This window comes from Mesorhizobium sp. L103C119B0 (assembly GCF_000502235.1).
Taxonomy (GTDB): Bacteria; Pseudomonadota; Alphaproteobacteria; order Rhizobiales; family Rhizobiaceae; genus Mesorhizobium.
Map to the genome: position 1 here is coordinate 112,669 of NZ_AYXE01000002.1, position 57,234 is coordinate 169,902.

The following is a 57,234-nucleotide window of genomic DNA, read 5'->3' on the forward strand; positions in this document are numbered from 1 at the left end:
TGTTCCTCTCCGATATCATTGCACACACTGCACCTTACGGTTTCTTTCCGACTGTGGTCCCAGGCACCCAGTTCGTCACCCTTGGCGGCGCGATCGCCAATGACGTCCATGGCAAGAACCATCACCGGCGCGGCACCTTTGGCTGCCATGTCGAGTCGTTCACGCTGCTGCGCTCGGACGGGCGGACCTACACCTGCTCGGCAACCGACAATGCAAGGCTGTTTGCGGCGACGATCGGCGGCATGGGGCTGACCGGCCTGATCCTGTCGGCCTCGATCCGGCTGATGCGGGTGCATTCGCTCGATATCGCCGAGAAGATAACGCGGTTTGCCGATCTCGGCGAATTCTTCGAACTGGCCGAGGCCGCCGACCAGGCCAATGAATATGCCGTCGCCTGGATCGACCAGCTTGCCGGCGGCCATGGCCGCGGGCGCGGCCTGTTGTTGACAGGCAATCATGCCGAGTATGGCTCGCATGCGGCGTCTCGCGCCGGCTCCCGTTTTTCAGTGCCGTTCCAGCCGCCGTTCAATGTGCTCAACCGGCCGTTCCTCACCGCCTTCAACGCCGCCTATCGGTGGAAGAAGGGGCGCTCGCCGGGGCCGAGCCAAACCGGCTACCAGGGCTTTTTCTTTCCGCTTGATGGTGTCGGCGACTGGAATCGGCTGTATGGCCCGAAAGGTCTCTACCAGCACCAGAGCGTGGTGCCGGAAAATGTCGCGCGTCAGACCATGCCGGCGCTGCTCGAGGCGGCGCGACGGGCCGCGCAGGGCTCTTTCCTCACCGTGTTGAAGCGCTTCGGCTCGATCCGCTCGCCGGGGCTGCTGTCCTTTCCGCGGCCAGGCTTCACGTTGACGCTGGATTTCCCCAATCGCGGCGACAGGACGCTGGCCCTGCTCAGCGAACTCGACCGCATCACGGTCGCGGCCGGCGGCGCGGTCAACCCGTACAAGGATGCGCGCATGGGCGCTGATACTTTCGCGGCCTCCTTCCCGAATTGGCAGCGGCTTGAAGCGCTGCGCGACCCGGCGTTCGTGTCCAGTTTCTGGCTACGGACGGCGAAAAAGCTCAACGTCCGGCCAGGGCGTGTCGAAGCAGCTGAATAGGTACAATCCGAATAAGTCATGGTGAATAGATCGTAAGTTCCGTGGTTTACTCAAAGCATTGTCGTGACTTCGCGAAATGTTTGCAGGTTAGTAATAGGACCCTTGCGAGTGGCGGGTGCAAAATATGAAATACATCGTCTTCATTCTGTTCACGGTCATGACCAATGCCGCCGCGCAGCTGATGCTGAAGCAAGGCATGATGTCGCTCGGTCCCATTTCGTTCGAAGGCACCAATCCGCTGTTGAAGCTGTTGCAGGTCGTTTTCAGCCCATGGGTGTTTCTCGGCCTGTGCACCTTCGTCATCTCGATGGCTTCGCATCTCTATGTGCTGTCCAAGGTCGAGCTCAGCTTTGCGTATCCGTTCCTCAGCCTTGCCTATGTCGCGGTTGCGATCTTCGCCTATTTCATCTTCCGCGAGGACCTCAATGCCTGGCGCATTGCCGGCATCGCCTTCATCTGCGTCGGCACCGTGCTGATCGCGCAAAGCGGTCGAGACTTGGGCGGGCGCGGGCATGACGACCAAACCGCTTCCATCATCCCCGACAAGACCAGCGAGATCGTTCGATGAGACATGTTATTATTGGCGGCGACGGCTTCGTCGGCCGTCATCTTGCCCCGAAGCTTGTGGCCGATGGTGAAGAGGTTGTCGTTGCCGACATCGTCAAGAGCGACCTGACGCACTATCGCAACGTTCGCTTCGTCACCTGCGATGTCACGGATACGGCCTCGGTGGCCAACATCGGATTGAAGGCCGACGACATGATCTACAACCTGTCGGCCAAAATGCTGTCGCCGATCCAGGTGCGGGCCAAGCGTCACGACTTCTTCTTTCCGGTGAATTTCCACGGCACCGAACACATCATGCAGGCGATGGACAAGGCCGGCGCGTCCAAGCTCGTCCACTACACCACCGACATGATCTACGGCCACACGGTCACCCAGCCGATGACCGAGGAGCACCCGGTCGCGCCGCTCGGCGAATATGGCTGGTCGAAGCAGAAGACCGAGGAGCTCGCCGCGCAATGGCGCAAGCGCGGCATGTCGATCTCGCTGTTTCGCCCGCGTCTGATCATCGGTCCCGGCCGGCTCGGGATCCTGAAAAAGCTGTTCAAACTGATCGACTGGAATTTTCCTGTGCCGATGATCGGCTCGGGCAAGAACCCCTATCAGTTCATCTCGGTGTTCGATTGCGCGGAAGCTGCCCGGGCGGCCTGGAAGGCAGGCGTGCCCAACCAGGCCTATAATCTGGGCTCCCTCAATCCGCCGCCGGTGAAGAAATTGCTGGGCGACCTGATCAAGCATGCCGGCTCGAAATCGCTGCTGATCCCGACGCCGGGCTGGGCGGTCAAGCGCACCCTCGACCTGCTCGATCTCATGAACATGCCGATCATGGATCCCGAACAATATCTGATCGCCGATGAGGAGTGCGTGCTCGACGTATCCAAGGCCGAGCGCCAGCTCGGCTGGGTGCCGCAATATCGCGACGAGGACATGCTGATCGCCGCCTACAGCGAATACCGCGCCAAGAAAGACGGGCTTGCCGTCACCGCCAATCATGTTCCCGCCGAATAAGTGGGACGACCAGGAGAACTCCGAAATGACCGTCATGGCCAAGCCTGAGCAGACGAACGCGCGCACCATGGTCGGCGCGCCGGCGTTGTCGCCTACCGCCATCGCCAAGCCCGACCTGATCAGCGTCGAGCAGGCGAAGGCGATGGATGTCGCGCGCATGACCGACCTGTTCAAGGCGCATCTCAATCCGGGCCAGCTGCATTTCATGAAGCTGCTCGGCTTCCACAAGGTCAAGATCGAGCGTGCCGAAGGCATGTTCTACATCGACCAGAACGGCCGCAAGATTCTCGACTTCTTCGGCGGCTTCGGTTCGCTGGCCTTCGGCCACAACCATCCGCGCATCCTGGAGGCCCGGCGCAAATTCCAGGAGGAGAAGCGCCAGGAAATCGCCATCGCCTTCATGTCGCAATATGCATCGGCGCTGGCGCACAACATCGCCAAATGCTCGCCCGGCGATCTCGACATGGTGTTTCTGGGCTCGTCGGGTTCGGAAGCGATGGAAGCGGCGGTGAAGCTCGCCGAGCGCGCCGCCGGGCCGAAGCGGCCGAAGGTGGTCTATGCCGAGAATTCCTTCCACGGCAAGACCAAGGGCGTGCTCGGCATCACCGACGGCCAGCTCTACCGCGCGGACTTCAAGATGGCTGAGAACACCGTGCGCATTCCGTTCGCCGATATCGAAGCGGTCGAGCGGCTGTTCCGCTCCGACCCGGAGGTCGGCGTCATAGTGCTCGAGACCATCCAGGGCGGCGGCGGCATCATCCAGGCAGAGGCGCAATATTGGCAGAAGCTGCGAGCGCTGTGCGACCAGTATGGCGTGCTGTGGGTGGCGGACGAAGTGCAGTGCGGCTATGGCCGTTCGGGACGCTTCTATGCCTTCGAGCATTATGGCGTCGTGCCCGATGTGACGGCGCTGGCGAAATCGCTCGGCGCCGGCAAGGCGGCGGTCGGCGCGATGATCGCCAGGCGCGAGGTCTATATGAAGGCCTATGGCACGCCGAAGACGGCGATGATCCATGCCATGGCCACCTTTGGCGGCATGGGCGAGGCCTGCGTCACCGCGATCGAGGGCATCAACGTGCTCTATGATGAGGGGCTGATCGACAACGCCGCCACTACCGGCGACTATCTGCTTCAGCGCCTGGAGGCGCTGAAGGAGAAGTACCCGAAGATCATCAAGGATGTGCGCGGCAAAGGCTTTATGGTCGGGCTCGAGTTCCACGACTTCTCGCAGACCTTGCCGATGGTGCTGCGTCCGATCGTCAGCGTCCTCGACGACAAGCTGAAGGGCTCGCTGTCGGGCTTCGTCGGCGCGCTGTTGCTGCGCGACTATGACGTGCTCGTCGCCTTCACCGAATACAACCGCAACGTCATCCGTCTCGAGCCGCCGCTGATCTGCCAGCGCGAGCATGTCGACCATTTCGTCGATGCCTTCGATAGCCTGCTGTCGCGCGGCATCGTGGGGATCGTGAAGGATTTCGTCAAAAGCCAGGTCCGTTAAAGAAGTCCGTTGAGCGAAGTCCCGAGTCCGACAATGCTGAGCAAGTTTCCCGCCCCGCAAAACACACTCGACCGGCTGACCGCGGCCGCTCTGGCGTGGGGCGAGGGGACTTATGCGCGATGGGCCGCGCCAATCGGCGCGATCGCGTTTTCGCTCTATATCCTGCTGACAGCGTTTACCGCCTGGACGATGCCCGATGCCAATTGGGACATGCTGCCTTATCTCGCAATCGCCGAGGAGGGCGCTTACCCAGATGCGCAGGCGCTACATGACTATGCCTACAGGACGGTCCAGGCCGGCGTTTCGGCCGCCGACTACAAGGCGCTGACAGACGATGGCGGCGGCTTCCGCAGCCATATGGCGCAAAATGCCGCCGACTTCCACTCGCTGCTTGGCATGTACCGGATCAAGTTCCTCTATGCCGAGATGCTGTCGACGATGAGTTCGGTGATGTCGCCGGTCGAGGCGATGCGGGTGCTGCAGGTGGTCTCGGTGCTGCTGTTCGGGATGATCACGCTGCTCTGGTTGCGAACCGAAGGCGCGTTGGCGCTGGCGCCGGTGGCCGGCGCGGTGCTGATCATGGCCGATTTCGGCGACGCGGCACGCGCCTCGACGCCGGATCTGTTGTGCTCGGCCCTGTTCCTCGGCGGCCTACTTGCCTATATGCGCGGCCGCGAGGCAGCGACCGCTGTCCTGCTTTTCCTCGCCTTCATGGCGCGGCCGGACAATATTGTTTTTCTGGCCATCTTCGCCGTGCTGCTGCTGGTCTTCCGGCAGCGGGCGTGGGGCGCGCTGGCCGGCTTTGCCGCGTCCTTCGTCGCTTATTTCGCGATTTCGCATTGGGCGCAGCATCCCGGCTGGTGGCCGCATCTGTGGTTCTCCAGCATCGAGCAGCACTACAATATGGATGGCTTCGAGCCACCGTTTTCGGTTGGCGCCTATGTCAAGGCGTTCGCCGCATCCTTCATTCGCGCCACCAGCCTCAACAGTTGGGTCGGCGTCTCGGTTCTGGCGCTGGCCGGGTGGCTTGCGCTCAGCCGCGCCGGCTTCCGGCTCGATCGCCGCGCCGGCATCCTGCTTGCAGCACTGGTGCTCGGCGTGCTGGCGAAATTCACCGTCTTTCCGATCCACGACACCCGCATCTACTTCCCGAACCTTCTGCCGCCCTACCTTTTGCTTGTCGGCCCGATCATGGCGCTGTGGGCGTCGGCAAGCCTGAATGGAAGGCGGCCCATCGCCATACCTGGAGATAAGCCATGAGTTCCATTTCCGGGCTGGCGCGCATCGCCCTTTCACTCGGCCTGCCTGCCGGTCTGCTTGATCGCGGGCCGGCGTTGCGTGGCACGAAATTCCTGGCCAAGGCGGCGCTGAAGGCGCGGTTTGGCGGTGGGCAACCGTTCCAGATGGTCAATGTCGGCGCTTGCGACGGCGCGCTGTTCGACGACGTCACGCCGTGGCTGCACCGCATTCCGCGGGCGCGGGCCGTGCTGGTCGAGCCGATCCCGTACAATCAGAAGCGGTTGCGCGCCAACTATCCCGACACGGAACGCTTCGTCGTCGAACCGGTCGCGGTGACAAAAACCAAAGGCACGATCACCGTCCACACTTTCGATGCCGCGGCACTCGAGGCCGGCACGCTGCCGGTCGAGTTCATCGGCTGCTCATCGGTCACCAACACCAATCTGATGTCGGGCAAGAATGCCTGGGGCGAGGCCGACGCCAATTTCAACAAGTTCGCGCCGCACCTCAGGGATATCGAGGTGCCGTCGGAAACGCTGCAGACGCTGCTCGACCGCAACGGCATCACGCATATCGACGCCTTCCTGGTCGATTGCGAGGGCGCCGACTGGATCGTCTTCGAACAGCTCGACCTCAAGCGCTACCGCCCCGGCATGATCAAGGTCGAGGTCGGCGCGCTGCCGGCGGCTGAAATCGGCGAGGTCGTGGTCAAGCTCAAGACATCAGGCTATCAGGTCGGCTTCCAGGCCGAGGACATCTGGGCCTTCGCCTGAGATAGATCGCCACTGGCGGCACGCCGGCGCGCCGGGTCGCGTCGCATCTGCGACGTGTCGCAAACAGGCGGTAGCTCCATCCACGTCCTCTGCATATTGTGCGCCATTCGAACGGGCGCGGACACGCCCGCTTTATCCCCTTGGAGTCGCGGCAATGGCAGAGTTTCCGAAACAGGCGAAGGTCGTCATCGTCGGCCTGGGTGGCATTGTCGGCGCGTCGATCGCCCATCATCTGATCGAACGCGGCTGGACCGACATTGTCGGCATCGACAAGTCGGGCATCCCGACCGATATCGGCTCGACGGCGCATGCCTCGGACTTCTGCTACACCACCAGCCATGATTTCCTGTCCTGCTGGACGACGCTCTACTCCATCGATTTCTACGAAAAGATAGGCCATTACGCCCGCATCGGCGGCCTCGAAGTGGCGCGTGTCGGTGACGACAGCCGCATGGACGAGATCAAGCGCAAGATCGCCTCGGCCAAATCCTTCGGCACCCGCGCCCGGCTGATCGAACCGGCCGAGATCAAGGAAAAATTCCCGCTGATCGAAGAGTCCATGGTGCAGGGCGGCCTGTGGGATCCGGACGCCGGCCTGGTCATCCCGCGCTCGCAGACCGTCGCCGGCAAGCTGGTCGACCAGGCGGAAGCTACGGGGAAACTCAAATCCTTCGCCAACACGCCCGCCAAATCCCTCATTGTCGAGGAAGGCCGCATCAAGGGCGTCGTCACCGACCGCGGCACGATCATGGCCGACTATGTCATCGTCTGCGCCGGCATCTGGGGCCGGCTGATCGCCGAAATGGTCGGCGAAGACCTGCCGGTCATGCCGATCGACCATCCGCTGACCTTCTTCGGGCCTTACAATCAATTCGCCGGCACCGGCAAGGAGATCGGCTGGCCGCTGCTGCGCGACCAAGGCAATTCGGCCTATATGCGCGACACCGGCGATCCCAAGACCGCCGAGGGCGGCCAGATCGAATGGGGTTACTACGAAGAGACCAATCCGCGTCTTTGCCATCCGCGCGATTTGCTGGAAAAGGATCAGGCGCGGCTGTCGCCGTCGCAGCGCGATCTCGACATGGAGCAGATCCTGGCGCCGCTGGAGCGCGCCATGGAACTGACGCCGATCCTGGGCGAACTCGGCTACAACGAAAGCCATTCCTTCAACGGCCTGTTGCAGGTGACCGCCGATGGCGGCCCGTCCATGGGCGAGAGCCAGAAGGTGAGGGGCCTCTGGTACGCCGTCGCCATCTGGGTCAAGGACGGCCCCGGCATGGGCAAGCTGATCGCCGACTGGATGACGGACGGCCGCACGGAAATCGACCATCACGCCATCGACTATGCGCGCTTCTATCCGCACCAGACGAAAGAGCAGTTCATCTGGGATCGCTGCACCGAGACGGCGATGAAGGTCTACAATCCGGCGGTGCATCCGCGCGAGCCGTTCTCCAAAGGCCGCAACATCCGCCGCTCGCCGTTCTGGGAGCGCGAGAAGGAGCTTGGCGGTTACTTCATGGAGCTGGGCGGTTGGGAGCGCGCGCATGGCTATGCCGCCAACGAGCATCTGCTGGAGAAGTATGGCAACCGGGTTCCCATACGTGAGAACGAGTGGGACAATCGCCATTTCTGGCGGGTGTCCAATGCCGAGCACCTGGCGATGAGCGAGGATTGCGGCATCGTCAACCTCTCGCATTTCTCGATGTACGACATCGAAGGGCCGGATCATGTCGCGCTGCTGGAGTGGCTGTGCGCGGCCAAGATCGGTGGCGACAACAACATCGGCAAGGGTATCTACACCCACTTCCTCGACGAGGAAGGCATGGTGCGCGCCGACTTCACCGTCATCCGCATGGCCGACCGCTGCCGGCTGATCGACGGCGCCGACGCCGGTCCGCGCGACTTCCGCTACATGCAGCGTACCGCGCAGGATAAAGGCTTTGACGTCACCATCACCGACGTGACGGAAAAATATGTCACCATCGGCATCTGGGGACCGAACGCCCGCACCACGCTGCAGAAAGTGGTCGAAAATCCGGATGGTCTCTCGCTCGAGAACTTCCCGTTCGCGGCGATCAAGCCGGTCAGGATCGGCGGCAAGGACGTCACCGCCTTCCGCATCTCTTATGTCGGCGAGCAGGGCTGGGAACTGCACATGCGCTACGAGGACGGCCTGGCCGTTTGGGACGCGCTGCGCTCGACCGGGGTCATGCCGTTCGGCGTCGAGACCTATGCCAACACCCGGCGCATGGAAAAGAGCCTGCGCCTGCAGAACGCCGACCTTCTGACCGAGTATAATCTGCTCGAGGCCGACCTTGCCCGACCGAAGGTCAAGGAGAACGACTTCTGCGGCAAGGCCAAACATGTCGAATACCGCGCCCGCGAACACCAGCCGGCGATCCTGTGCACGCTGGTGATGACGGAAAACGTCGATTCGAAGGGTGTTGCCCGCTATCCCGTCGGCACCATGCCGGTGATGGATCCGAAGACCGGCGAAACCCTTGTCGACGAACTCGGCCGCCGCTCCTTCACCACGTCGATGGCCTATGGCCCGACCATCGGCAAGAACATCGGTCTCGCCTATCTGCCCTGGGCCTATGCCCAGGAGGGCCGCAAGTTTGCCATCGAATATTTCGGCGAGACCTACCCGGTCGAGGTGGCTGCCGTCGGCTACAAGCCGCTCTACGATCCGGAGAATTTGAAACCGCGGAGTTGAGCGTCATAGGTTCCAACCAACACATCGAAAAGCCCGGCACCTCGCCGGGCTTTTCGCTTTGTCAGCAGCCGATTTTCGCTTACCTTCGGGCATGTCTGCATTTTCTTGCGCACGACATTTGTTTTCAGGCAGCGCCGCACTGGCGCTGGTGCTCTGGCTTGTGCCGCCGGTTCAAGCCGCCGAGCCGGTCGACGTCGAGCTGGTGCTGGCCGTCGACGTGTCGCTGTCGATGTCGCCGGGCGAACTTGAAATCCAGCGTCACGGCTATGCTGCTGCGCTGACGCACGACAATGTTCTGCAGGCCATCGCCGATGGCGCCTACGGCAAGGTCGCCGTCACCTATGTCGAATGGGCGGGAGCGACCACGCAGCAGGTCGTCGTGCCGTGGACGGTGATCGCCAGCCGGGCCGATGCCGAGCGGGTGGCCGCGCAGCTTTCCGCCCATCCGCCGGCCAGCGCCCGGCGCACCTCGATTTCCGGCGCGCTGGAATTCGGCAGCGATCTGTTCGCCGAAAGCGGTTTTCAGGGGACAAAGCGCGTCATCGATATTTCCGGCGACGGGCCCAACAACCAGGGCGCGCCCGTCGACATCACCCGCGACGCGGTGGTCAAGCAAGGCATCATCATCAACGGCCTGCCGCTGATGACGCGCGGCGGGTTCGGCGGCGCCTATGACGTCAACAATCTCGACCGCTACTACAGCGACTGCGTCATCGGCGGTCCCGGATCCTTCATGATCCCGGTCAATGACTGGACGCAGTTTCCCGAAGCCATCCGCCGCAAGCTGGTGCTGGAGCTGGCCGGCGCCGCTTCGCCGCAACGGGCGCGCGAGGAGGCCGGGCATCCGCCGGTGGTGCTGGCGCAGGACCGGCCGACCGACTGCCAGGTCGGCGAAAAGATGTGGCGCGACCGCAGCTGGATGTTCGATGCGCGTTAGCGTTCGCATCATCACGCTGCCGTGAAGGGCCGGTTTCATTGACAAGCCCATGGGCGTCTGTGACACAATTCGGCATCCGAAAAAACAAGGGGAACCGACATGAACAAGACCATCGTCGCTGCCGCGGTATTGGCGCTTGCGGCTGCAATATCCGTGCCGGCCGAGGCTGCCACATCGGTCACCATCGGCATCAGCGGATGGACCGGCTTTGCGCCGCTGACGCTCGCCAAGCAGGCCGGCATCTTCGAGAAGCATGGCCTCGACGTGACCCTGAAGAAGGTGCCGCAGGCCAGCCGGCCGCTCGCCATCGCCAGCGGCGATCTGCAATGCGCCGCCACCACGGTCGAGACCTGGCTGGTGTGGAACGCCAGCGGCGTCACCACCAAGCAGATCTTCCAGCTCGACAAATCCTATGGCGCCGACGGCATTGTCGTGCGCAACGACATCAAGACCGTCGCCGACCTCAAGGGCAAGAATGTCGCGTCCTCGGCGCCGGGCACGTCGCCCTATTTCATGCTGGCCTGGGTGCTGAACAAGAACGGCCTGTCGACCAAGGATGTGACCGTCGTCAACCTGGAACCGGATGCGGCGGCGCAAGCCTTCCTCGCCGGCCAGAACGATGCGGCGGTCACCTATGAGCCGTTCATCTCGGCGGTGCGCGACAAGTCCGATCAGGGCCACATATTGGCGACCACGCTCGACTACCCGATGGTGCTCGACACGGTCGGCTGCACGCCTGAATTCCTCACCGCCAATCCCGACGCCGCCAAGGCGCTGGCCGACAGCTATTTCGAAGCGCTCGAGCTGATCAAGAGCGATCCGCAGAGATCCTACGAGATCATGGGCGCCGACGTGAAGCAGTCTGCGAAAGAATTCGAGGATTCGGCGAAATACCTGAAATGGGCCGACAAGGCGGAGAACAAGCAGTTCTTCACCAAGGAATTCCAGGACTTTTCCAAGACCGCCGGCGAGCTTCTGCTGCAGATGGGGTTGATCAAGGAAGCGCCAGATGTTGCAGCGCTTGCCGATACCAGCGCGGTGGCGAACTGATAGTCCGGCCTTTGACCATCATGCGGCGGTGCCAGCGCGCCGCCGCTTTCTACCGGGCAACGCGACTGAGCATGGGGACGATCTGACGATGCGGACGATCTGAAGATGCGCCCCTTGCATCCGGTGTCGCCGGGCATTCGAACCGTGCTTGGCATTTCCTTCTTCGTGCTGTTCGTCGCCTTCTGGGCGTGGATCACGCTTGGCGGCCACGTCAACCGCATCTTCCTCGCCGACCCGCTGTCGATGCTGCGGGATGGTTGGCGGCTGCTGGTCGAGGACCGCTTCTGGCTCGACATATTGATCACCATCTGGCGGGTCTTCGGCGGGTTCCTGCTGGCGTCGATCGTCGCCGTGCCGATCGGCATCGCCATGGGCGCCTGGAAGCCAATAGAGGCTTTTCTGGAGCCGTTGGTCTCCTTCGCCCGCTACCTCCCGGCTTCGGCCTTCATTCCGCTGCTCATCCTGTGGGCCGGCATTGGCGAGCTGGAAAAGCTGCTGGTCATCTTCGTCGGCTCGGTGTTCCAGATCATCCTGATCGTCGCGGTCAAGGTTGGCTCGACCCGGCGCGACCTGGTCGAAGCGGCCTATACGCTGGGCTCGACCAACAACGGTATCGTCAAACGGGTGATCATGCCGGCCAATGCGCCGGAGATTGCCGAAACGCTGCGGCTGGTGCTCGGCTGGGCCTGGACCTATGTTATCGTCGCCGAGCTGATCGGTTCGTCCTCAGGCATCGGCTACATGATCATCAACAGCCAGTCGCGGCTGGCGACAGGGCAGATCATCTTCGGCATCATCGTCATCGGGCTGATCGGACTGTTGTCCGACTTCGCCTTCAAGGCGTTCAATCGCTGGCTCTTTCCCTGGAGCCTGGCATGAGCAAGTTGCTTATCGAAGGCGTCTCGCGAACCTTCGCCGGCGTGCGCGGCGGGCAGCCGGTCAAGGCGCTGATGCCAGTCGACCTTGCGGTCGCGGCCAACGACTTCATCACCATTCTGGGGCCGTCCGGCTGCGGGAAGTCGACGCTGCTCAGGATCGTTGCCGGGCTGGAGGCGCCGAGCGAAGGCCGTGTGCTGCTTGACGGCAAGGCGGTGACGCGGCCGGGACCGGATCGCGGCATGGTGTTCCAGTCCTACACGCTGTTTCCGTGGCTGACGGTGGCGCAGAATATCGCCTTCGGCCTGCGCGAACGCGGCATGGCCGAAGAGGAGCGAGACGGGATCGTCGCTTCCTATGTCGACCTCGTCGGGCTGAAGGGCTTCGAGATCCATTGGCCAAAGCAGCTGTCCGGCGGCATGCAGCAGCGCACGGCGATCGCCCGGGCGCTGGCCAACGACCCCGAAATCCTGTTGCTGGACGAGCCGTTCGGTGCGCTCGACAACCAGACGCGCGGACTGATGCAGGAACTGCTGCTCGGCATCTGGGAGCGGCGCAAGAAGACAGTGCTGTTCGTCACCCACGACATCGAGGAGGCGATCTTCATGGCTTCGCGGGTAATCGTGATGAGCGCGCGGCCAGGCCGCATCAAGTCGGATGTCGCCATCGACCTGCCGCATCCACGCCACTACACGCTGAAGACCAGCCCGGAATTCTCGGCGCTCAAGGCGCGCCTGACCGAGGATATCCGCGTCGAGGCGATGCGGACGGCGCAGGCGCAGTGACCTAAGCTGGGTCGCCTACGGAAAAGATGCTCGGTTCGCTCAGCAATCGCTTCAAGCGTGGGAGGTCACGCGCAGGAGTTTCCAACGCCGCCTTGAATGCTGCCCATTTTCGACGTCGAGGCGGAAACTCTGCCGGTCGGCGGGCTCTTTGGAGAGTGCCGTTCGCGCGGTCATGTGACTCTCAGGCCGCCAGCAGCTGCTTGCGGTCGACGCGCTCCTGCTGCGGCGAGCGGGCGTAGAGTTCGCGGTAACATTTGGAGAAATGCGAGGCCGAGACGAAGCCGCAGGCGACCGCCACCTCGACCACCGGCATCGACGACTGAATCAGCAGGTGCCGGGCGCGGTCGAGGCGGATTTCCAGGTAGTAGCGGGCAGGGGAGCGGCCCATCTCGGTGCGGAACAGCCGCTCGATCTGGCGGCGCGACAGGTCGACATGGTCGGCGATCTCGATCAGCGACAGCGGTTCGGAGAGATTGCCTTCCATCAGTTCGATGATGGTCAGCACCTTGGAATTCTGGACGCCCAGGCGCGCGCGCAGCGGCAGGCGCTGGCGGTCGGTCGGGCTGCGCACGCGGTCGGTCAGCACCTGCTCGCAGACGCGGTTGACCAGATTGTCGTCGAAATCGTCGCCGATCAGCTTCAGCATCATGTCGAGTGCCGCAGTGCCGCCGGCGCAGGTGTAGATGTTCTGGTCGATCTCGAAGAGGTCGGCAAAGACGTTGGCCTTCGGAAAGGCTTCGGAGAAGCCCGGCAGGTTCTCCCAATGGATGGCGCAGCGCTTGTTGGAGAGCAGGCCGGCGGCGGCAAGGATATGCGCGCCGGTGCACAGGCCGCCGACCGCGACGCCTCTGTTGTATTCCTCGCGCAGCCAGGCGAAAGCCGATCTGTTCTGGTAACGCTCGACATTCATGCCGCTGCAGACGATGGCCATGTTCGGCCGATCCGGTCCGGCCATCTTCTTGCGCTCTTCCTCAAGCGAGGTGTTGACGGCGCATTCGACGCCGTTGGAGGCGCGCACCGGCTTGCCGTCGATGCTGGCGAGGCGCCAGCGATAGGCCTCATAGCCAAGCATGCGGTTGGCCGAGCGCAGCGGGTCGAGCGCCGTCGCAAAGGCGATCATGGTGAAGTCCGGGACAAGGAAGAATACAAACGATCGCTTGATCGGATGCTTTACGGCGTTCAAGGGAACCTCACGCAGCCATGGCGCGAACAGGATGTCGCGAACAGCACAGCGACATCAGGAAAAACCATTCTTGTCAATTGCTAGGGGGCTAAGCGGAAACTATATTTGCGACATGGGTCGCAAATGGGCAATCGTCCGGGATGACAGGGACGGGCTGCCGACGGATTGGGCATGGTGGCGGCGGCATAGGTGCCAAAAACGAGAAACGCCGCTTCGGTTAAACCGAAGCGGCGCTGTTATCGACTATCGGCAGCGGCAGGGAAGCGCTGAGCGCTAGCCGTTATCTCAGGCGACGAAACCGAGGCGCACCGCATTCATGGCACCGGTCTGGCCGGGCATGGTATTGGCAAGGCGCTGGCGCTCGAGAGCGGTCGTCAGGTTCATTTCGCGGCGGGCAAAGAGGCGGGCAAAAAGCTTCATCATCATCTCCTATCGGTTGCTCAGACGGGTCGCCTTCGCTTGATGGAGTGGGGCAGCTCGTTTGCTGGCGTTGATATAGGCCTGCGTGAGCAGAAACTAAATCGCAAATGCGAAGCGCTTGAATGGAAATGCGACATCGTTTGCGACATTATTGGGCATGGTGCCCAAAATTTACGATTACTTACAGCGTGTTACCTGCGACATTGAGGCGCCATGCAAGTGACGCATAAACGCCATGCAGCGGCGACATGGCTCTGAAAATCATTTGAATGCAAATAAGTTGGAGAAAGCCTGCGGGGCAAAATAGAGAAGGCCTGCCGGGCTGGTCTGCGCGGCAGGCCTTCAGCACAAGGTACACAATGGTTTACTTTGCTCCAGCCTAGGATCCGACGCCGTGGCGTGCACCGGTCTTGGTGTCGGCAGCTTCAGGCCAGCCGATATCCTTCTGCAGTTCGATCGGCAGCGAGCGGATCGCACGTTCGGTCTGGAAGCGGGCGCGGGCCGCGCTGAACTCGGTCGCAAGCCGACCGATGGATGACAGGATAGACATCTCATTCTCCTTTGGTTGTGCCACGTCCCGCATGAACGCGTTCCGTCGCCTGGATATTCCGCATCGAGTGCAATTCCGTGTCAGGAGCGTTGGAGCCATGGCACGTCCTGCCTTCGATGGAGTTGACTATCCTCCCAATCTGATGTTCAATCAAACGAAATGGAATGATGCTTCACATCAGAAAAATTGAAGGTCGATCCCGATGAACGCCCCACTCAATCATCCGCTGCCGCTGCTCGATCTCGACGTTTTGCGCACCTTCGTGGCCATTGCCGAGACCGGCAGTTTCACCACGGCGGCCAATGCGGTGTTCCGCACGCCGTCGGCGGTCTCCATGCAGATCAAGAAGCTCGAGGACATTCTCGGGCGCTCTGTCTTCGCGCGGGATGCGCGCTCGGTGACGCTGACCACGGATGGCGAGATGCTGCTCGGTTATGCCCGCCGGCTGTTGTCGATCAACCGCGAGGTGGTGTCGAAGTTCATCATCCCCGAGATCGTCGGCGTGGTGCGGCTCGGCTCGCCGGACGACTATGGCGAGCGCGTGTTGCCGCATGTGCTGAAGCGTTTCGCGCAGTCGCATCCGTCGATTGCCGTCGACGTCACCATCGACCAGAGCAGCAATCTGCGCCGCCGCATGGACGACCGGGCGCTCGACATCACGCTGCTGACCAATTCCTACAAGACCAGCGCACTCGGCGCCGAGGTGCTGCTCACCGAGCCGATCGTCTGGGCCGGCGCCAAGGGCGGCAGCGCGCATCTGCGCGAGCCTTTGCCGGTGTCGCTGTGGGAAGAGGGCTGCGCCTGGCGGGCCGGCGCGCTCGATGCGCTGAGCCGTGAAGGCCGCAATTACCGCATCGCCTATATGAGCGCCCACACGGCCGGCCAGCGCGCCGCCATCATGTCGGATCTCGCGGTTGCACCGTTGCCGAAGTCGTTCCTGGGCAACGACATGGTCGAGCTTTGCCCGAAGGACGGCATGCCCGATATCGGCACCTACAATCTGGCGATGGTGGTGTCGCCGGACGCCAGCGCGCCGGTCAAGGCCGTCGCCGACCATATCCGTGCGACGTTCGAGCTTTTCCGCGAAACCGGCAAGTTCTAGAGCGGTTCACCGTTTCACGGAAACGGCGAGCCGCTCTAACTCCTTGTTTTGACGCAATTCCCAAGGGAAAGCGCTACACGCATTTCCCGGGAAAACCGTTTTACACTTTTCCTGGAATTGCTCTGCTATTCCGCTGCTTGGGCGGGGCGCGCCGCGAGAGCGGGTCGCGCCGTGCGCCGCGCAGTTGCGCGCCGCTTGGTGGGCTCACCTTCAAGGAAGGCGACGATGCTGTCCCTGGCGCGACGCGCCTCCGGCATCTCGATCAGCGGCCAGACGTGGAACATGCCTTCCTCATAGACGACGTCGATATCGACGCCGGCAGCGCGTGCCTTTTTGGCGAAGATCAGATTGTCGGGGCTGAGCAGGTCGTGCGAGCCGGTCAGAAGCAGGGTCTGCGGCAGCACCGAGAGGTCGCCATAGAGCGGACTGATATGCCAGTCCCTGCGATCGATGCCGGCACTGTACATGCGGATCGCTTCCAGCCCGCCGGAAATGCCGAGCCACGGATCGTTGCGTTCCGCCTCGAACACTTCGGGGTTGGACAGCGACATGTCGAGGCCGGGTGAAATCAGCACGTGGCGCGACGGCAAGGGCAGGCCTTCCTCAGCCGCCATCATGGTCAGCACGACGGCCATGTTGCCGCCCGCGGAATCGCCCATGAAGACGATGTCTTCAGCGTCGGTCTCATCCAGCATCTGCCGGTAGACGTCGCCGACCATGCCGAACATGGCGTGGAAATCATGCTCCGGCGCGATGGGATAGATCGGCACGGTGATGCCGAAACCCAAGCGCTCGGCCACCTCGGCGATCAACCCCCAATGATAGGATGTGATCTGGAAGACATAGGCGCCGCCATGCATGTAGAGGATGCGCCTGCGTTCGCCGGCCTTCGGCGCGATTTCATAGACAGGGAAGCCATCGACGCTGCGCTCGGTGATATCGAGCCGCTCCCGCAGCAATGCCGGGGGATGATGATCCTCGGTCTTGCGGGCATAGGCGATCCAGCGCTGCAGGTTTTCCGGGCTGGCAAATGCCTTCTTGCGGCTGTGCCGGAGGATGAAGGAAACGAGGTGGCTTTTGAAACTGGGCATTCGCGTACACAAGCTCGGCCGCAGCCGACTAAGAGAATTCCCCCACTGTCTCGAAGATCGTACCTCCAGCCGAAATGTCAAGATTCTGGCCCAAGCCAACACGGTTGTTTGATCAGCCACGTCCGCGGTTCTGCGCAGCGCGGCTCAGCGCCGGGGCAGCAGCGCGGCGCGCAGCTTGATGTCGGTCGCAGCCGGGACCATGCGGCGGCCCCGGCGCTTGGTCAGCAATTTGCACTTGTCGGCGAAGGTCATCAGCGGCCCGAGCCGAGGATCAGACGCGACAGGTTGGTCTGGGCGTCGATGCGCGGCGACACGGGCCAGCCGATGTCCTTCTGGATTTCGGGTGGCAGGTTGTTCATGGCGCGCACGGCCTGTGCATTCTTCATGGCCGCACGAAAACGGCCGAGGGTCTCGAACATCTCTATTCTCCTTTGGAGCGTTGTGGCGGCGGAATAGCCTGGTCCGCCATTCGATGTCCGTTAAATGCTTCACGTCTGTATCGGACGTATTGCGCCAAAACAGCGTTTCGGTTTCCAGATCGGTGCGATCTGGAAACATTTGCATACAAATGAAATTGGGCGAATTGGCGGCCTTCGTAAGACGGCTTATTCCCGGCTGCGCCTGGCGGCATGGCCTTCGCGCGAACGCCGTCGCGGGGCGGCGTCGCCGGCGACGCCATCCTCGCTGACGGTCTTGCGTGGCGGCAATTTCACCGCCGCCGACAGTTTCGGGAACGGATCGACCTTGTTGGGAAGCGCCATGGCGTAGACGAAATGCTCCTGGAATTTCGGCTCCAATGCGGTCTCGATCTTCTCGATGTGGCTGACCGTGTCCTCGATCTCGCGGCGATAGCCGCGGTTGAGCAGCGCCATCCGCGCGCCGGCACCGGCGGCGTTACCGACGGCCGATACCTTGTCGAGGTCGCAGTCCGGGATCAGCCCAAGCACCATCGCGTATTTCGGATCGATGAACGAGCCGAAGGCGCCGGCGAAATGGATGCGGTCGACGTGTTCGGTGTTCTGCTTTTCCATCAGAAGCTTGGTGCCGGCATAGAGCGCCGCCTTGGCAAGCTGGATGGCGCGCACGTCGGTCTGCGTGATGGTGATCTTGGGTTCGCCTTCCTTCAAGACATAAGAGAAGGTGCGGCCGTTGACCGTGACGCGCGGCGACCGCTCGGCCAGCGACCCGTCGATGACGCCATCCTCGGAGATGATGCCGGCGAGGTACATTTCGGCCACGATCTCGATGATGCCGGAGCCGCAGATGCCGGTGACGCCGGTCGCCTGCACGCTATCGACGAAGCCGGGATCGTCGGACCAGAGTTCAGAGCCGATGACGCGGTATTTCGGCTCCAGCGTATCGGGGTCGATGCGCACGCGCTCGATTGCGCCGGGGGCGGCGCGTTGGCCGCCGGAGATTTCGGCGCCCTCGAAGGCGGGACCGGTGGGCGAGGAGGCTGCGACCACCCGCTTGCGGTTGCCAAGCACGATCTCGGCATTGGTGCCGACGTCGACGATCAGCATCATCTCGTCCTGGCGATGCGGGCCTTCCGACAGCGTCACGGCTGCGGCGTCGGCGCCTACATGGCCGGCAATGCAGGGCAGCATATAGAGGCGGGCGCCCTGGTTGAGCTTCAGGCCGATATCGGAGGCCTTGATGCGCACCGCGCCCGAGACGGCGAGCGCGAAGGGCGCGCCGCCGAGTTCGGTCGGATCGATGCCGAGGAACAGATGGTGCATGATCGGATTGCCGACAAAGACGCTGTCCAGAATGTCGTTGCGCTGGACATTGCCTTCGGCGCAGACCTTGTCGACGAGGCCCGAGATCGCCTCGCGCACGGCGACCGTCATGCCTTCGCGGCCATCCGGGTTCATCATCACATAGGAGACGCGGCTCATCAGATCCTCGCCGAAGCGGATCTGCGGGTTGGAGGTGCCTGACGAGGCGGCGACGCGGCCCGACAGCAACGACACCAGATGCATGGCGATGGTGGTCGAGCCGATATCGCAGGCCAGGCCATAGGCCTCGTTCTTGAGGCCGGGCCACAGTGCGATCACGCGGGCGATGTCGCTTTCGGCATCCTTGTGGATGGCGGCGGTCGCGGTCCAGTTACCTTTGCGCAGTATGCCTTGCACCTGCGGCATCAGGTAGAAATCGAATTCGAGGTTTTTAAAGCCCCAATCCTTCATCAAGGCGATCTTGAGGCGGTCGAGATCGCCCAGCGGCTTGTGCATGTCGGGCTCTTCGATCTCGACATAGCACATGCGGATTGCCGCATCGCGGGCGATGACGCGCGTGTCGGCATCCTTGCGGATGGTCTGGGCGTTGATGACCGTGTCCTGCGGCACGTCGATGACGAGGTCGCCGAGAATCTGCGCCGAGCAGGACAGGCGGCGCCGCTCGGGCAGGCCGCGGACGCGCTCATAGCGCTCTTCCTTGGCGCCCTTGGGCGAGATGTGGTCGTTAGACGAGACGATCTTGTGCTTGGCGAAATTGCCTTCCTGCACTTCGATCTGGCAGCGACCGCAGGTGGCGCGGCCACCGCAGACGCTCTCGACATAGACGCCGAGCTGACGCGCGGCATCGAGCACCGGTGTGCCGACGGGAAACCGCCCGCGTTTGCCTGACGGCATGAACAGCACGAGCGGATCAGTAATGTTTGCAGGCGAGTTCACGATTGCGCGCTTATCCCCTGGCCATGCGGGCTTCACGGCCGCCGCGCCGGCGACCGCCATTGCCGCCGCCTTCGCCCGGAGCGTTAACGGCGGTGGGCGCTGCGACCGCCTGGCCGCCTTCGGCCGGTTTGTAATCCTTGTAGGTGCGGATCCAGTTGGTGCAGTTCTCGTCGGTGCCGTTGAGCACGTTGGCGCCGCGCACGGCTTCCATTTCCTGCGGCCGCACCGGGTTCATGATAGCGCTCGTCATGCCGGCGCCGATCACCATCGGGATGAAGGCGGCGTTGATGCCGTGGCGATGCGGCAGGCCGAACGAAATGTTGGACAGGCCGCAGGTGGTGTTGACCTTGAGCTCTTCGCGCAGACGGCGCAGCAACGCGAAGACCTGGCGGCCGGCATCGCCGAGCGCGCCGATCGGCATCACCAGCGGGTCAACGACGACGTCATGCGCCGGAATGCCGAAATCGGCGCAGCGCTGCACGATCTTCTTGGCGACGGCGAAGCGCACATCCGGATCCATCGAAATGCCGGTCTCGTCGTTGGAGATGGCGACGACCGGAACGTTGTACTTCTTGACCAGCGGCAGGATGGCTTCGAGCTTTTCCTCTTCGCCGGTCACGGAGTTGACTAGCGGCCGGCCCTTGGCGACCTTGAGCGCTGCCTCGATGGCGGCGGTCACCGACGAGTCGATCGACAACGGCAGGTCGACAAGGCCCTGGACGATCTCCAGCGTCTGCACGAGCAGGCCGGGTTCGGTTTCGTTCGGATTAACGGAGGTGACGCCGGCATTGACGTCGAGCATGGTGGCGCCGCAGGCGGCCTGTTCCAGCGCATCCTTGATGACGGTCTCGAAATTGCCGGCGATCATCTCGGCGGCCAGCTTCTTGCGGCCGGTCGGGTTGATGCGCTCGCCGATGACGCAGAAAGGCTGGTCGAAGCCGATGATGATCTCTCGTGTCGCCGAGGCGACGATGGTCCGGGTCATGAAGTCTCTCCGCCTGATATAAAGATTTCTTTATATCGTTGTCTGGTTTCATTCAAGCGAATGGCTGGCCGTCCGCGCTGTCAGTGCGCGGTCTTCACCATATCCACCTGCGTTTCGGTAATGTCGTCGTGCAGTATGCTCTCGAGCCGGTCGGCGACCATCTGATCGTCGTGGCGGATCTCGCGTTTCCATGGCTGGCGGCCTTTCAGCACGCCCGATTCATCGACGATCTCGGCGACATATTCCTCCTGGCGGTAGGCCATCACATGGATGCCGGAGACACCAGGAATTTCCTTCACCTCGTTGATGATGTCGGTGCAGAGCTGCTTGCCTTCCTTCTTCTGGTCCTGCGCACCTTCCAGCCGCTTGATGATCTCGTCCGGAATATGGATGCCGGGCACGTTGGAGCGGATCCATTTGGCCGTCTTGGCCGAAGCCAGCGGGCCGACGCCGCACAGGATGAAAACTTTTTCCGTATGCCCCAAGTCCCGCGCCCTCTGCATGAAGGTTCTGAACATCGGCACGTCGAAGCAGTATTGCGTCTGCACGAACTGCGCGCCGGCGGCGATCTTTTTGCCGAGATGGATCGGGCGGAAATCGAAGGGTGGCGCGAAGGGGTTGACGGCGGCGCCGAGGAAAATTTGCGGCGGCGTCGTCAACTTGCGGCCGGACAGGAACTTGCCGTTGTCGCGCATGATGCGGCAGGTTTCCAGCAACGACATGGAATCGAGGTCGAAGACAGGCTTGGCGCCGGGCTGGTCGCCGGCCTGGACGCCGTCGCCGGTGAGGCACAGCATGTTGGCGACCCCCATGGCGGCACCGCCCAGCACGTCGCCCTGGATGGCGATGCGGTTCCTGTCGCGGCAGGCGATCTGCATGATCGGCGCGTAGCCCATGCGGGTGAGCAGCGCGCAAATGCCGACCGACGACATGTGGCAGTTGGCGCCGGAGGCATCGACGGCATTGATGGCGTCGACCCAGCCGTCGAAGATTTTCGCGCGGTTATAGACGTCTTCGGGATCGGCGCTGTCGGGCGGGTTGAGCTCGGTGGTGACCGCGAATTCGCCGCGCCGCAGCACACGCTCCAGCCGGCCACGCGAGGAGTGGCCGGGCAGCGGATCGAGCGGCAGATGGATGCCGGCCGGGTTTTCATCGCGCTGGCGGCCGATCACGCGGCCGCTCCAGTGTTGGCTTTGGCCGCTGCTTCACGGGCCGCTGCCGACTGGGCCGTCACCCGCAGCCAGGCCGAGGTTTCGCGCAGCGACTGGTCGACCGGCTTCTGCACGGTCAGGATCCTGTCGCCATGCTCCATGTTCCGCGAGCCTTCCCAGGCCTTGACCCAGACGCAAGGCATATCGGGCTCGACCTCGCAATTGCCGTTGGCGCGCACACCGCCGCAAGGGCCGTTGCGCAGCTGCTTGGGGCAGTTCATCGGGCACGACATGCCGGTCGAGGACAGGATGCACTGGCCGCACATGCGGCAGTCGAACATGAAGCCCTTGACGCGCCTTTCGACAAACTTGATCGGCGCCTCGACGCGCCCATAGCCGAGGCCTTTCCAAAGCGGATGAAGAAGCAGGAACATGTCGGCGAACCTGGAGTAGAACCATTCGAGCAATCGCGAGTGCCGGATGGACCACAGCCTGATGGCAAACGACCGCTGCACGCGCCGCTGCGGCGACACGTCGGCCGGCTTGTAGTCGGATTTCGGCGCTGCTTTCTTGACCTGAGTGGCCTGGGTAACCGGCTGGGTAACCCTTGGCCCCTCTTTGGCAGGAGTGGTTTCAGACATTTTCTTTCCCGCCCGCCTTGACCAGAGCGACCAGCCGCTCGCGGTCGTATTTCGCGTCGATGTCGCTGAATGCCTTCTCGACCTCGGCTTCGAGGTCGTCGCCGACCGGGATTGGATCGGCCTTGCGCCATTCGGCGAGGTAATCGTCGGTGCCGCCGGCGCCGGTGCGCATGGCGCACATATCGATCGCCTCGGTGAAGCGCAGCGGCAGTTCGCGCTTGGCGTTCTGCCGGCCCTTCTTGACGATGACCTGGGCGGGGATGTCGCGCCAATAGACGACAATCAGATCGGCCATGAATTCTCTCACTCCCTGTAGAGCGCCGTGCGTCCATGAGGGAAACGACGTTCCACCACTTTATCCAGCTGGTGTGAGCATTGCCGGATGCGCAGTGGGGCTGCTTGTTATGGGACGACGCGCGCGCATTCAAAAGCGACGCTATTGAGAGTCGCAAAAAGAAAGGCGAGATTCCGAGGGAAGGCTGGCTACCAAACCCGCTTGGTCAGGCCGGTCCAGAGATAGAACCAGATCGTCGGGTGGTACCATTGTTTCGAGGGCAGGTCCGGCTTGATCGTGGCCAACTTTCCGTCCAAGGCACCGCGGACCGCCTCGACGCAGATGTCACGCGAGAACGCCGCCTGGCGCAACGCATAGCTCGAAATAGTGTCGCCGGGCTCCGGCTTGCCGCGCGCCTGTTTCAACACGCCGCCGGTGTCGACGCCGGCGTCGACCAGATGCACGGTGGTGCCGAAATTCTGGGGATCGCCGCAGGCCAGCGCCCAGTAGCCGCCATTCATGCCGCGGTATTTGGGCGCGATGCCGGCGTGGTAGTTGAGCACCGGGCAGGGCATTTGCGCCAGCGTCTGCCGGGACAAGAGCCGGCAGCCGGCGAGCAGCACCACGCCCGGGCGGATGTCGGCGATCGCCTGCAGGCAATCGGCTGCGTTGGCGGAGGAGACGTGGATGATCTTTTGTCCCGGCTTCGGCTCGGTCTCAAGCTTCTGATCGGCGATGAGCCGCTCTGCGTGGCCAGCGAAGAAGCGCTTGCCGAGCCTCGTCAACACCATCGTGCCGAGTTGACCGATGGCCGAAAACCAGCCCTGGCGGCGCGCGCGGCCGAGCAGCAATTGCTTTTTGGATTCAGGGCTTTCGAGGATGACGCTGACAGGGTCGAGCTGGTCGGCGATGGCGTTGACGATGGCCCAGATGTGCGGCCCGCCTTCGGTGATGATGACGATCGCAGCACTTTTTTCAACCGCTGATGCCATGGCGCGCTTTCTTGCCGGCGCGCAACCATTTGCCGTGCGCTGCCCGGCTCAATTCTGTGCCGGGCGAGGTTAAATCTTGATGACCGCCCGGCCAGCGAGAGACCAACGGATCAGCGCTTGAACTCGATGATGTCGAGTTTCGATTCGTAGTAGGGCGCCGGGAATTCGATGCGCCATTCATTGGCGCTGGTGCGGAAGGCATAGCCGACCTGGTCGCTTTCCGGGCCGCTGCCATAGGGTTTTGGCTTGTTGTCATTGACATAGCCGGAGCCGAGATAGATCGCGCGTTTTTCGCCATCGTCGAAGAAACGGCCCTTGGTGCGTTGCGAGCCGCTGACCTTTTCCAGCTGCCAGCCGGAGCCATCGTCCGTGACCTTGCACTTGAACCAGCCATAGATGACCAGCGGGCCGGTCAGGCCCACCTTGATGGTTCGGCATTGCCAGTTGCCGCTCAGGTCCTTGTCGGAAAAGGCCACTATCGGCTTTGCCAGCAGCGCGTCGAGTTGGCTGACCTCAGCCGGGTCTCCCGCTTTTGCCTCGGCCAGCGCCGCCTTGCGGGTCTCGCCATATTTGTCGAGGCGAACCTTGTCGGCAGGCGTGATGATCTTCTGCACCTCGCCGTCGGCGCGAGCGGGCAAGACGAGGCAGAGGAGGCCAAGGGCGGCGAGCAGGACGCGAGGGGTCATCGGTGGTATCCATGTTGGCGCGGCTGGAGCAGCCGATTCTATCTTCCAGTGCACACTTACCCATTCGCGGCGGCCTGTCATCCGTGCTTAAACAGCGGTATGTTCCGCGGGAGGTGCGCGTGGGGGTTACAATCCATTTTGAGGGACAACTGCGCGGAGAGGAACAATATGTTGCGCTGTTGCAGGAAGTTGAAGCGCTTGCCATCGCTCGAGACTGGCGATTTCGACCGATAGACGAGGCCGAAATGGTTCTCAACCGGGTCATCGACGAACGCAGCGTTGACTATATCGGCCCGGTCTTGGGGATAGAATGCCTGCCGCATCCCAAGTCGGATCGCCTAAGGTTCGAGTTCGACAGGGACCTCTTCATGCAGCAATATTGCAAGACGCAGTTTGCGGGGTCGGAGGCGCATATCGAGATCATCGAGTTGCTTCGCAAAGTTGCTCCTTTTTTCGACAAGTTCGACGTCTTCGATGAAGGCGAGTACTGGGAACTGGGCGACCGCACAATTCTGCAGGTCAATCTCGACACAGTCGACGCTCTGCTTGCAGAGGCTTTGCGCAAGGATCCAACTGCAAGAGGGCCGATCCGGTTAGACAACGGCCGCGTTGTCGATTTCGTGTCGGATCCGCAACCGGAGAGCAAATAATCCGAAGTCGGGCGCCTAACGCACTTCTTCTGGATGTGCCGCCACCCGCGCCAATTCAGTCGTCAGGTCGCCATAGCCGGTCGAGCGGCGCTCATAGGCGAGGCCAAGCATCTTCGCGGCCTTCTCGGCGACCTTGTCGAGTTCCGGATCGTCGGTCTGGGCGATGTAGATCAGCTTTTGGTAGTTGCCGAAATAGTCCTTGATCAGTTCCGGGTGCTTGTCGAGGCCGAGCGGCTTCATGAAGAAGGCGTCGAACTGGCGGCACAGGAAATCGGTCATGTAGAACGACATCATGTCGTCGTCGGCGACCTTCGCATAGGCGTCCATGCCCTGGTAGAAGGCAAAGCAATGCGGCCCGGCCATGCGCTCGACGCCGTGCTTCTCCAGGACCCGGTCGAGCATGCCGCCGGTACCGCAATCGGCATAGCCAACGAAGATGTTGCTATAGCCTTCCGCCTTGGCCTTTTCGATCGCCTTGTCCATCGCCGGTGCGATGCGGTCGGGGTAGAAATGGAACTCCGCCGGCAGGCAGGTCAGGTCAAGATGGTCGAGCTTGAGCTGCTCCTTGACGGCCAAAACTTCGCGCGCAATCATTCCACAGGCGATGACCAGCAGCCTGTCGTCTTGATTCGGTTTCGTTTTTTGCATTCTGGCCATGGAACCCGGTCGAAGCGGCCTTCGTTGCTGTGGGGCGAATCTATCGAGAGAGGGATAAACCGTCCATGAAACTGTTACGCGTTGCGCCGATTGCAATCCTTGCCTGCATCCTGGCGCTTACGGCCTGTGCCAACACCGTCCGTGGCGTCGGCCGGGATATCAAATCGACTGCGAAAGCCGTCGACGACACCGTCACCAAACCCTGACGCAGCCATCCGTTCCAATAGCTGGAACAAAAAAGCCGCGCTGCAAGGCGCGGCTTTCGATTGTGGGCCAGACGCCTTGCAGAACAGATCAGGCTGAAGCGCGCACGTTATGCTTGCGCTTCATGAAGTCCTTGGCGGTCTCGACCGCCACAGCCGCGTCGCGGCAATAGGCATCGGCGCCGACGGCCTTGCCGAATTCCTCGTTGAGCGGCGCGCCGCCGACCAGGACGACATAGTCGTCGCGGATGCCCTTTTCCTTCATCGTGTCGATGACGACCTTCATGTAGGGCATGGTCGTGGTCAAAAGCGCCGACATGCCGATAATGTCGGGCTGGTGCTGCTCGATGGCGTCGAGGTATTTTTCCACCGCATTGTTGATGCCGAGATCGATGACGTCGAAGCCGGCACCTTCCATCATCATGCCGACGAGGTTCTTGCCGATGTCGTGGATGTCGCCCTTGACGGTGCCGATCACCATCTTGCCCTGCTTCGGCGCGCCGGTGGCGGCCAGCAGCGGGCGCAGGATGAACATGCCGGCCTTCATGGCGTTGGCCGACAGCAGCACCTCGGGAACGAACAGGATGCCGTCGCGAAAGTCCTCGCCGACGATGCGCATGCCTTCGACCAGAGCTTCGGTCAGCACCTTGTAGGGCACCCAGCCGCGCTCGAGCAGGATGTTGGTGCCTTCCTCGATCTCTTCCTTCAGCCCGTCATAGAGATCGTCGTGCATCTGCTGCACCAACTCGTCGTCGGAAAGCTCGGAGAGGATGATCTCGTCGTCGGCCATTTTTCTCGGGCTCCTTGCCGCGCGGATGCGATCACGGCGGCTTAAAATAATCGCGTCAATACCTAACCCGGCGGGGGCAGGTATCCATAGCTGATTTGCGACTTCCCGCAAAAGGAAAGCGACCGCAAATCTATTGGAATTCTTGTCGATTTTGCGACAGGCGTTGGCGCTGGCGGGCCGTTTCGAATAGGGTGCATGGCTACGATCCGGGCGAGAAGCCGCCATACGCGGCCGCAAACGGTTTTTAGGGAAAAAACGATCATGAGTGAAAACGCGTCAGTCGACCAGGAAGCGTCCAATGCGCGACGTGGACGTGCTGCCAGCGGCGGTGCGGCTGCAAGGCGGGCGGCGCGCTCGGGCGGCGGACCGGGCACCCAGCTCACCTATATCAAGCGCAAGATCAACATCTATGAGGTCCTCAACGAGGAAGGCCTGGCGATTATCGAAAACAACACCGATACGGTGCTGGAAGAGATCGGCATCATCTTTCGCGACGACGCCGAGGCGCTGCAGCTTTGGAAAGAGGCGGGCGCCGACGTCAAGGGCGAGCGCGTGCATTTTCCCAAGGGCCTCTGCCGCTCGCTGCTGAAGACCGCGCCGCCCATCTACACCCAGCATGCGCGCAACGCCGAGCGTTCGGTGCAGATCGGCGGCAACGCCACGGTCTTCGCGCCGGTCTATGGTCCGCCCTTCGTGCGCGATCTCGACGGTGTCAGGCGCTACGCGACGATCGAGGATTTCCGGAATTTCGTGAAGCTCGCCTATATGGCGCCGTCGATCCACCATTCGGGCGGCACGGTGTGCGAGCCGGTCGATGTGCCGGTCAACAAACGCCACCTCGACATGATCTACAGCCACATCAAATATTCGGACAAACCGTTCATGGGTTCGGTGACGGCGCCGGAGCGGGCCGAAGACACCGTCGCCATGGCCAAGATCGTGTTCGGCGACGATTTCGTCGAAAACAACACCGTGCTGACCAGCCTGATCAACGCCAATTCGCCGATGGTGTTCGACGAAACCATGCTGGGCGCGCTGAAAGTCTATTCGCGCCACAACCAGGCTTGCATCGTCACGCCGTTCATCCTAGCCGGCGCGATGAGCCCGGTGACCGTTGCCGGCACGCTGACGCAGGTTCTGGCAGAGGTGCTGGCCGGCGCCTCTTTCACGCAGTTGATCCGTCCCGGCGCGCCGGTGCTGTTCGGCACCTTCGCCTCGTCGATCTCCATGCAGTCTGGTGCGCCGACCTTTGGCACGCCGGAGCCGTCGCTGGTTTCCTACGGCGCCGCACAGCTTGCACGCCGCCTCGGCCTGCCGTTCCGCACCGGCGGCTCGCTCTGCGCCTCCAAGGTTCCGGATGCGCAGGCCGCCTATGAGAGCGCCAACACGCTCAACTCGACCATTCTTGCCGGCACCAATTTCGTCCTGCATTCGGCCGGCTGGCTCGAAGGCGGACTGGCGTCCTGCTACGAAAAATTCATGATGGACATCGACCAGCTCGGCATGACGCAAAAGTTTTCCGAAGGCGTCGACCTCTCGGAAAACGGCCAGGCGATGGACGCCATCCGCCAGGTCGGCCCGGGCAGCCACTATCTCGGCTGCGACCACACCCAGGCCAATTTCCAGACCGCCTTCTACCGCTCCAGCATCGCCGACAACAATTCCTACGAGCAATGGCTGGCCGAGGGCGAGAAGACAGCGCCGCAGCGCGCCAACGAACTCGCCCGCCGCTGGCTGGAGACCTATGAGGCGCCGTATCTCGATCCGGGCATCGACGACGGGCTGAAGGACTACATCGCGACGAAGAAGGCGTCGATGGCTGACGCCTTCACCTGAAAGGAGCCCGAGTCAGGCGGGGCTAAAGTCGCCAACATCATCCACAAGGAAGTCTGGGGGAGCGCTTTCTCCGACCCGGACAAGAAGGGATGATTGCGCGGCGCCGGGCTGACGAGATAGCGGCCGCGCTTTCCGCTGACGGCCTCATCCTGCGCGGTGGCTTCAATTTCGCAACAAGCGAAACGCCGCCGCATGGCCCTTCAGTTGCCCCCGCCAAATCCGTGCTGTTGGTCGGGCAGGCGGGAGCGGCACCCTGGCCGCATTTCCTGCGCTGGCGCGACCGGCAACCGCAAACCATTGCTAATCCGCTCGACACATGGTCGCGCGAAGTGATCGGTGCGGTGGCGGAGAAATTCGGCGCGCGCGCCGTTTCGCCTTCGGACAGACCTTATCTGCCGTTCCAGCAATGGGCGATGCGAGCGGAGGGGCTGAGACCGTCGCCGCTGGGCATCCTGATGCATCCGCAGTACGGGCTCTGGCATGCCTATCGCGGCGCGTTGCTGTTCGAGGATGAGATCGCGCTTCCTGAACGTCGCGAAGCGATTCACCTTTGCGACGCCTGTGTCGCAAAACCTTGCCTGAAATCCTGTCCGGTCGATGCCTATTCCGCGGATGGTTTCGCTCATCAGGCTTGCCTGGCGCATGTGCGGGGATCGAAGGGCGAACCATGCCGCGGCGGCGGCTGCCTCGACCGCAACGCCTGTCCGTATGGCACGGCCCATCGCTATCCGCCTGAGGTTCAGGCCTTTCACATGACGGCGTTTGCCGGCCTGTAGCCGGGTCGAAAGCCCGCACAAAGTGTTGAACGGGATTGTCAGGGAACGGCTTGCCCTGACAATGCCTGCTTATATGTATCACACGACAATCAACCGGGCGCGCCATGGCGAAGCAGGACATTGAGATAAAAACCGAGGACGGCGTAGCGAAAGTGGGGCTGTTCCGTTCGGCGACCGCTTCCCCGTCCAGGGCCGGTGTCATTCTCTATATGGACGCCTTCGGTCCGCGACCGGCGCTCGACGCAATGGCGGAGCGGCTGGCAGGCGAGGGCTATGCGGTGCTGGTGCCGGATCTTTTCTATCGCAAAGCACCTTACGGGCCGTTCGAGCCCAAGACCGCTTTCGTCGTGGAGGAGACCAAGGTCGCGCTGACGGCGTTGGTCCACGGCACGACACAGGACATGACCATCCGCGACAGCAGGGCGTTCCTCGACACGCTTACCGCTGAAGGTGTCACCGGACCGGTCGGTGTCGTCGGTTACTGCATGGGCGGGGCGCGGGCTTTGAATGCGGCTGCAACCTATCCCGATCGCATCGTGGCAGCGGCGAGCTTCCATGGCGGCAATCTGGCCAGCGATGCCGCCGACAGCCCGCACCGCAAGGCCGCAATGATCAAGGCGCGCGTCTATGCCGGGACATCGGGCGTCGACCGCAGCTTTCCGCCGGAGCAGTCGGCGCGGCTGGTCGAGGCGCTGCGCGTGGCGGAGGTCGACCACGCCATCGAAAACTATGCCGGCATGGCGCATGGCTGGTGCGTGTCGGACCACAGCGTCTTCAACGCGGCCGGCGCCGAACGTCATTGGAAGCGACTGACGACGCTGTTCGCCGAGACGCTGATCTAACGAGGCGTTGCCTGAAGTCGCAACGAACGGGTAGAGACTGCACGATTGGCGCGGCCTGTTAAAACAGCGCCAGTCGAGCGGGAACGAACAGCCTGATGCAATCCTATGATGTCGTGGTGATCGGCGCCGGTGCGGCCGGAATGATGTGCGCCATCGAGGCGGGCAAGCGCGGCCGCTCGGTCCTGGTGCTCGATCACGCGACAAAGCCCGGCGAGAAGATCCGCATCTCCGGCGGCGGCCGCTGCAACTTCACCAACATCCATGCGAGCCCGAAGAATTTCATCTCGGGCAATCCGCATTTCTGCATTTCGGCGCTCAGCCGCTACACGCAGCGCGATTTCATCGGGCTCGTCGAACGCCACGGCGTCGCCTATCACGAGAAGACGCTGGGACAGCTGTTTTGCGATGGCTCGGCGCGGCTGATCATCGACATGCTGGTCTCCGAAATGCAGGATGGGGGCGTGGAACTTGCGCTGTCGACCGAGGTGAGGAACGTCAGCAAGGCCGCGGACGGTTTTGTGCTGACGCTCTCCACTCGCAGCGTCGCCTGCAATTCGCTGGTCGTGGCTTGCGGGGGCAAGTCGATCCCCAAAATGGGCGCGTCCGGTTTCGGCTACGAGCTTGCTGCGCAATTCGGCCTTGCGGTGGTGGAAACACGGCCGGCGCTGGTGCCGCTTACCTTCGACGCAAGAACGCTGGAGCGGCTGGCGCCCTTGGCCGGCAATGCCGTCGATGCCGAAGTCGCCTGCGGCAAGACGCGGTTTTCAGAAGCGATGCTGTTTACGCATCGCGGCTTGAGCGGGCCATCCATCCTGCAAATATCGTCCTACTGGCGCGAGGGCGACGAGATCCGCATCGCCATGCTGCCGGGGATGGATGTGGCGGAACTGCTTCGCGCCGCCCGGCGCGTCAACGGCAGGCAAGCGGTGCAGACGGTGCTGGCAAACCATTTGCCGAAGCGCCTTGCGCAAGCGGTCGCCGAGCGTAGCGGGATCGATGGCAATCTCGCCGATTTGACAGACCTGCAAATGAAAACCGTCGAAGCCGCCGTCAACGACTGGCGCATCAAGCCGGCCGGCTCCGAGGGCTACCGCACGGCGGAAGTGACGCTTGGCGGTGTCGATACCAACGGGCTCGATCAGAAGACGATGCAGGCGAAATCCGTGCCGGGGCTGTTTTTCATCGGCGAAGTCGTCGATGTCACCGGCTGGCTGGGCGGCTATAATTTTCAGTGGGCTTGGTCGTCCGGCTGGGCCTCGGGCCAGGTGTGCTGATATTCAGGTGAGGCCGGCCTGCAAACGACGGCTTTCTGTGCTTCCGGTGCTCGCGTACCAAAAGTACGCTCCGCTCCGGTTCTCGAAATCCATCGTTTTCGGCTCGGCCTGACCTGAATCTCAGCGCACCTGTTGCGCGTGCATCCGTCGCCTCGGAAAAAAATCTTTCCATAACCCCAAGGATTGGCCATTAGCCTTCGTCCAACAGGCAAATGATGGCGATGATGCTGGATGAAAGCGAAGCCTCCGACGCCGAATTGATCGGGCGGGCGAAGGGCGGAGACAGGGGCGCCTTCGGCAAATTGCTGGAGCGGCACTACGACTTCGTCTATCGCGCCGCCTATCGCTGGTGCGGAAAGAAGGCCGATGCCGAAGACATCGCCCAGGAGGTCTGTGTCCGTCTCGGCAAGGCGATCCGCGACTACCGCGGCGGCGGCGCGTTCACGACATGGCTCTATTCCGTGACGTTGAACGCGGCGCGCGACATGATGCGCAAGACCACGCGCGAAAACGTCAAGAGCGAGGCTTTCGGCGCCTACAGCATGATATCGGGAGAGGCCCCGGCCGAACCTGAAGATCCCACTGAGGCGCTCTGGGCAGCGGTGCGGCAATTGCCGGACAAGCAGCGCGATGCAGTACTTCTGGTCTATGGCGAAGGTTTGAGCCATGCGGCCGCCGCCGAGGCGATGGCAATCTCGGAGACGACGGTTTCCTGGCACATCCATGAAGCGAAGAAACGGCTGAAGACGTTGATTCGTTCAGCCGGGGAAGTGTGACCATGGTCGACGACAACGAACTCAACAGGCTGCGCGACGCAGCAGTACCGGCGCCGGGCGAAAGCGCGAAGGCACGCGCCTTCGAAGCCGCCATGAGCGCCTATGATCAGGAAAATATTTCTGCCGTCACCCAAGGATCGGTCGGCGGGCTTCGTCTCACAGAGCGAGCACAAAAGCTCTGGAGCGAGATCATGCAAAAGAAACTCATCGCCACGCCAGCCATTGCCGGGCTCGTCGCCCTGCCGATCGCCGGATACGCCACCTTCCACATACTGAGGGAACAGCCGTTGCCGTTCGGCGGCGACGAGAAGATCACCGAAACGCTGGCCGACAAGCCGGCGATCAACGCGCCGGTAAAAGAAAAGCAGGCGCCTGAAGGCGACAAGAAGGCCGACGCCGATGTGCGAAGCCGCGACACCACTACGCCGCTTACGCCACCCGCGCCGCCGAAGCCCGAATCGACCGTTGCTGTCGCCCCGGCGCAGCAGGATGCGCTGGGGCGCGGCGTGTTGGCCGAGCCTGCGCCAGTTGAGAGCCGCGAGTTTTCGCTTGACGGCACCGCTGCCCCGGCCGGCGGCGCGCGGGTCGACCGCATGGCCGGCGCGACCGAATCCAAGTACTTGGCACAGCCTTCGACGATGCCGGCCGACCAGATTGCGCCGCAGGAGCCAAACCGCGACCGCGTCGAGGATTTCAAGACCAATCCGGTGCATGCAGCCCTTCAGGATCCGGTCTCGACCTTCTCGATCGACGTCGACACGGCTTCCTATTCCTTCGTCCGCGGCTCGCTGAAGCAGGGCTACCTGCCGCAGGCCGATACGGTCCGCGTCGAGGAGATGGTCAATTACTTCCCCTATGACTGGAAGGGTCCGGACTCGGCTTCGACGCCGTTCAACTCGACCGTCAGCGTCATGCCGACGCCGTGGAACGGGCACACCAAGCTGATGCACGTCGCCATCAAGGGCTTCGACATCAAGCCGGTCGAGCAGCCCAAGGCCAATCTGGTGTTCCTGATCGACGTCTCGGGTTCGATGGACGAGCCTGACAAGCTGCCGCTGCTCAAGTCGGCTTTCCGGCTGCTGGTCAGCAAGCTCAAGGCGGACGACACCATCTCGATCGTCACCTATGCCGGTGACGCCGGCACCGTGCTGATGCCGACCAAGGTTACCGAGAAGGACAAGATCCTCAACGCCATCGACAATCTGTCGCCCGGCGGCTCGACGGCCGGCGAGGCGGGCATCAAGGAAGCCTACAGGCTTGCCCAGCAGTCCTTCGTCAAGGACGGCATCAACCGTGTGATGCTGGCCACGGACGGCGACTTCAATGTCGGCCAGACCGATGACGACGATCTGAAGCGGCTGATCGAGCAGGAGCGCAAGACCGGCGTGTTCCTGTCGGTATTCGGCTTCGGCCGCGGCAATCTGAACGACCAGATGATGCAGACCATCGCCCAGAACGGCAACGGCACCGCCGCCTATATCGACACGCTGGCCGAGGCCGAGAAGGTTCTGGTCGAGGATGCCTCCTCGACGCTGTTCACCATCGCCAAGGACGTCAAGATCCAGGTCGAGTTCAATCCGGACAAGGTCTCGGAGTACCGGCTGATCGGCTATGAAACCCGCGCCTTGAACCGCGAGGACTTCAACAATGACCGCGTCGATGCCGGCGATATCGGCTCCGGTCATTCGGTGACCGCCATCTACGAGATCACGCCGAAGGGCAGCGGCGGCGAGCAGATGGATCCGCTGCGCTACGGCCAGGCAACGGTCAACAATGGCGGCGTCGCCAATGCCGACGAATATGCCTTTGTGAAAATCCGCTACAAGCTGCCGAACGAAGACGTCTCGAAGCTGATCACCACGCCGGTGACCTCGGCCAACGAGGTCGCGTCCTTCGACCAGGCCAGCACCGACCAGCGTTTCTCCGTCGCTGTCGCCGCCTTCGGCCAGAAGCTGCGCGACGAGGATGCGACCGCGAAGTTCGGCTACGACAAGATCATGGAGATTGCCACCGCCGCCCGAGGAGCCGACCCGTTTGGGTACAGGTCCGAGTTCCTTTCGCTTGTGCGCCTTGCCTCGGCGCTGGGCGGTAACCGGTAGTGGCAATAACGCCGGTTCCTTTCAGACGGGGGTCGTTCTGATACGGGGAACCGGCTACGGGCGGGTGAGGCAGGCCGGCGGGGGAAACCCTGCCGGCCTTTTTTCGGATCGATTGATCCGAAGCGCACAGATGATCCGCCTGATAGTTAAATTGCGCGGCTTTTCCGGAACGTCATCGCAATGCCCTGCTATTATTGCACGGGGTCGGGACTGGGCTTGGGGAGCCGGGAATTGCAGATCATGAACATTGGAAACACGACTCCGGCGGTGAGACACACGCAGGCGTCGGGAACGCTGTCGCCAGAATCCAGGCGCATCATGGATGACGTCGACGCAGCCCGGAATACCGCAAAGTCGGCGCTGACCAATGACCGCTTTCGCGTCATGCTGGAGCAGATCGGCAATCCGCAGTCGTCGGGTGACCTGGTGACGATGAGCGGCAACGCCAACGGCACCGCCCCGGATTTCAAGACGGCGCTATCGCGTTACGCTGAAAACAGCGAATAAGTTCGATATCAGGCGCGGCTGCGGCGGCGTTCGCGGCGGGCTTCGCTGGTCTCGGCGGTGTTTTCCGTTGCCACCTTGTTGCGCATCGGACCGATGCGCTCGACGATCCCCGCGACGGTCGGGCGTTCGGATTTGGTGTGCGCGTCGAGCGCCTTGCGCATGGCGGCAAGGTGCTGGAACGAGGTGCCGCAGCAGCCGCCGATGATCTTCGCGCCGCCATCCACCGCCAGCCGGACATAGTCGGCCATCAGCTCCGGCGTGCCGGAATAATGGATCTCGGTGCCACGAAATTCGGGAATGCCGCAATTGCCCTTGACGATCACCGTCGCTTCCGGCTTCGCCTCGGTCATGTCGAGCAGCGAGGCCAGGATGTCGGAGGCGCCGACACCGCAATTGGCGCCGACACCGAGCGGTGTCTCTGAAAGTCCGTCGACGACGCCGTGGATATCCCTGGGCAGCAGGCCCATCATGGTGCGGCCGGCAGTGTCGAACGAACCGGTATAGGTGTAGGGCAGGCCGACGCGGATGGCGGCCTCCGCCGCGGCGCGGATTTCGTCCGGCGCAGACATGGTCTCGATCCAGGCGACTTCGGCGCCGCCTTCCTTGAGACCCTCGATCTGCTCGGCAAAAGCCTCGACTGCTTCGTCATAGGTCATGGCGCCGAGCGGCACCAGCAACTCGCCGGTCGGACCGACCGAGCCGGCGACGATGACTTTCCTGTCGGCCTTGTCGGCGACCGCGCGGGCAATCTCGGCGGCGCGCTTGTTCAGCGCATGCACGCGGTCCTGCGCATGATGCAGCTTCAGCCGGTGGCGGGTGCCGCCGAACGAGTTGGTGAGGATGATATCGGCGCCGGCGTCGACGAAATTCTGGTGCAGGCTGGTGATGGTGTCGGGCGCTGCCTCGTTCAGCAACTCCGGCGCTTCGCCGGCCTCCAGACCCATGGCGAACAGATTGGTGCCGGTGGCGCCATCGGCGAGCAGCACGCCCTTTTCGGCCAGCAGAGCATCGATGGGATTGTTCGCGGTCATCGGATCGACTTTCAGTATTTGAATGGAATAAGGATATAAAGAAGTCTTTATGTCCAGTCAATGTGTTTGCGACCGGCAATTGCCGGGCGGTGCACCTTTCCGGGGCGTTGGGGATCAGGCAGAACCCGATGGAAATGACGCGCCGGCCAGATTGCGCGCGTAGGCGGCGGCCTCATGCGGGTTGATGTCGGCGGCGCGGATCAGATTGTCGAAATGCTGGGTCAGCGCTTGGACCGGCTGGGTGGCGTTCAGCACGACATACATGTCGCCGACATATATGGCGGCGCGATAAGGGCCGAAGATGGTCAGCGGGATGGAATAGCGCATGCGGCCGTCATAGAGGAACAGGCGGAAGGTGGGGTAGAGATCGTCAAGCAGCGTCGCCATATGGGCAAGCTGCTGCCGGCGGTCAGCCTCGGGAAAGCGGTCCCAGACGCCCAGGCCGCGGGCGAAAATCTCCAGCGTGTGGCGCGGCATGCAGACCTCCATGTCGGTCTCAGGGCGCCGGTTGTACTCGATGCGGTACTGCGTCTCGCTCGCCTGAGCGAGGCGGCTGCGGTTGGTGATGTTGGCTTCGTAGTCGACCAGCTGGCGTGTGCGCAGGAGGTCGGGAATGCCGGCCGGCACATAGCGGATCTTGGTGCCTGCGGCCTCGGCGAACCATTTGGCGAGCAGCGTGCGGTCGAAGCCGTCGGGCGCCTCTTCGATCTCCAGGCTTTCGCGGATTTCGCCGGTGACGCCTTCGTCCTGGGAGAGGCCGAGGAGCCAGTCCAGCGAGATCTTGAATTCGGCGGCGATGTTGAGCAGCGTTTCGGCGCGCGGCAGGCGCGTCGAGGCGCCGGACATCAGTTGCGACAGCGCCGACCGATCGATGCCGACTGCTGACGCGAAGGCCGACTGGTTGAGGTCGGACCGTGTCAGGAGCAGCTTCAGACGCTCCCGAAAGATTGCCGACAGGTCCCGTTTGTCCACTGTTCGTTCTCCGCGCTCACTTAGGAAAAATTTGCGCCATAGCCGTCGAATCAGCACTCCAGGCGTAAATGAATCCCTAGGGTTGTTTACAATGTGTAACATCTGCGGTCAAAAATGCGCAAATGCAACATTTTGTACACTTTGTCTCGTTGAGTGGAATCGCTTCTCCTGACACTATGTTGTCAGGAACCAATTGGGGTTTCGGCGGCTGAGGGACAGTGGTCGATAGCATGACAGGCAAGAGCATCAAGCGACGCAACGCAGCAGCCATCGAGTGGCCGACCGTGGTTCTCGCTTTCTTCTGTTACGGAATGTGGCTCGCTGCCGGGCTCCTGCTCTGGCCCTCTTATCCGATCCTGGCACTTCTTCTCCTCGGCTTCATCCTGGCCTTGCAGTCGTCGATCATGCACGAAGTGCTGCATGGCCATCCGACGCGCAGCGCGCTCATCAACGAAGCCTTCGTCTTCCTGCCGATCGGCCTGGTCTGGCCGTTCCGTCGCTTCAAGACGCTTCATTTGCGCCACCACGCCGACGAGCGCCTGACCGATCCGCTCGACGATCCCGAGAGCTATTACCAGGCGCTGTGGATGCATGACGATCTGCCGCCGACGATGAAATTCCTGCTCAAGATAAACAACACCATGGCCGGCCGTTTCTTCCTCGGCCCTTGGCTGTCCTGCATCGGTTTCTTCGTCGACGACGCCAGGCATGTGATTGCCGGCGACAAGGTGATCGGCAAGGCATGGCTGCTGCATGCGATCGGCCTCGCCATCGTAGTGCCGATCGTGCAGTTCGGCTTCGGCATTCCCGTATGGCTCTACATTCTGGTGCCGGTCTGGCTCGGCCAGTCGCTGATCGCGGTCCGGACTTTCGCCGAACATCAGTGGTGCGAGCACCCTGAAGGACGCACGGTGATCATCGAGCGCTCGCCGCTGTCGTTCCTGTTCCTCAACAACAATCTGCACTTCGTTCACCACAAGACCCCGACCGTTGCCTGGTACAGGCTTCCAAAACTGTTTGCCGACCGCCGCGACGAGTGGCTGCGGATGAACAATGGCTACGCCTATCCGAACTATTTCGCACTGATCAAGGCCTACGCATTCAAGGCCAAGGAGCCGATCGTGCACCCGGTGCTGCGCCGCCAGCCCGAGCCGGGCAGGGCGTTCAAGCCGCGCATCAGGGCGCGCAGCATCAGCGGGCTTGGCAGCGCGCCGGTTCCGGCCGAGCCGCCGAAGGAATAATCCCCGGACATCCCGGTGTCGGCCAATTCTGATTGAACGCCGCGTTTTTGCGATCCTTTCCCGAGCCATGATGATTGAGTGTCGGCATGAGTGAATTGATTGCGGCATTGCCGATGTACGACTGGCCCGAAGTGCGCGGCGAGGTCGACGCGCAATGGGCAGCGTTGCGCGAGGCTTTTCGGCACAAGGGCATCGATGCGCCGCAGACAATCGTGCGCCGCAGTGGCGACCTGCCGCCGGTGCCGGGCGGTATCCGGGACGCCGAGGGCAAGCTAATCGCGCCCGATCCGGCGACACTGCCGCCGAACGAACTCGACCATCACCAGCTTTGGCTGCATCCGGCGCTGCTGTTCGCGCAGACCTGCTGGGGGCCGATGGAACTCGGCCTGAACAAGCATGTGCAGGTGGTCGGCCAGCCGAGCTACGACGCTTACGAAGGCGGCCAGGGCGAACTCTATTCCAGCGCGCTGGTGATGCGCACAGGCGAGGGATCGGAAGTTCGCTCGCCCGCGGATGGCAAAGCCTTGCTGCCGCTCGATCTGATGCGTGGCAAGCGTTTTACCTACAACAGCCTCGATTCGATGTCGGGCATCATCGCGCTGACGCGCGATCTGCAGGCCGCCGGCGAAAGCCTGGATATCTTTTCCTCGCGCAGCGAAAGCGGTGGCCATCGCGGCTCGATCGTCGCGGTCGCCGAGGGCAAGGCGGATATAGCTGCCATCGACTGTGAGAGCTGGGCGCTGGCGCAGCGTTTCGAACCTGCGGCAAACGCCGTGAAGGTCGTCGGCTGGACGGCAAGGCGCAAAGGCCTGCCCTACATCACCGCCAGGACGACGCCGGAAAGGACGCTCAAGGCTCTGCGCGAGGCGCTTGCCGGATCAGCCGAGCAGCCTCGCATCCAGCTTGTAGGTTGAAAGCTGCTCGTTACCGGTCTCGGTGATCAGGATCTGTTCCTCGATCTTGACGCCCTCATGGCCGCCGAGACGGCCGATATAGCTTTCCACGCACAGGACCATTCCCGGCTCCAGCACGCCGTCGGGCGTGTCCGGCGTCCAGTCGCTTGCATGCGGCAGGGTTGGATACTCGTCGGCGAGGCCGACGCCGTGATAGAGCACGCCGTAGCGCGCCGGGAAGCAATCTCCCGGCGGCACCACCGAGCGTTCGACCAGGTCGCGGAAGGATATGCCGGGCTGCATCAATTGCGTGTTGTGGGCGATCTGGTCGGCGGCGATGTGGAAGAGGTCCCGTTGCTCGTTCGATGGTCTCGCATCGCCGCAAAGCCAGGTGCGTGAGAGATCGGCGCAGAAGCCGTAGGGGCCGATCAGGTCGGTGTCGAAGGCGACGAGGTCGCCTGCTTCGATCACCCGCGATGAGCATTCCTGGAACCACGGATTGGTGCGCGGTCCCGAGGCAAGCAGCCGGGTTTCGATCCATTCGCCGCCGCGCGCAATGTTGCCGCGGTGGAGTTCGGCCCACAATTCGTTTTCGGAAATGCCCGGCGTTAGCGCCTTCTCCATTTCACCCATCGCCGCTTCGCAAGCGACGATTGCGCGGCGCATGGCGAGGATCTCGTCCGGCGATTTGATCAGCCGCGCATTTTCCATCACCGCTTCGCCATTGCCGATCGAAATGCCGAGGCGGGCGAGTTCCTCGACGCCTTCCGGGTTGATGTGGTCGACCGCAATGCGGCTGTTGCCGCCGCCATGCTCCTTGACCAGATCGGCGATGCCGGCCGCCCATCGGCGGACTTTGTGCTCGGTCAGCTCGCCGCCATAGAGATACATCCACGACACTGCCGGCCGCACCTCGTCGACGACGCCGGAATGATCGGACAGATGCTCGCAAGAGAAATAGTCGAACAGCACCACGGGTCCCTCAGTGGCGACGAAGCAGTGGCGGGTCGGATTGTGCGCGACCCACAGCTGCATGTTGGTCGAATCGGTGGCGTAGCGGATGTTGACGGGGTCGTAGAGCAGCGCGCCGGCGTAGTTTCGGCGCCTCAGTTCGGCGCGGAGGCGCTCGAGCCGGTATTTGCGCATCGCGGCAAGATCGGGCGCGGCGATGCCTGCCGCTTGCCATTCGGCTTCAGCCAGCGCGCCATAGCCCAGCACATGCTGGTTCAGCGACGCCGCCTTCTGGCGCGATGTTTCGCGCAAGGCTTCGACCGAGCCGGGCTCGAACGGCATGATCTTGCGATGACGACCGAACCCTTGTTTCTCCACCCGACGCCTCCCTGCCGACTTACTGTGGCGCTGCGCCCGCGGCCGCTTTCTTCAGCCGCGTGACCGTCAGCGTGCGGGTGGGCGGCTCGCTGTCGAACAGCATCGGAACGACCAACTGCTGCGGCGAGCCGTCAGCGACATAGCCGGCCTCGCTCAAGGCCCGCAGGATGCCCTCGGGAGGTTCCTTGTCATTGGCCATCACGAGCACCGCCGGCTCGATCAGCAAATGGCCGAAGTCCGGCATCTCGTCGTCGAGCACGACCAGATCGGGATCGACAAGACGCAGATTTCCCACCCAGTGCCAGCTCGATATCGCCGTGCGAACCGGACCGTTTGCCGTCAGCTGGCCATAGAGCGACTGGTAGTCGACACGCACGATGCTGCCGCGGCTGTCGCCGCCATTGAGGTGCGTGTACCAGGTCACCGGCAGCACGAGGATGGCAAGCGTTGCGCCGACAAAGACGACGACGTCCTGCACCTTCCTTCCCTTGTCGCCTCTGGCATCCATCCGCAAGGCCAGCGCGACCGGCAGCAACACAAGGATGGGAAGCATCCAGCGATCGCGAAATTGCGTCGTCCCGCTCGCCAGGACGAGCACGATGGTCATCGCCAGGGCAAAAGCGATGGTGCGCCACACCAGTTTCTCGGTCCATGGCGCCGGTTGCAGCGCGGGCGCCGGCTTTTTCCATGCGATGAGCAAAGCCGCGACGAATATGCCGGCCGGCAACACGGCGAAATACAGGATAGCCTTGCCCAGTCCGCGCATTCCGTAGAATGCGGTTTGTATGGCGCTTTCTCCTCTGCCCATGCCGAAGCCGCCGCTGTGCGACAGCAACTGGTCGGTGTAGGTCAGGTTCCAGTAGAGCGTCGGCAGGCAAAGCAGCACCGCCACGACAAGGCTGATCGAAAACCGGCGGTTGAGCATGACGCCGCGCGTTTCGCGCAGCGACAGGGTGGACAGCATCAGCGCGCCGAGAAAGATCGCGTTGTTGTATTTCGACAGGATGGCGGCGGCCATCGCCACGCCAAACAGCACATAGGTGGCCAGCGAACGCCGCTGCACCAGTTCAACGAGCGCAAGAAACAGCACCACTGAAAAACAGAAAGCGGCGATCGAGTGGGTGAGGGCGTGCTGCATCTCCCACACCATCTGCGGAAACAAAAGCAGGCCGAACATAGCGGCGGCGCCGGCTCGGCTCGAATAGCCGAGACGGCGGACAGCGGCGAAAACCGATGCCAGCGCTAGTCCGATCAGGACGTACTTAACGATCTTGAGCGCGAGGATATTCGTTCCGACCACGGAGGCGACCAGGCGGGCAAGCCATGTGTAAAGCGGTGGCTGCGACCCGCCATAGCCGGCCCAGAAATAGCGCATGTACATCAGCTGTTCGGAATCGTCGACGCCGACGCCGGTTCCGACGATATGGGACGACAGCGTCATCACCACGATCTGGACCAGGCAGTAGGGCGCGAGACAGAAGAGGGCGGCGTTGAAGGGACCGACCTTGCCGTTGCAGAGCCAGTCCGTCCATTTCTCTAGATAGCGCAAGGGAATCGTCTTCTCATAGGGGGAAAATGCCTGCGGCCAACTTCCGAAGGCCCCTTACACGATCTCACGCTCCCTGTCGCCTTTTCAGGTCCGCATCTTCTCGCCGCTGGGGTCGAAGGGCGCCTCGACATTGATACGCGCCGGACGCCGGTGGCCGAGGATCTCGATCTCGAACAGTCCGGCACTTTCGTCCTCGGCGAGTGCCGCCGGCACATAGCCCTGCGCCATCGACTTCTGCACATAGTGCGCATAACCGCCCGAGGTGACCCAGCCGACCACGCGCCAGTCGCCGTCGACGATGCCGCGCACGGCGGAAGCGCCTTCGGCAGCCTTTGAGCCACGCACTTCCTTGCCTGCCGTATCGAAGCGTGGCGCGCCATAGCCATGCGGCTTTTCCACCGTGCCATAGTCCTTGCCGACCTTGGCCCAGATCGGCTCGTCGCCCATGACATCGGCGTCGGCCGCATCGACGATAAAGGAAACGCGGCGCAGTTTCGGCCCTTCCGCCTGTTCCTTGGCGGCGGCCTCGCGGCCGATGAAGTCGTTCTTCTCCAGCTTGATGAAGCGGTCCATCGCGCCTTCGAACGGCCCGTAGATCGGGCGCAGCTCGCGGTACCAGGTCGGGAAGTTCTTCTCCAGGCGCATGGAGAGCAAAGCGCGCATGCCGAAATCGACGAGGCCGAACTCCTCGCCGGCGTCCTTGATCGCCTTGTAGACCAGGCGCTCATAGGCCGGCGCCATCCAGATTTCATAGCCGAGATCGCCGGTATAGGTGATGCGGTTGACCATGCAGGGCGCGCCGCCGACCGCCATTTCGCGGAAATCCATGAAGCGAAACGCCTTGGTCGAGATGTCGACATCGACCAGCTTCTGCAAGAGGTCGCGCGATTTCGGCCCGGCGATCGACAGGCCGACGAGCGTCTGATCGAAGCGGTGGATGCGCACCGAACCATCCTTCGGCAGGTGCTTCTCGAACCAGCGCATGTGGTATTTCTGCGCGGCGGACGAGCCCCAGATCATAAATCTGTCGTCGCCTGCCTTGGCGATGGTGAAGTCGCCGATCAGCTTGCCGAACTCGTTGATCATCGGCGTCAGCACGATGCGGCCGATCTTCGGCATGCGGTTGGTCATCAGCCGGTTGAGGAAATCCTCAGCCGCAGGTCCCGACACTTCGTATTTGGCGAAGTTGGCGATTTCGGTGACGCCGACGCGTTCGCGCGTGGCGCGCACTTCCTCGCCGATAGGACCGAAATCGTTTGAGCGGTGGAAGGAGACGACGTCCTTCGGCTCCTTGCCCTTCGGCGCGAACCACAGCGGGGTCTCCAGGCCCCAGCTATCGCCCATGACGGCGTTGTTGGCGAGCATCGTGTCATAGAGCGGCGTCGTCTGCGCCGGACGCGCAGCCGGCAGCTCTTCATTGGGGAAGCGGATGGAGAAGCGGCGCGAATAGTTTTCGCGCACCTTTGCGTTGGTGTAGCGCAGGCCGGCCCACTCGCCGAAGCGGGCGACATCCATGCCCCAGACGTCGAAGCCGGGATCGCCATGCACCATCCAGTTGGACAGCGCGAGGCCGACGCCGCCGCCCTGGCTGAAGCCGGCCATGACGGCGCAGGCGCACCAGAAATTGGTCAGACCCTGCACCGGCCCGACCAGCGGATTTCCGTCGAGCGCGAAGGTGAAGGGGCCGTTGATGATCTGCTTGATGCCGGCTTTCTCGATGCCGGGGAAATGCTTGAAGCCGATCTCCAGCGACGGCGCGATGCGGTCGAGGTCGGGCGGCAGCAGTTCATGGCCGAAATCCCACGGCGTGTTGACCGGCGACCATGGCTTGCAGGCCTTTTCATAGGTGCCGAGCAGGATGCCGTTGCGCTCTTGTCGGGTGTAGATCTCGCCCTTGAAGTCGAGCACGCCGATCATCTCGCGGCCGGTCGATTTGTTGAACTCTTCGACCTCGGGCATCGGCTCGGTGAGCAGGTACATGTGCTCCATGGCCAGCACCGGCAGTTCGACGCCGACCATGCGGCCGATCTCGCGCGCCCACAGGCCGCCGCAGTTGACGACATGCTCGGCGTGGACGGTGCCCTGTTCGGTGACGACGTTCCAGGTGCCGTCAACTTCCTGCGTCAGTTCGACGACGCGGTTGCGCAGCACGATCTCGGCGCCCAGCTTCTTGGCCGCCTTGGAGTAGGCGATCGTCGTGCCGGAGGGATCGAGATGGCCTTCGACCGGATCCCACATGGCGCCGACGAAATTGGTCTCGTCCATCAGCGGGAACATCGCCTTGGCTTCGGAGGGCGTGATCAGCTCGGTGTCCATGCCGAGATAGCGGCCCTTGGCGTGGGCCAGGCGCAGAAAATCCATGCGCTCGGGCGTATCGGCCATCATCACGCCGCCGGTCAGATGCAGCGAGCAGGACTGGCCGGAGATTTCCTCGATCTCCTTGTAGAGCTGCACCGTATAGGCCTGCAGCTTGGCGACGTTGGGATCGCCGTTCAGCGTGTGGAAGCCGCCGGCTGCGTGCCAGGACGAGCCGGAGGTGAGCTCGGAACGCTCGATCAGCATGATGTCGGTCCAGCCGGCCTTGGCCAGGTGATAGAGCACCGAGCAGCCAACGACGCCGCCGCCAATGACAACCGCTTTTACATGAGATTTCATGAGAGATAGGTCCGTTTTTGCGTAAATTGAATCAGGTGTGTCGGTTGGCAGGATGCCGCCAGTTGCTTGCCGATCAAAAATCGGTCGGCGCGCCGCCTTCGGCCGTGCGCTTTTCGACGAAGTCGTTGAGCTCTTCGCGGATCGCCGGGTCCATATAAGGTTCCTCGTAGGATGCCAGCCGCTCCTTCCAGACCTTGTTGGCCTTTTCCAGCGCGGTCGGCGATCCGGCTTCGGCCCAGGTCTCGAAATTGCGCCAGTCGGAGAGGATGGGCGAGTAGAAGGCTGTCTTGTAGCGGTCCTGCGTGTGCTGGGTGCCGAAGAAATGGCCGCCGGGGCCGACCGACTGGATGGCGTCGAAGCCGAGCGCTTCGTCGGACAGGTCGAGCGGGGTGAGGAACTCGGCCACCATCTGCAACAGGTCGATGTCCAGGATGGTCTTCTCGTAGGAACAGCGCAGGCCACCTTCGAGCCAGCCGGCGCCGTGCATCATCAGATTGCCGCCGCCCTGGATGGCGCCCCACAGCGAGAACACGCTTTCATAGGCTGCCTGCGCGTCGACCGTGTTGGCGGCGCAGGTATTGGAGGTGCGGTAGGGGATCTTGTAACGGCGGGCAAGCTGGCCGCCGACAAGCTGCGCCTTCATATATTCAGGCGTGCCGAAGGCCGGCGAGCCTGACTTCATGTCGACATTCGAGGTGAAGCCGCCATAGCCAACCGGCGCGCCCTTTCTCACCATCTGGGCAAAGGCGATGCCGGACAGCGCCTCGGCATTTTGCTGCACCAGCGCACCGGCGATGGTCACCGGCGCCATCGCGCCGGACAGGGTGAAGGGCGTGATGACGACGACCTGACCCTTGCTCGACATCTGGATGATGCCTTCCATCATCGGCACATCCAGTTTCAGCGGCGAATTGGTGTTGATGATGGTGAAGACGGACGGCTCTTCGAGCATCTGCTCATGGCTGATGCCGCGGGCGATCCTGGCGATCTCGATGCCGTCGACATTGCGCTCCTTGCCGAGCGAATAGATGTGGAACACCTTGTCGGTCAGCGTGGCGAGGTCGCGGATGCATTCGAGGTGGCGCACGGAAGGATGGATGTCGGTCGGCTCGACCGGATAACCGCCGGTGCAGTTCAGGATGTTGTGCATCTGCGCCAGGCGCAGGAAGTTGCGGTAGTCCTGCTGGTTGCCCGGACGGCGGCCGCGATCGAGGTCGGAGCAGTTCGGTGCCGACGCCATCATCGACAGGATCACATTGTTGCCGCCGAAGCGCACATTGTGCGCCGGGTTGCGGGCATGGAGCGTGAATTCCGACGGGCAGTTGGAGATGAGATCGAGGATCATGTCGCTGTCGAAGCGCACGCGCTCGCTGCCCTCGCGGACATCAGCGCCATTTTCCTTCATGATGCGGCGCGCTTCGTCATGCAGCACGTCGACGCCTATTTCCCTCAAGACGCGCAGCGAGGCGAGGTGGATCGATTCCAGCTCGTCGTCCGAGATCAGCTTGGTCGGCGTCAGCGGATTTCTCAGTTGTCGAAAAGCCGGCTGTTCGAAGGCGGCCGAGCCGCCGGCGCGCTTGCCCGCACGGCCACCGCGACGGGCACGGTCGGCTGCCAAAGGCGGTTCGGCTGGATGCAGGGCGGCGGTCATGATGGTCCTCGTACGATGCTGGTAGCGGGCGGCATAATGGACCGGCGGCTGTCCGGCCATTGCGGAGGCGGCGACCACTAGGACGAGGGAAGCGACATGCCCGAACGGCAGTCCGATAGCTGACAACCTTGCCGGGGATTGGCGGACAGGACGCGCCCACTGCGGCTCTTGGCGCAAGGGGATTTCAGGCGCGGCCCTTCCTTTCCCTAAATCGAACCGCTAGCTCAATGGTTTGCCGCTGGATGGGCCGGCAATTCATGTGGAAGGCATCATGGCTGCGACCGGTTCGAGCGATGGCGAAGCGGGGACGCAATGGGCGGCGCTTGCCGGCGTAACTGCCGCCCTCGCGATGTTCGGTGCGGCGCAAGGGCTGAGCTCGCCGCTGTTTACGCTGCTGATGCAGAAGCAAGGCATGTCGCCGGCGCTGATCGGCTTGTCGGCAGCGATGATGCCGCTTGGTCTGATCCTTTCGGCCTCGTTCGTGCCGGCAGCCATTCGGCTGGTCGGCGCGCGCAACCTGGCTGTGGGTTGCTCATTGATTGGGGCGCTGTGCTTCCTCGGCATCGGCTACCTGCAGGACTGGGTGGGCTGGTTCGTCATCCGCTTCACCATCGGTATCGTCATCAACCCGCTCTATATACTGGGCGAAGTATGGGCGCTGTCGCTGGCGCCGCCGTCGCGCCGCGGCAGAGTGATGGGGGCATTCAACACCGTGCTGGGCGCTGGCTATGCTGCGGGGCCTTTGGTCCTGACCGCGGTAGGGATATCGGGCTGGGTTCCTTTCCTGGTCGGCATGGCCGGCTTCATCCTGTGCGCCGCGATCCTTCGTGCTCTTTCGTCAAGCCTCGCCGGCTTCGAGGATGACGGCCAATTGCCCGGCGGCTTTTTCGGTTTCGCCAGGCTGGCGCCGGCGCTGTTGTTTGCCGTGCTGGTTTCAGCGGCGGTCCAGCAGGGCACCTACGCTTTGATGCCGGTCTTCGGTGCTGCCTATGGCTTGCCCGAAAGGACGCTGGCGGCCCTGGTGATGGCACTGTCGCTGGGAAACATCTTCCTGCAAATCCCGCTCGGCCTGCTGGCCGAGCGTTTCGGCGGGCGGGCGATGATCATCTTCTGTGCGTTGGCGACAACGGCCTGCGCGGTTTTGCTGCCGTTCCTGATCACGACGCCGGCGATCTGGCTCGTCCTTCTCGTCATGGGCGCGGTCGGCTATGGCGTCTACACCATGGCGCTGGTGGAGCTCGGCAGCCGCTTCAGGGGAACCGTGCTGGTCGCCGGCAACGCCGCCTTCGCATTGATGTGGGGCGCCGGCGGCATTGTCGGCCCGCCTGGCGCCGGTGCCTTGATGCAGACCATCGGTCCGCTCGGTCTGCCGGTGGTGATCGCCGGCCTCGACGCGCTGCTGGTGAGCTTCGCGCTCTATCGATCGTTCAAGCGCCAAAACTCCTGACAGGCCCAAAAGCTCCTGACAGGCCCAAACTCATGACAGGCCTTGTCTGGAGCAAACGGTTTTTCGCGGGGCGGGGCTTACCCGCGTCGGACAGAAAAGCTAGTCCTGAACCTGGTTTAGGTGCCAATGATGAACCTGGCGGAAGCTGACAACGAGAAGATGCAGTGGGCGGCGATCAGCGGCGTGATCGCGACCGTCTCGGTGTTCGCCATCGCGCAAGGCCTGTCCTATCCGCTGCTGAGCTTCATCCTGCAACGCCAAGGCGTTTCGCCGGCCATCATCGGGCTCTCGGCGGCAATGACGCCGATCGGCTTCATTGTCTCGTCGCCGCTGATCCCGGCACTGGCGCGCCGGTTCGGGGCAGGGCGCACCGCGCTTACCTGCGCGGCGCTTTCGGCTATTGTGCTTGCGCTGATCGGCTGGACGCAGAATGTCTATCTCTGGTTTCCGCTGCGCTTCTTGATCGGGGTGGTGACCAATCCACTCTATGTCTTGAGCGAAATCTGGGTCATTGCACTGGCGCCGCCATCGCGCCGCGGTCGCGTCATGGGTGTCTATTCAACCATCATCTCGGCCGGCTTCGCTGCCGGGCCGCTCTGCCTGCTCGCTGTCGGCACCGTGGGATGGCCGCCATTCCTGGTGGGGATCGCCGCCTTCATCTTCTGCGGCGCCTGCCTGGGGCTGGTGCTGCCGCGACTGCCGAAGGTCGACGAAGCCGGGCACAGGGTTTCGGTCATGGGCTTCATGCCCCTGGCATGGCTACTGCTGTCGGCGGTGGTCGTTGCCGCCGGTTTCGAACAGGGCGTGCTGGCGCTGCTGCCGGTCTACGGCACGCATTATGGCATCGCGGAAGCGCGCATGTCGGCGCTGCTGTCGGTGATGATCGCAGGCAATATCGCCATGCAGGTGCCGCTCGGCTTGCTGGCGGAACGGCTGACGGCGCGGCTGGTGCGATTCGTCTGCGTCGTGGTGACGGTGCTGGGCTGCGTGCTGCTGCCGCTGCTGATCGAGACGCCGTTGATCTGGCCTTGCGTCTTTATCTGGGGCGCGGTCTCCTATGGCATCTACACCATGTCGATCATCGAACTCGGCGAGCGCTTTACCGGCTCGGCGCTGGTCGCCGGCAATGCCGCCTTCTCCCTGATGTGGGGCATCGGCGGCATCGTGGTGCCGTCGCTGGCGGGTGGCGTCATGGATGTGATCGGCGCCTCCGGCCTGCCGATCACGCTGGGCACGATTTGTCTGGCACTGGCTGTGGCCACGGTCCTGCGCCGGCGGATGGTTTGAGGCCGCATTCCCCCGATGACCTGACGTACCATCTTGAATAAAACCGCTTGCAACGCGATGTAGGCAGGGCTGCCCGCCACTAGCCTGGAGACCATGCGTGACCCAATCGACGACAAAACGCCAGACGGATGCCACCGCGGAGGACAAGTTCCTCTGGTTGGAGGACCGGACCAGCAAGGAATCGCTCGACTGGGTGCATCGCCGGAACGAGATCACCATGGCCGAACTGCAGGGCGATCCGTCCTACCAGGCGGCGTTCGAGACGGCGCTCGACCTGATGACGGCCGAGGACAACATTGCGGTCGGTGCCGCGCTCAACGGTCAAGTCTATAATTTCTGGCAGGACAAGACCAATGTGCTCGGCCTCTGGCGCCGCACGACGGTTGCTTCCTACAAGACCGAGAAGCCTGTGTGGGAGACGATCATCGACTTCGACGTGCTGTCGGCCAAGGAGGGGGTGAAGTGGGTGTTCAGCGGCGCCAGCCGCCTTTACCCCGATTTCAACCTTTGCCTGGTGGCGATGTCGCCGGATGGCGGCGATGCCAGCGAGATGCGCGAATTCGACATCGAGACCAAATCATTCATCGAGGGCGGCTTCCGCGCTCCCGCCTCGAAATCCGGCTTTTCCTGGCTGGACAAGGACACGGTCATTGTCTCGGCTGCCTTCGATGAAGACGACAAGACCCAGTCCGGTTATCCGCGCGTCGTCAAGCTGTGGAAGCGCGGCACCCGGTTGGAGGAGGCGACGCCGATCTTCGAGGCCGAGAAGCAGGATCTCGCGGCCGGCGCGGGGGTCGAGCATGATGGCGACAGGCAGTATTTGTTTCTGGCCCGCACGATCGCCTTCTTCTCCTCGCACAGTTTTCTGCGCCTGCCGTCGGGCGAAAACCGCCGCATCCCGTTGCCGGACGATGTCACCGACAGCACCCTGTTCAAGGGTCGGTTTGTGTTCGGCGTGCGCAGCCCGTGGACGGCGCCGGATGGCACCGAATGCCTGCCGGACGGCCTCTATTCCCTGGATTTCGAACGCTGGATCGACACCGGCGAACTGGGTCCTGTCGAAACCATGCTTCAGCCGGCGCACCGTGTTTCGGTCGCCGGCATTGCCCGCACTCAGGACCGGCTGTTCATCAATCTGATGGACAATGTGCGCGGCAAGGTCGTTGTCGCCGAGCGCAGCGGCGACCGCTGGTCGCTGAAGCCGGTGGCGCTGCCCGAGAACGGCAATGTCGGCATCGCGCATGCCGAGCATTTCGGTTCCAGCGTCTCCTTCTCCTTCACCGATTTCCTGACGCCGAGTTCGATCATCTGGTCGGACGATGACGGGGTGACGCTGGCCACCGTGAAATCGCAGCCGGCGCGGTTCGACGCCGCGCCGCTGGTCTCGGAACAGTTCGAGGCGCGCTCGAAGGACGGCACCATGATCCCGTATTTCGTCGTCAGGCGGCGCGACCAGAAGGGTCCGGTACCGGCGCTTCTCTATGGTTATGGCGGCTTCGAAATACCGCTGCTGCCCGGCTATGCCGGCGTGCGCGGCAGGCTGTGGCTGGAGAAGGGCAATGCCTATGTGCAGGCCTGCATTCGCGGCGGCGGTGAGTTTGGGCCGGCCTGGCATCAGGCGGCGCTGAAGGGCAATCGCCAGACTGCCTTCGACGATTTCGCCGCGGTGGCGCAGGACGTCGTCAGGCGCGGCATCGCCACCGCTGCTTCCCTCGGCATCCAGGGCGGCTCGAATGGCGGCCTGCTTACCGGCGTTTCCCTGACGCAGCATCCCGAACTGTTCGGCGCCGTCATCATCGAGGTGCCGCTGCTCGACATGCTGCGCTACACCGAACTGCCGCCAGGCGCCTCGTGGATCGGCGAATATGGCGATCCGGCAAAACCGGAAGAGGCCAAGTGGCTCGCCGCCTATTCGCCGTACCATCATGTCTCGGCCGATGCCGACTATCCCCCGGTGCTGCTCACGACATCGACCGCCGACGACCGCGTCCATCCCGGCCATGCCCGCAAGATGGCCGCAAAGCTGCAGGAAGCAGGTCACGGCAAGACGTTGTTCTTCGAGGAGACGGAAGGCGGCCATGGCGGGCGCGGCGACCGCCGGCCGCAAGCGGCGCAAACCGCCATGAAATACGTGTTCCTGCAAAGGGTATTGAGCGGCACCGCTTGAATTTCGGGCCTCGGGCGGCATAGACTGCCGCCATGGTCTACATGAGCACATCCGGCGCCTTCGGGGTCGCGGTGACACCGTCGCCGCGCACGCTGCGCGCCGAACTGCTCAGGCTGTGCGCTCGCATCGGCTATTCGCCGCCCGCCGTCCTCTGACGAAGTCGCCCCGGCAGCTTGCCGGTTTGATTCCAGAGGAAAGAGCAAACCCATGACTTACCAGAACTATTCGCTGAAGCAGCTTCAGCAGATTGACGCCGCGCATCATCTGCATCCCTTCACCGACCACAAGGAATTGCGCGAGACCGGCTCGCGCATCATCACCCACGCCAACGGCCCGTTCATCTACGATGCCGACGGCACCGAAATACTCGACGGCATGGCCGGGCTGTGGTGCGTCAATGTCGGCTATGGCCGCGACGAGCTGGCCGACGCCGCTTACGCGCAGATGAAGGAATTGCCCTACTATAATTCCTTCTTCAAATGCTCGACGCCGACGCCCGTGCTGCTGTCGAAGAAGCTGGCCGAGCTGGCGCCCAAGGGCATCAGCCAGGTTTTCTACGGCTCCTCCGGCTCGGAGGCCAACGACACGGCGCTGCGGCTCGTGCGCCACTATTGGGTGCTGGAAGGCAAGCCGGAGAAGAACCGCATCATCTCGCGCAAGTCGGCCTATCACGGCTCGACCGTCGCCGGGACGTCGCTGGGCGGCATGGATTTGATGCACAAGCAGCTCGGCGGGGCGGTTCCCAACATCGTCCATGTCATGATGCCCTATGCTTATGAGTTGGCGCTGCCCGGCGAAAGCGACCATGATTTCGGCCTGCGCGCGGCCAAGGCCGTCGAGGACGCCATCCTCGAAGCCGGTGCCGACAAGGTGGCGGCCTTCATCGGCGAGCCGGTGATGGGCGCGGGCGGGGTGAAAATACCGCCGATGAGCTATTGGCCGGAAGTGCAGCGCATCTGCCGCAAATACGATGTGCTTTTGATGCTGGACGAGGTCATCACCGGCTATGGCCGCACCGGCGAATGGTTTGCGGCGCAGACCTTCGGCGTCGAGGCTGACACCATCACCACGGCCAAGGCACTGACCTCGGGCTATCAGCCGCTGTCGGCGCTGCTGGTCGGCGACCGTATCGCGGCGACGCTGGTCGAAAAGGGCGGCGAATTCTACCACGGCTATACCTATTCGGGTCACCCGGTGGCCTGCGCGGTGGCGCTGAAGAATCTCGAGATCATGGAGCGCGAAGGCTTGGTCGACAGGGTCAGGAACGACACCGGACCTTACTTCGCCCAGGCGCTGCAAGAGCGCATTGCCGGCCACGAACTGGTCGGCGAGGTGCGATCGATCGGGCTGATGGGCGCGATCGAGATCGTCAAGGACAAGGCGACCAAGGAGCGGTTCCTGCCGGCGGGCAGTGCCGCCGTCACCGTCCGCGACCACGCCATCGCGCAAGGCCTTATGCTGCGCGCCACCGGCGACACGATGATCCTGTCGCCGCCGCTGATCTGGACCCGCGCGACGATCGACATGGCTTGCGATCGCATCGCCAAAGCGCTGGATCTGGCGCAAGCGGATTTGCGCAAGAAGTAGATGGAACGAGCGCCGGGCGCCTTGCAAACAGGGCGCCCGGACTGTGCGCCTGCTTATCGTCAGGGTCGACGGGGTCAGCGCACCGATCGTGCTGGTCAATAAAGGCCATGAGGCAATTCCGAACGCTGCAATCGGAATAATAATTCAGACCGAGCAGTATAGTACTGCAAAACGCAAAAACCGCGCTCCATAGGAACGCGGCTTTGCCAGATACGCATGGCATTTCGCCAACAATACACTTGCGAAACTTACGGGCTCCGGTACGCGAGACCTGATCCGGAGCGCCGGGCGGATGCGATATGTCCGCCTCGCCATCCGTTATATAGGCACATCGTTACCGCCGGGTTATCGAGAGCTTAAGCAAATCTAAATTTGCAATTTTTCCGCGCAATAAAAATCGAGAAAAGCGCTGCCAAATTCGAAACTTATAGAGAACTGCCGCGAAGGAAATTTATGATGCCGGAAAAATCCGATCCGCCATTTCCCTGGGCGTTGAACAGCGCATAAAGCTGGGCCGCTTCGGCCCCCATTGGCGTCACCGCGCCGGCGCTTTGGGCCGCCTCCTGCGCCAGTTTCAGGTCCTTCAGCATGAGTGCTGCGGCAAAGCCCGGTTTGTAGTCGCGGTTGGCGGGTGAGGCCGGCACGGGACCCGGCACCGGGCAATAGGTGGTCAGCGACCAGCACTGGCCCGACGAGGTCGAGGCAACGTCGAACAGGGCCTGATGCGAGAGGCCGAGCTTTTCGGCCAGCACGAAGGCCTCTGCGACGCCGATCATCGAAATGCCGAGCATCATGTTATTGCAGATTTTGGCTGCCTGACCGGCGCCGTCGTCACCGCAATGGACGATGCGGCCTGCCATCGGCTTCAGGACCGGTTCGGCCTTGGCGAAGGCATCCTTGGCGCCGCCGGCCATGAAGGTCAGCGTTCCCGCAGCAGCACCGCCGGTGCCGCCGGAGACGGGGGCGTCGATCGAATGCAGCCCGTGCTTCCTTGCTACGGCATGCGCCTTGCGGGCCGACTCGACATCGATGGTCGAGGAATCAATGAACAGGGCGCCTGGTTTGGCCTTGGGTGCGATGTCCTCGTAGACCGAGAGCACGTGCTTGCCGGCGGGAAGCATGGTGATCACGACATCGGCGTCCTTCACCGCCGCCACGGCATTCGCCATGACAATGACGCCATGCTCGCGGGCGACGGTGAGGTTTTCCGGCATCAGGTCAAAGCCGTGCACCGCGTGCCCCGCCTTGACGAGATTGGCAGCCATCGGATTGCCCATATTACCCAAGCCGATGAAGGCGACAGTGGTCATAGCGGTGCTCCATGATGAGTAGGCAGTAGGCAGTAGGCAGTAGGCAGTAGGCAGTAGGCAGTAGGCAGTAGGCAGTAGGCAGTAGGCAGTAGGCAGTAGGCAGTAGGGCGACCTATTCGGGTGCGAGTTTGAGAATAAGTTGGCGAAGCATCTTTCCGATGGCCTCGGCCGCCAGAAGCAGGTGCTCAGCTTGCCCATGCGTGGCAACGCCAATGCGTTGAGCGATTTGGAGGTGTGTCTCGAACTCCTTCAGCGAGCCTTGGGCTATCCTGAGAAATTGCTGATAGGAGCCTCGGTTGTCTCGGCCATAGCCTTCCGCGATGTTTGCAGGGACAGAGGTTGCTGAACGGCGGATTCGGCTGGTCAGCCCATATAATTCCTCTTTGGGGCATGTCTTGGTCAATGAGTAGGTGCTGACAGCCAGATCCATCGCCTGCTGCCATACGATAAGATCCTTGTACGAGTTGATCTTGCCGGTCATCCTTTGCCTACTGCCTACTGCCTACTGCCTACTGCCTACTGCCGTCCGATCAACGCCCGCGCGATGATGACGCGCATGATCTCGTTGGTGCCTTCGAGGATCTGGTGGACGCGCAGGTCGCGCACCAGTTTTTCGATACCGTAATCATGAAGATAGCCATAACCGCCATGCAGCTGCAGCGCCTCGTTGGCGACGTTGAAGCCGATGTCGGTGACGAAGCGCTTGGCCATCGCCGACCATTTGCCGGCATCCGGCGCCTTGCGGTCGAGTTTCGAGGCGGCGGCGTAGAGAAAGATCCGCGCTGCCTGCAATTCGGTCTCCATGTCGGCCAACCTGAACTGCAGCGCCTGGAACTGGTTGATCTTCGAGCCGAAAGCCTTGCGCTCGGCGGTATAGGACAGCGCCTTGTCGAGCGCAGATTGCGCGCCGCCGAGCGAACAGGCGGCGATGTTGAGGCGGCCGCCATCGAGCCCGGCCATTGCGATGCCGAAACCTGCGCCTTCCCCCGACAGCAGGTTTGCAGCCGGCACCTTGCAGTCCTCGAAGATCACCTGGCGGGTCGACTGCATGTGCCAGCCCATCTTGTGCTCGTTGGCGCCGAAGGACAGGCCGGGCGCATCCTTCGGCACGACGAAGGTGGAAATGCCCTTCGGCCCGTCGGCGCCGGTGCGCGCCATGACGACATAGAGGTCGCTGTCGCCGGCCCCGGAGATGAACTGCTTGGCGCCGTTAAGCACATAGTCGTCGCCGCTCTTCACCGCGCGCGTCGTCAGCGCCGCGGCATCCGAGCCTGAGCCCGGCTCGGTCAGGCAGTAGCTCGCCAGCCATTCCATCGAGGTCAGCTTCGGCAGGAAGCGTTGGCGCTGCTCGTCGTCGCCGAAGCGGTCGATCATCGACGCCGCCATATTGTGGATCGAGATGAAGGAGGAAAACGCCGGATCGGCGTGCGACAGTGCCTCGAAGATCAGCACGGCGTCGAGCCGGCCGAGCGCCGAGCCGCCGACATCATCCCTGACATAGATGCCGCCAAGGCCAAGCGGGCCGGTCTCGCGGATTACATCGGCGGGAAAGTGTCTTGCCCGGTCCCATTCGAGCGCATTGGGCGCAACGCGATCGGCGGCGAAGGCCTGTGCCATCTCCTGGATGGCGCGCTGCTCCTCATTGAGTTCGAACTGACTGGTGCTCGCATCGACCGCGGCGTCCATGGCGTGCTCCCTGTGTTTCCCCAGTTGGGGTTGGCTTGCTGGCCTGTTGTTTTTGGCTTTGCGCGCCGCTCAATCTAGACCAATGATGCCGCCGCGCAACCCGGCTCGCCGCGCAGCCGCTGTGCATGAATGGATCAACGGAGCATTGCGTGCCGACATATTTCGACGAATTGCTCGACCGCTTCCATGCCTATCTCCGGGGCGTGGACAACGCGCTGGTGCGGGACGCCGTGACCCGGATCGGCTGGAATATGACGGCGCGCGTGCTCGAAGCGCATCCGCTGCCTTGCCTTGGTCTGCTCGACCGCATTGTCGAACTGGCGCCGCCGGACCCGCAGCCTCTGGTGCAACTGCTGGCGGAGCGTCGTGACGATCTGTGCTGGGGGCAGACCTACAACGCGAGCGATTTTGGTGAAGCGTTCTTGCAAAAATACGGCTGGCTGGAGGTGTTTGGCACGCGCGGCCATTTCGCCAATGAAGAGGTCGCGGCCGGATTGCTGATCCTGGGACCCGGCATCACCTATCCCGACCATCATCACATTGCCGAGGAGATCTACATNCAAGGCGATCATGCTGCAAGGCACGGGTTCGGATGTCGGCAAGACGGTGCTGGTGGCGGGGCTCTGCCGCGCGGCCAGGAATCGCGGGCTGAAAGTCAGGCCGTTCAAGCCGCAGAACATGTCGAACAATGCCGCCGTCGCCGACATTCCGGGCGACAACCGCCCCGGCGGCGGCGAGATTGGCCGTGGGCAATGGCTGCAAGCGCTGGCGTGTGGTGTTCAGCCGACCGTGCATATGAATCCGGTGCTGCTCAAACCCCAGAGCGATATCGGTTCGCAGGTGATCGTGCAGGGCAAGGTGTTCGGCGAGGCGCGAGCGCGCGACTACCAGACAATGAAAGCGGGGCTGATGGACGCCGTGCTGGAGTCCTGGACGAAGGTCGGTGAGGGCGCCGATCTGGTCGTCGTCGAGGGCGCCGGATCGCCGGCCGAAATCAACCTGCGCAGCCGCGACATCGCCAATATGGGCTTTGCCACGCGCGCCGACGTGCCGGTCATCCTGGTCGGCGACATCGACCGCGGTGGCGTCATCGCTTCGGTCGCCGGCACGCATCTGATCCTGCCGGAGGAAGACAGGCGCATGATCGTCGGCTACCTCATCAATAAGTTCCGCGGCGATGTCTCGCTGTTCGACGACGGCATCCGGTCGATCGAAAGCTTCACCGGCTGGCGCTGCTTTGGCGTCGTGCCGTGGCTGAAGGCGGCGGCGCGATTGCCTTCGGAGGATTCGGTCGTGCTCGAACGCCTGGCATCGGGCGAGAAGCGGGCGTTGAAGGTCGCCGTGCCGATGCTTGGCCGCATCGCCAATTTCGACGACCTCGACCCGCTCAAGGCCGAGCCGCAGGTCGAAGTGGTGTTCGTGCCGCCAGGGCAGCGCTTGCCGGAGGATGCCGGCCTGGTGGTCATTCCCGGTTCCAAATCGACGATCGGGGATCTCATGAAATTCCGCGAGAATGGCTGGGATCGCAATCTCCTCGCGCACCGCAAACGCGGCGGCCATATCGTCGGCATTTGCGGCGGTTTCCAGATGCTCGGCCGCCTGGTGCGCGATCCCGATGGCATCGAGGGCAGCGTCACCGAGGCGGAAGGTCTTGGTCTGCTCGACATCGAGACGGTGATGGAACCGGAAAAGACGGTGCGCAATGTCAGCGCGCGCTCGG

52 protein-coding genes and 1 pseudogene (2 of these 53 cut by a window edge) are annotated in these 57,234 nt (G+C 62.8%); 30 read left to right on the forward strand and 23 right to left on the reverse strand.

Going from position 1 to position 57,234, the window contains the following annotated elements; translation table 11 throughout:
* The 11 genes from X728_RS163070 to X728_RS163020 all read left to right on the forward strand — a co-directional run.
* Nucleotides 1–1,103: the 3' portion of an FAD-binding oxidoreductase gene (locus X728_RS163070; protein WP_023830531.1), read on the forward strand. It extends 250 nt beyond the left edge of the window; the window shows 1,103 of its 1,353 coding nt (coding positions 251–1,353); its start codon lies off the left edge, out of view; its stop codon occupies nucleotides 1,101–1,103.
* Nucleotides 1,104–1,227: 124 nt separating this feature from the next.
* Nucleotides 1,228–1,671: an EamA family transporter gene (locus tag X728_RS163065; RefSeq protein ID WP_023699265.1), complete on the forward strand. Its 444-nt coding sequence runs from the start codon at nucleotides 1,228–1,230 to the stop codon at nucleotides 1,669–1,671.
* On the forward strand, nucleotides 1,668–2,675 hold the full coding sequence (locus X728_RS163060; protein WP_023830532.1) for an NAD(P)-dependent oxidoreductase: 1,008 nt from the start codon (nucleotides 1,668–1,670) through the stop codon (nucleotides 2,673–2,675). The genes X728_RS163065 and X728_RS163060 overlap by 4 nt, the downstream gene beginning before the upstream one ends.
* 67 nt (nucleotides 2,676–2,742) lie before the next feature.
* The gene (locus tag X728_RS163055) at nucleotides 2,743–4,173 is read left to right on the forward strand and encodes an aspartate aminotransferase family protein (RefSeq protein WP_245266067.1); all 1,431 of its coding nucleotides are present in this window, start codon (nucleotides 2,743–2,745) and stop codon (nucleotides 4,171–4,173) included.
* A gap of 33 nt (nucleotides 4,174–4,206) precedes the next feature.
* Nucleotides 4,207–5,433 (forward strand): glycosyltransferase 87 family protein, encoded by a 1,227-nt coding sequence (locus tag X728_RS163050; protein ID WP_023830534.1) that lies wholly within the window; start codon nucleotides 4,207–4,209, stop codon nucleotides 5,431–5,433.
* Entirely contained in the window at nucleotides 5,430–6,185 is a 756-nt protein-coding gene (locus tag X728_RS163045) for an FkbM family methyltransferase (RefSeq protein WP_023830535.1), read from the forward strand. The genes X728_RS163050 and X728_RS163045 overlap by 4 nt, the downstream gene beginning before the upstream one ends.
* Before the next feature lie 154 nt (nucleotides 6,186–6,339).
* Entirely contained in the window at nucleotides 6,340–8,901 is a 2,562-nt protein-coding gene (locus X728_RS163040) for an FAD-dependent oxidoreductase (protein ID WP_023830536.1), read from the forward strand.
* A gap of 91 nt (nucleotides 8,902–8,992) precedes the next feature.
* Nucleotides 8,993–9,838, forward strand: a complete 846-nt coding sequence (locus tag X728_RS163035; RefSeq protein ID WP_023733771.1) for a DUF1194 domain-containing protein — start codon at nucleotides 8,993–8,995, stop codon at nucleotides 9,836–9,838.
* 99 nt (nucleotides 9,839–9,937) lie between these two features.
* A complete protein-coding gene (locus X728_RS163030; RefSeq protein ID WP_023700334.1) occupies nucleotides 9,938–10,888 on the forward strand; it encodes an ABC transporter substrate-binding protein in 951 nt (316 codons plus the stop codon).
* Nucleotides 10,889–10,993: 105 nt separating this feature from the next.
* The gene (locus X728_RS163025; RefSeq protein ID WP_023741591.1) at nucleotides 10,994–11,767 is read left to right on the forward strand and encodes an ABC transporter permease; all 774 of its coding nucleotides are present in this window, start codon (nucleotides 10,994–10,996) and stop codon (nucleotides 11,765–11,767) included.
* Complete coding sequence (locus tag X728_RS163020) at nucleotides 11,764–12,549, forward strand: ABC transporter ATP-binding protein (protein ID WP_023830537.1); 786 nt, start codon at nucleotides 11,764–11,766, stop codon at nucleotides 12,547–12,549. The genes X728_RS163025 and X728_RS163020 overlap by 4 nt, the downstream gene beginning before the upstream one ends.
* A 181-nt stretch (nucleotides 12,550–12,730) precedes the next feature.
* Here X728_RS163020 and X728_RS163015 read toward each other — a convergent pair whose 3' ends face one another.
* The 3 genes from X728_RS163015 to X728_RS01000000166145 form a co-directional block, all read right to left on the reverse strand.
* Nucleotides 12,731–13,669, reverse strand: a complete 939-nt coding sequence (locus X728_RS163015) for a GlxA family transcriptional regulator (protein ID WP_348524244.1) — start codon at nucleotides 13,667–13,669, stop codon at nucleotides 12,731–12,733.
* Nucleotides 13,670–14,017: 348 nt separating this feature from the next.
* Nucleotides 14,018–14,152, reverse strand: a complete 135-nt coding sequence (locus X728_RS1000000172015) for a hypothetical protein (RefSeq protein ID WP_023681787.1) — start codon at nucleotides 14,150–14,152, stop codon at nucleotides 14,018–14,020.
* Between the two features lie 379 nt (nucleotides 14,153–14,531).
* Nucleotides 14,532–14,702, reverse strand: coding sequence for a hypothetical protein (locus tag X728_RS01000000166145; RefSeq protein ID WP_081732309.1), 171 nt, complete (start codon nucleotides 14,700–14,702; stop codon nucleotides 14,532–14,534).
* A 202-nt stretch (nucleotides 14,703–14,904) separates the two neighbouring features.
* On the opposite strand from X728_RS01000000166145, the gene X728_RS163010 reads away from it, so the two are divergent.
* Nucleotides 14,905–15,804, forward strand: coding sequence for a LysR substrate-binding domain-containing protein (locus X728_RS163010; RefSeq protein ID WP_023670389.1), 900 nt, complete (start codon nucleotides 14,905–14,907; stop codon nucleotides 15,802–15,804).
* 125 nt (nucleotides 15,805–15,929) lie between these two features.
* Here the strand turns inward: X728_RS163010 and X728_RS163005 are convergent, their stop codons facing one another.
* From X728_RS163005 to X728_RS162970, 9 genes are all read right to left on the reverse strand, one after another.
* On the reverse strand, nucleotides 15,930–16,895 hold the full coding sequence (locus tag X728_RS163005) for an alpha/beta hydrolase (protein ID WP_023830538.1): 966 nt from the start codon (nucleotides 16,893–16,895) through the stop codon (nucleotides 15,930–15,932).
* A 251-nt stretch (nucleotides 16,896–17,146) separates the two neighbouring features.
* Complete coding sequence (locus tag X728_RS1000000170905; RefSeq protein ID WP_196813564.1) at nucleotides 17,147–17,314, reverse strand: hypothetical protein; 168 nt, start codon at nucleotides 17,312–17,314, stop codon at nucleotides 17,147–17,149.
* 186 nt (nucleotides 17,315–17,500) lie between these two features.
* Nucleotides 17,501–19,630, reverse strand: coding sequence for an ASKHA domain-containing protein (locus tag X728_RS163000; protein WP_032897203.1), 2,130 nt, complete (start codon nucleotides 19,628–19,630; stop codon nucleotides 17,501–17,503).
* Complete coding sequence (locus X728_RS162995) at nucleotides 19,581–20,555, reverse strand: methyltetrahydrofolate cobalamin methyltransferase (RefSeq protein ID WP_023670394.1); 975 nt, start codon at nucleotides 20,553–20,555, stop codon at nucleotides 19,581–19,583. The genes X728_RS163000 and X728_RS162995 overlap by 50 nt, the downstream gene beginning before the upstream one ends.
* Before the next feature lie 80 nt (nucleotides 20,556–20,635).
* On the reverse strand, nucleotides 20,636–21,727 hold the full coding sequence (locus tag X728_RS162990; RefSeq protein WP_023670395.1) for a methylenetetrahydrofolate reductase: 1,092 nt from the start codon (nucleotides 21,725–21,727) through the stop codon (nucleotides 20,636–20,638).
* On the reverse strand, nucleotides 21,724–22,347 hold the full coding sequence (locus X728_RS162985; RefSeq protein WP_023688112.1) for a methylenetetrahydrofolate reductase C-terminal domain-containing protein: 624 nt from the start codon (nucleotides 22,345–22,347) through the stop codon (nucleotides 21,724–21,726). Before X728_RS162985 ends, X728_RS162990 begins: the two co-directional genes overlap by 4 nt.
* Nucleotides 22,340–22,642: a virulence factor gene (locus X728_RS162980; RefSeq protein ID WP_023670397.1), complete on the reverse strand. Its 303-nt coding sequence runs from the start codon at nucleotides 22,640–22,642 to the stop codon at nucleotides 22,340–22,342. Before X728_RS162980 ends, X728_RS162985 begins: the two co-directional genes overlap by 8 nt.
* Before the next feature lie 188 nt (nucleotides 22,643–22,830).
* Nucleotides 22,831–23,613, reverse strand: coding sequence for a formyl transferase (locus X728_RS162975; RefSeq protein WP_023830540.1), 783 nt, complete (start codon nucleotides 23,611–23,613; stop codon nucleotides 22,831–22,833).
* A gap of 110 nt (nucleotides 23,614–23,723) precedes the next feature.
* Nucleotides 23,724–24,299, reverse strand: a complete 576-nt coding sequence (locus X728_RS162970; RefSeq protein ID WP_023700325.1) for a DUF4893 domain-containing protein — start codon at nucleotides 24,297–24,299, stop codon at nucleotides 23,724–23,726.
* Nucleotides 24,300–24,310: 11 nt separating this feature from the next.
* On the opposite strand from X728_RS162970, the gene X728_RS0134025 reads away from it, so the two are divergent.
* Nucleotides 24,311–24,949, forward strand: a complete 639-nt coding sequence (locus X728_RS0134025) for a hypothetical protein (RefSeq protein WP_023739090.1) — start codon at nucleotides 24,311–24,313, stop codon at nucleotides 24,947–24,949.
* 15 nt (nucleotides 24,950–24,964) lie between these two features.
* On the opposite strand, the gene X728_RS162965 is transcribed toward X728_RS0134025, so the two are convergent.
* Entirely contained in the window at nucleotides 24,965–25,606 is a 642-nt protein-coding gene (locus X728_RS162965) for a DUF1638 domain-containing protein (protein ID WP_023688116.1), read from the reverse strand.
* Between the two features lie 65 nt (nucleotides 25,607–25,671).
* Between X728_RS162965 and X728_RS26295 the strand changes: the two genes are divergently transcribed.
* Entirely contained in the window at nucleotides 25,672–25,812 is a 141-nt protein-coding gene (locus X728_RS26295) for an entericidin A/B family lipoprotein (RefSeq protein ID WP_023688117.1), read from the forward strand.
* An 88-nt stretch (nucleotides 25,813–25,900) separates the two neighbouring features.
* Here the strand turns inward: X728_RS26295 and X728_RS162960 are convergent, their stop codons facing one another.
* Nucleotides 25,901–26,599 (reverse strand): B12-binding domain-containing protein, encoded by a 699-nt coding sequence (locus X728_RS162960; protein ID WP_023688118.1) that lies wholly within the window; start codon nucleotides 26,597–26,599, stop codon nucleotides 25,901–25,903.
* A 261-nt stretch (nucleotides 26,600–26,860) separates the two neighbouring features.
* Here X728_RS162960 and X728_RS162955 point away from each other — a divergent pair, with 261 nt between their 5' ends.
* The 7 genes from X728_RS162955 (at nucleotide 26,861) to X728_RS162925 (ending at nucleotide 34,709) form a co-directional block, all read left to right on the forward strand.
* Nucleotides 26,861–28,435: a trimethylamine methyltransferase family protein gene (locus X728_RS162955; RefSeq protein ID WP_023670403.1), complete on the forward strand. Its 1,575-nt coding sequence runs from the start codon at nucleotides 26,861–26,863 to the stop codon at nucleotides 28,433–28,435.
* An 89-nt stretch (nucleotides 28,436–28,524) separates the two neighbouring features.
* Nucleotides 28,525–29,211, forward strand: coding sequence for a hypothetical protein (locus tag X728_RS162950; protein WP_023830542.1), 687 nt, complete (start codon nucleotides 28,525–28,527; stop codon nucleotides 29,209–29,211).
* A gap of 104 nt (nucleotides 29,212–29,315) precedes the next feature.
* Entirely contained in the window at nucleotides 29,316–30,053 is a 738-nt protein-coding gene (locus X728_RS162945; RefSeq protein ID WP_023830543.1) for a dienelactone hydrolase family protein, read from the forward strand.
* A 95-nt stretch (nucleotides 30,054–30,148) separates the two neighbouring features.
* A complete protein-coding gene (locus tag X728_RS162940; protein ID WP_023830544.1) occupies nucleotides 30,149–31,327 on the forward strand; it encodes an NAD(P)/FAD-dependent oxidoreductase in 1,179 nt (392 codons plus the stop codon).
* Nucleotides 31,328–31,542: 215 nt separating this feature from the next.
* A complete protein-coding gene (locus X728_RS162935) occupies nucleotides 31,543–32,103 on the forward strand; it encodes an RNA polymerase sigma factor (protein ID WP_023830545.1) in 561 nt (186 codons plus the stop codon).
* A gap of 2 nt (nucleotides 32,104–32,105) precedes the next feature.
* Nucleotides 32,106–34,202 (forward strand): VWA domain-containing protein, encoded by a 2,097-nt coding sequence (locus X728_RS162930; protein WP_023830546.1) that lies wholly within the window; start codon nucleotides 32,106–32,108, stop codon nucleotides 34,200–34,202.
* Between the two features lie 240 nt (nucleotides 34,203–34,442).
* A complete protein-coding gene (locus X728_RS162925) occupies nucleotides 34,443–34,709 on the forward strand; it encodes a hypothetical protein (protein ID WP_031194729.1) in 267 nt (88 codons plus the stop codon).
* Between the two features lie 8 nt (nucleotides 34,710–34,717).
* Here X728_RS162925 and bmt read toward each other — a convergent pair whose 3' ends face one another.
* On the reverse strand, nucleotides 34,718–35,740 hold the full coding sequence (gene bmt / locus X728_RS162920) for a betaine--homocysteine S-methyltransferase (RefSeq protein ID WP_023830548.1): 1,023 nt from the start codon (nucleotides 35,738–35,740) through the stop codon (nucleotides 34,718–34,720).
* Nucleotides 35,741–35,854: 114 nt separating this feature from the next.
* Nucleotides 35,855–36,712, reverse strand: a complete 858-nt coding sequence (locus X728_RS162915) for a helix-turn-helix transcriptional regulator (protein WP_023681768.1) — start codon at nucleotides 36,710–36,712, stop codon at nucleotides 35,855–35,857.
* Between the two features lie 230 nt (nucleotides 36,713–36,942).
* On the opposite strand from X728_RS162915, the gene X728_RS162910 reads away from it, so the two are divergent.
* Nucleotides 36,943–37,953 carry a fatty acid desaturase gene (locus X728_RS162910; RefSeq protein ID WP_027050294.1) on the forward strand — a complete coding sequence of 337 codons (1,011 nt, stop codon included), beginning with the start codon at nucleotides 36,943–36,945 and terminating at the stop codon, nucleotides 37,951–37,953.
* Between the two features lie 86 nt (nucleotides 37,954–38,039).
* Entirely contained in the window at nucleotides 38,040–38,867 is an 828-nt protein-coding gene (locus tag X728_RS162905; protein WP_023830549.1) for a PhnD/SsuA/transferrin family substrate-binding protein, read from the forward strand.
* On the opposite strand, the gene X728_RS162900 is transcribed toward X728_RS162905, so the two are convergent.
* The 4 genes from X728_RS162900 to X728_RS162885 form a co-directional block, all read right to left on the reverse strand.
* Nucleotides 38,832–40,139, reverse strand: a complete 1,308-nt coding sequence (locus X728_RS162900; protein WP_023830550.1) for a Xaa-Pro peptidase family protein — start codon at nucleotides 40,137–40,139, stop codon at nucleotides 38,832–38,834. The genes X728_RS162905 and X728_RS162900 overlap by 36 nt on opposite strands.
* A 55-nt stretch (nucleotides 40,140–40,194) precedes the next feature.
* Nucleotides 40,195–41,724 carry a glycosyltransferase family 39 protein gene (locus X728_RS162895; protein WP_023830551.1) on the reverse strand — a complete coding sequence of 510 codons (1,530 nt, stop codon included), beginning with the start codon at nucleotides 41,722–41,724 and terminating at the stop codon, nucleotides 40,195–40,197.
* An 84-nt stretch (nucleotides 41,725–41,808) separates the two neighbouring features.
* Nucleotides 41,809–44,379, reverse strand: coding sequence for an FAD-dependent oxidoreductase (locus X728_RS162890; protein ID WP_023830552.1), 2,571 nt, complete (start codon nucleotides 44,377–44,379; stop codon nucleotides 41,809–41,811).
* 73 nt (nucleotides 44,380–44,452) lie between these two features.
* Complete coding sequence (locus X728_RS162885) at nucleotides 44,453–46,030, reverse strand: trimethylamine methyltransferase family protein (protein ID WP_023830553.1); 1,578 nt, start codon at nucleotides 46,028–46,030, stop codon at nucleotides 44,453–44,455.
* 271 nt (nucleotides 46,031–46,301) lie between these two features.
* Here X728_RS162885 and X728_RS162880 point away from each other — a divergent pair, with 271 nt between their 5' ends.
* The 5 genes from X728_RS162880 (at nucleotide 46,302) to X728_RS162860 (ending at nucleotide 52,518) form a co-directional block, all read left to right on the forward strand.
* On the forward strand, nucleotides 46,302–47,477 hold the full coding sequence (locus X728_RS162880; protein WP_023830554.1) for an MFS transporter: 1,176 nt from the start codon (nucleotides 46,302–46,304) through the stop codon (nucleotides 47,475–47,477).
* Between the two features lie 129 nt (nucleotides 47,478–47,606).
* Nucleotides 47,607–48,764, forward strand: coding sequence for an MFS transporter (locus X728_RS162875; protein ID WP_023830555.1), 1,158 nt, complete (start codon nucleotides 47,607–47,609; stop codon nucleotides 48,762–48,764).
* Between the two features lie 97 nt (nucleotides 48,765–48,861).
* A complete protein-coding gene (locus tag X728_RS162870; protein ID WP_023830556.1) occupies nucleotides 48,862–50,931 on the forward strand; it encodes a prolyl oligopeptidase family protein in 2,070 nt (689 codons plus the stop codon).
* 32 nt (nucleotides 50,932–50,963) lie between these two features.
* Nucleotides 50,964–51,086 (forward strand): hypothetical protein, encoded by a 123-nt coding sequence (locus X728_RS162865; protein ID WP_023670422.1) that lies wholly within the window; start codon nucleotides 50,964–50,966, stop codon nucleotides 51,084–51,086.
* Between the two features lie 52 nt (nucleotides 51,087–51,138).
* Nucleotides 51,139–52,518 (forward strand): aspartate aminotransferase family protein, encoded by a 1,380-nt coding sequence (locus X728_RS162860; RefSeq protein ID WP_023670423.1) that lies wholly within the window; start codon nucleotides 51,139–51,141, stop codon nucleotides 52,516–52,518.
* 425 nt (nucleotides 52,519–52,943) lie between these two features.
* Here the strand turns inward: X728_RS162860 and mmsB are convergent, their stop codons facing one another.
* From mmsB to X728_RS162845, 3 genes are all read right to left on the reverse strand, one after another.
* Nucleotides 52,944–53,828, reverse strand: a complete 885-nt coding sequence (mmsB, locus tag X728_RS162855; RefSeq protein ID WP_023830557.1) for a 3-hydroxyisobutyrate dehydrogenase — start codon at nucleotides 53,826–53,828, stop codon at nucleotides 52,944–52,946.
* A 112-nt stretch (nucleotides 53,829–53,940) separates the two neighbouring features.
* Complete coding sequence (locus tag X728_RS162850; protein ID WP_023830558.1) at nucleotides 53,941–54,309, reverse strand: four helix bundle protein; 369 nt, start codon at nucleotides 54,307–54,309, stop codon at nucleotides 53,941–53,943.
* Between the two features lie 35 nt (nucleotides 54,310–54,344).
* Nucleotides 54,345–55,514, reverse strand: coding sequence for an isobutyryl-CoA dehydrogenase (locus tag X728_RS162845; protein WP_023830559.1), 1,170 nt, complete (start codon nucleotides 55,512–55,514; stop codon nucleotides 54,345–54,347).
* A 251-nt stretch (nucleotides 55,515–55,765) separates the two neighbouring features.
* Between X728_RS162845 and X728_RS1000000171285 the strand changes: the two are divergent.
* A pseudogene (locus X728_RS1000000171285) lies at nucleotides 55,766–56,014 on the forward strand (dimethylsulfonioproprionate lyase family protein); the annotation flags it as partial.
* 70 nt (nucleotides 56,015–56,084) lie between these two features.
* On the forward strand, nucleotides 56,085–57,234 hold the 5' portion of the coding sequence (locus tag X728_RS162835; protein WP_031194743.1) for a cobyric acid synthase. Its footprint extends 311 nt past the window's final position; only the first 1,150 of its 1,461 coding nucleotides appear in the window; it begins with the start codon at nucleotides 56,085–56,087; its stop codon lies off the right edge, out of view.

Coding starts and splice junctions, on each gene's coding strand:
- X728_RS162875 (WP_023830555.1), top strand. CDS start 47,607: ATGAACCTGGCGGAAGCTGACAACGAGAAGATGCAGTGGGCGGCGATC.
- X728_RS163010 (WP_023670389.1), top strand. CDS start 14,905: ATGAACGCCCCACTCAATCATCCGCTGCCGCTGCTCGATCTCGACGTT.
- X728_RS162945 (WP_023830543.1), top strand. CDS start 29,316: ATGGCGAAGCAGGACATTGAGATAAAAACCGAGGACGGCGTAGCGAAA.
- X728_RS163000 (WP_032897203.1), bottom strand. CDS start 19,630: ATGGCGGTCGCCGGCGCGGCGGCCGTGAAGCCCGCATGGCCAGGGGAT.
- X728_RS26295 (WP_023688117.1), top strand. CDS start 25,672: ATGAAACTGTTACGCGTTGCGCCGATTGCAATCCTTGCCTGCATCCTG.
- X728_RS162955 (WP_023670403.1), top strand. CDS start 26,861: ATGAGTGAAAACGCGTCAGTCGACCAGGAAGCGTCCAATGCGCGACGT.
- X728_RS162995 (WP_023670394.1), bottom strand. CDS start 20,555: ATGACCCGGACCATCGTCGCCTCGGCGACACGAGAGATCATCATCGGC.
- X728_RS162885 (WP_023830553.1), bottom strand. CDS start 46,030: ATGACCGCCGCCCTGCATCCAGCCGAACCGCCTTTGGCAGCCGACCGT.
- mmsB (WP_023830557.1), bottom strand. CDS start 53,828: ATGACCACTGTCGCCTTCATCGGCTTGGGTAATATGGGCAATCCGATG.
- X728_RS163030 (WP_023700334.1), top strand. CDS start 9,938: ATGAACAAGACCATCGTCGCTGCCGCGGTATTGGCGCTTGCGGCTGCA.
- X728_RS162925 (WP_031194729.1), top strand. CDS start 34,443: ATGAACATTGGAAACACGACTCCGGCGGTGAGACACACGCAGGCGTCG.
- bmt (WP_023830548.1), bottom strand. CDS start 35,740: ATGACCGCGAACAATCCCATCGATGCTCTGCTGGCCGAAAAGGGCGTG.
- X728_RS162845 (WP_023830559.1), bottom strand. CDS start 55,514: ATGGACGCCGCGGTCGATGCGAGCACCAGTCAGTTCGAACTCAATGAG.
- X728_RS162975 (WP_023830540.1), bottom strand. CDS start 23,613: ATGGCATCAGCGGTTGAAAAAAGTGCTGCGATCGTCATCATCACCGAA.
- X728_RS1000000170905 (WP_196813564.1), bottom strand. CDS start 17,314: ATGTTCGAGACCCTCGGCCGTTTTCGTGCGGCCATGAAGAATGCACAG.
- X728_RS162900 (WP_023830550.1), bottom strand. CDS start 40,139: ATGCCGTTCGAGCCCGGCTCGGTCGAAGCCTTGCGCGAAACATCGCGC.
- X728_RS162980 (WP_023670397.1), bottom strand. CDS start 22,642: ATGGCCGATCTGATTGTCGTCTATTGGCGCGACATCCCCGCCCAGGTC.
- X728_RS163055 (WP_245266067.1), top strand. CDS start 2,743: ATGGTCGGCGCGCCGGCGTTGTCGCCTACCGCCATCGCCAAGCCCGAC.
- X728_RS1000000172015 (WP_023681787.1), bottom strand. CDS start 14,152: ATGAAGCTTTTTGCCCGCCTCTTTGCCCGCCGCGAAATGAACCTGACG.
- X728_RS162850 (WP_023830558.1), bottom strand. CDS start 54,309: ATGACCGGCAAGATCAACTCGTACAAGGATCTTATCGTATGGCAGCAG.
- X728_RS162910 (WP_027050294.1), top strand. CDS start 36,943: ATGACAGGCAAGAGCATCAAGCGACGCAACGCAGCAGCCATCGAGTGG.
- X728_RS162880 (WP_023830554.1), top strand. CDS start 46,302: ATGGCTGCGACCGGTTCGAGCGATGGCGAAGCGGGGACGCAATGGGCG.
- X728_RS162935 (WP_023830545.1), top strand. CDS start 31,543: ATGGCGATGATGCTGGATGAAAGCGAAGCCTCCGACGCCGAATTGATC.
- X728_RS163020 (WP_023830537.1), top strand. CDS start 11,764: ATGAGCAAGTTGCTTATCGAAGGCGTCTCGCGAACCTTCGCCGGCGTG.
- X728_RS163065 (WP_023699265.1), top strand. CDS start 1,228: ATGAAATACATCGTCTTCATTCTGTTCACGGTCATGACCAATGCCGCC.
- X728_RS163025 (WP_023741591.1), top strand. CDS start 10,994: ATGCGCCCCTTGCATCCGGTGTCGCCGGGCATTCGAACCGTGCTTGGC.
- X728_RS162970 (WP_023700325.1), bottom strand. CDS start 24,299: ATGACCCCTCGCGTCCTGCTCGCCGCCCTTGGCCTCCTCTGCCTCGTC.
- X728_RS162960 (WP_023688118.1), bottom strand. CDS start 26,599: ATGGCCGACGACGAGATCATCCTCTCCGAGCTTTCCGACGACGAGTTG.
- X728_RS162940 (WP_023830544.1), top strand. CDS start 30,149: ATGCAATCCTATGATGTCGTGGTGATCGGCGCCGGTGCGGCCGGAATG.
- X728_RS162865 (WP_023670422.1), top strand. CDS start 50,964: ATGGTCTACATGAGCACATCCGGCGCCTTCGGGGTCGCGGTGACACCG.
- X728_RS163040 (WP_023830536.1), top strand. CDS start 6,340: ATGGCAGAGTTTCCGAAACAGGCGAAGGTCGTCATCGTCGGCCTGGGT.
- X728_RS162930 (WP_023830546.1), top strand. CDS start 32,106: ATGGTCGACGACAACGAACTCAACAGGCTGCGCGACGCAGCAGTACCG.
- X728_RS162985 (WP_023688112.1), bottom strand. CDS start 22,347: ATGTCTGAAACCACTCCTGCCAAAGAGGGGCCAAGGGTTACCCAGCCG.
- X728_RS162860 (WP_023670423.1), top strand. CDS start 51,139: ATGACTTACCAGAACTATTCGCTGAAGCAGCTTCAGCAGATTGACGCC.
- X728_RS162890 (WP_023830552.1), bottom strand. CDS start 44,379: ATGAAATCTCATGTAAAAGCGGTTGTCATTGGCGGCGGCGTCGTTGGC.
- X728_RS163060 (WP_023830532.1), top strand. CDS start 1,668: ATGAGACATGTTATTATTGGCGGCGACGGCTTCGTCGGCCGTCATCTT.
- X728_RS163015 (WP_348524244.1), bottom strand. CDS start 13,669: ATGATCGCCTTTGCGACGGCGCTCGACCCGCTGCGCTCGGCCAACCGC.
- X728_RS163035 (WP_023733771.1), top strand. CDS start 8,993: ATGTCTGCATTTTCTTGCGCACGACATTTGTTTTCAGGCAGCGCCGCA.
- X728_RS0134025 (WP_023739090.1), top strand. CDS start 24,311: ATGTTGGCGCGGCTGGAGCAGCCGATTCTATCTTCCAGTGCACACTTA.
- X728_RS163005 (WP_023830538.1), bottom strand. CDS start 16,895: ATGCCCAGTTTCAAAAGCCACCTCGTTTCCTTCATCCTCCGGCACAGC.
- X728_RS162965 (WP_023688116.1), bottom strand. CDS start 25,606: ATGGCCAGAATGCAAAAAACGAAACCGAATCAAGACGACAGGCTGCTG.
- X728_RS163050 (WP_023830534.1), top strand. CDS start 4,207: ATGCTGAGCAAGTTTCCCGCCCCGCAAAACACACTCGACCGGCTGACC.
- X728_RS162905 (WP_023830549.1), top strand. CDS start 38,040: ATGAGTGAATTGATTGCGGCATTGCCGATGTACGACTGGCCCGAAGTG.
- X728_RS01000000166145 (WP_081732309.1), bottom strand. CDS start 14,702: ATGTCTATCCTGTCATCCATCGGTCGGCTTGCGACCGAGTTCAGCGCG.
- X728_RS163045 (WP_023830535.1), top strand. CDS start 5,430: ATGAGTTCCATTTCCGGGCTGGCGCGCATCGCCCTTTCACTCGGCCTG.
- X728_RS162950 (WP_023830542.1), top strand. CDS start 28,525: ATGATTGCGCGGCGCCGGGCTGACGAGATAGCGGCCGCGCTTTCCGCT.